The sequence below is a fragment of the Streptomyces sp. NPDC001093 genome (genome assembly GCF_040298985.1).
GTDB lineage: Bacteria > Actinomycetota > Actinomycetes > Streptomycetales > Streptomycetaceae > Streptomyces.
In genome coordinates this window covers 57,183-113,568 of sequence record NZ_JBEPBF010000001.1, presented here as the reverse complement: position 1 = coordinate 113,568, position 56,386 = coordinate 57,183, and the positions used below count along the sequence as shown (strand labels likewise).

At 71.6% G+C, this 56,386-nt stretch carries 50 protein-coding genes, 4 tRNA genes, 1 other RNA gene and 5 pseudogenes (2 of these 60 only partly in view); 30 read left to right on the top strand and 30 right to left on the bottom strand.

The window, feature by feature from the left end; all coding sequences use genetic code 11:
- Both ABT288_RS00595 and ABT288_RS00590 read left to right on the top strand, forming a co-directional pair.
- Positions 1-371 carry the 3' portion of a SigE family RNA polymerase sigma factor gene (locus ABT288_RS00595; protein ID WP_351600832.1) on the top strand. Its footprint begins 223 nt before the window's first position, so only the last 371 of its 594 coding nucleotides appear in the window; its start codon lies beyond the left edge, outside the window; its stop codon occupies positions 369-371.
- Positions 372-522: 151 nt separating this feature from the next.
- Positions 523-2,202: a long-chain fatty acid--CoA ligase gene (locus ABT288_RS00590; protein WP_351600829.1), complete on the top strand. Its 1,680-nt coding sequence runs from the start codon at positions 523-525 to the stop codon at positions 2,200-2,202.
- A gap of 53 nt (positions 2,203-2,255) precedes the next feature.
- Here ABT288_RS00590 and ABT288_RS00585 read toward each other — a convergent pair whose 3' ends face one another.
- Together ABT288_RS00585 and ABT288_RS00580 are read right to left on the bottom strand one after the other, a co-directional pair.
- On the bottom strand, positions 2,256-6,737 hold the full coding sequence (locus ABT288_RS00585) for a hybrid sensor histidine kinase/response regulator (protein ID WP_351600826.1): 4,482 nt from the start codon (positions 6,735-6,737) through the stop codon (positions 2,256-2,258).
- Between the two features lie 383 nt (positions 6,738-7,120).
- Complete coding sequence (locus tag ABT288_RS00580) at positions 7,121-7,552, bottom strand: SSI family serine proteinase inhibitor (RefSeq protein WP_502972710.1); 432 nt, start codon at positions 7,550-7,552, stop codon at positions 7,121-7,123.
- Positions 7,553-7,855: 303 nt separating this feature from the next.
- Between ABT288_RS00580 and ABT288_RS00575 the strand changes: the two genes are divergently transcribed.
- Both ABT288_RS00575 and ABT288_RS00570 read left to right on the top strand, forming a co-directional pair.
- Positions 7,856-7,946 (top strand) — tRNA-Ser (locus tag ABT288_RS00575).
- A 204-nt stretch (positions 7,947-8,150) separates the two neighbouring features.
- Positions 8,151-8,223, top strand: a tRNA-Arg gene (locus ABT288_RS00570).
- A 133-nt stretch (positions 8,224-8,356) separates the two neighbouring features.
- On the opposite strand, the gene ABT288_RS00565 is transcribed toward ABT288_RS00570, so the two are convergent.
- The 3 genes from ABT288_RS00565 to ABT288_RS00555 all read right to left on the bottom strand — a co-directional run bounded on the left by ABT288_RS00565 (position 8,357) and on the right by ABT288_RS00555 (position 12,046).
- The gene (locus ABT288_RS00565; RefSeq protein WP_351600823.1) at positions 8,357-10,315 is read right to left on the bottom strand and encodes a hypothetical protein; all 1,959 of its coding nucleotides are present in this window, start codon (positions 10,313-10,315) and stop codon (positions 8,357-8,359) included.
- A gap of 304 nt (positions 10,316-10,619) precedes the next feature.
- A complete protein-coding gene (locus ABT288_RS00560) occupies positions 10,620-11,162 on the bottom strand; it encodes a TNT domain-containing protein (protein ID WP_351600820.1) in 543 nt (180 codons plus the stop codon).
- A gap of 392 nt (positions 11,163-11,554) precedes the next feature.
- Positions 11,555-12,046 (bottom strand): MarR family winged helix-turn-helix transcriptional regulator, encoded by a 492-nt coding sequence (locus ABT288_RS00555; RefSeq protein ID WP_351600817.1) that lies wholly within the window; start codon positions 12,044-12,046, stop codon positions 11,555-11,557.
- An 88-nt stretch (positions 12,047-12,134) separates the two neighbouring features.
- On the opposite strand from ABT288_RS00555, the gene ABT288_RS00550 reads away from it, so the two are divergent.
- From ABT288_RS00550 to ABT288_RS00505, 10 genes are all read left to right on the top strand, one after another.
- Complete coding sequence (locus tag ABT288_RS00550; RefSeq protein ID WP_351600814.1) at positions 12,135-12,509, top strand: HGxxPAAW family protein; 375 nt, start codon at positions 12,135-12,137, stop codon at positions 12,507-12,509.
- Between the two features lie 66 nt (positions 12,510-12,575).
- Positions 12,576-13,547, top strand: a complete 972-nt coding sequence (locus tag ABT288_RS00545; protein WP_351600811.1) for a BRO-N domain-containing protein — start codon at positions 12,576-12,578, stop codon at positions 13,545-13,547.
- 135 nt (positions 13,548-13,682) lie between these two features.
- Entirely contained in the window at positions 13,683-14,558 is an 876-nt protein-coding gene (locus ABT288_RS00540; protein ID WP_351600809.1) for a DUF2797 domain-containing protein, read from the top strand.
- A 106-nt stretch (positions 14,559-14,664) separates the two neighbouring features.
- Positions 14,665-15,021, top strand: a complete 357-nt coding sequence (locus ABT288_RS00535; RefSeq protein WP_351600807.1) for an antibiotic biosynthesis monooxygenase family protein — start codon at positions 14,665-14,667, stop codon at positions 15,019-15,021.
- A 100-nt stretch (positions 15,022-15,121) separates the two neighbouring features.
- Complete coding sequence (locus ABT288_RS00530; RefSeq protein WP_228624329.1) at positions 15,122-15,862, top strand: response regulator transcription factor; 741 nt, start codon at positions 15,122-15,124, stop codon at positions 15,860-15,862.
- Positions 15,859-17,493, top strand: a complete 1,635-nt coding sequence (locus ABT288_RS00525) for a sensor histidine kinase (protein WP_351600804.1) — start codon at positions 15,859-15,861, stop codon at positions 17,491-17,493. The genes ABT288_RS00530 and ABT288_RS00525 overlap by 4 nt, the downstream gene beginning before the upstream one ends.
- 14 nt (positions 17,494-17,507) lie before the next feature.
- Positions 17,508-19,001 carry a bifunctional glycosyltransferase family 2/GtrA family protein gene (locus ABT288_RS00520; RefSeq protein ID WP_351600801.1) on the top strand — a complete coding sequence of 498 codons (1,494 nt, stop codon included), beginning with the start codon at positions 17,508-17,510 and terminating at the stop codon, positions 18,999-19,001.
- Positions 18,998-21,157, top strand: coding sequence for a glycosyltransferase family 39 protein (locus tag ABT288_RS00515; protein ID WP_351600799.1), 2,160 nt, complete (start codon positions 18,998-19,000; stop codon positions 21,155-21,157). Before ABT288_RS00520 ends, ABT288_RS00515 begins: the two co-directional genes overlap by 4 nt.
- Positions 21,158-21,224: 67 nt before the next feature.
- Positions 21,225-22,619, top strand: coding sequence for an MFS transporter (locus ABT288_RS00510; RefSeq protein WP_351600796.1), 1,395 nt, complete (start codon positions 21,225-21,227; stop codon positions 22,617-22,619).
- Between the two features lie 36 nt (positions 22,620-22,655).
- Positions 22,656-23,420, top strand: coding sequence for a TetR/AcrR family transcriptional regulator (locus tag ABT288_RS00505; protein WP_351600793.1), 765 nt, complete (start codon positions 22,656-22,658; stop codon positions 23,418-23,420).
- Here ABT288_RS00505 and ABT288_RS00500 read toward each other — a convergent pair.
- The 6 genes and pseudogenes from ABT288_RS00500 to ABT288_RS00475 form a co-directional block, all read right to left on the bottom strand.
- Positions 23,421-23,528 (bottom strand): annotated as a pseudogene (locus ABT288_RS00500) (PPOX class F420-dependent oxidoreductase); the annotation flags it as partial. It abuts the gene before it with no gap.
- A gap of 89 nt (positions 23,529-23,617) precedes the next feature.
- A pseudogene (locus ABT288_RS00495) lies at positions 23,618-23,725 on the bottom strand (PPOX class F420-dependent oxidoreductase); the annotation flags it as partial.
- Between the two features lie 89 nt (positions 23,726-23,814).
- Positions 23,815-24,285, bottom strand: coding sequence for a PPOX class F420-dependent oxidoreductase (locus tag ABT288_RS00490; RefSeq protein WP_351600790.1), 471 nt, complete (start codon positions 24,283-24,285; stop codon positions 23,815-23,817).
- Between the two features lie 9 nt (positions 24,286-24,294).
- On the bottom strand, positions 24,295-25,116 hold the full coding sequence (locus ABT288_RS00485) for a YceI family protein (protein WP_351600787.1): 822 nt from the start codon (positions 25,114-25,116) through the stop codon (positions 24,295-24,297).
- Positions 25,117-25,209: 93 nt separating this feature from the next.
- The gene (locus ABT288_RS00480) at positions 25,210-27,711 is read right to left on the bottom strand and encodes an MFS transporter (protein ID WP_502972712.1); all 2,502 of its coding nucleotides are present in this window, start codon (positions 27,709-27,711) and stop codon (positions 25,210-25,212) included.
- A gap of 85 nt (positions 27,712-27,796) precedes the next feature.
- Complete coding sequence (locus tag ABT288_RS00475; RefSeq protein ID WP_351600780.1) at positions 27,797-28,303, bottom strand: MarR family winged helix-turn-helix transcriptional regulator; 507 nt, start codon at positions 28,301-28,303, stop codon at positions 27,797-27,799.
- Positions 28,304-28,510: 207 nt separating this feature from the next.
- On the opposite strand from ABT288_RS00475, the gene ABT288_RS00470 reads away from it, so the two are divergent.
- On the top strand, positions 28,511-28,708 hold the full coding sequence (locus ABT288_RS00470; protein WP_351600777.1) for a hypothetical protein: 198 nt from the start codon (positions 28,511-28,513) through the stop codon (positions 28,706-28,708).
- Positions 28,709-28,724: 16 nt separating this feature from the next.
- On the opposite strand, the gene ABT288_RS00465 is transcribed toward ABT288_RS00470, so the two are convergent.
- The 9 genes from ABT288_RS00465 to ABT288_RS00425 form a co-directional block, all read right to left on the bottom strand.
- Entirely contained in the window at positions 28,725-29,282 is a 558-nt protein-coding gene (locus ABT288_RS00465) for a hypothetical protein (RefSeq protein WP_351600774.1), read from the bottom strand.
- Positions 29,283-29,530: 248 nt separating this feature from the next.
- Complete coding sequence (locus ABT288_RS00460) at positions 29,531-30,469, bottom strand: RNA polymerase sigma factor SigF (RefSeq protein ID WP_351600771.1); 939 nt, start codon at positions 30,467-30,469, stop codon at positions 29,531-29,533.
- Between the two features lie 326 nt (positions 30,470-30,795).
- Positions 30,796-31,656 carry an RNA polymerase sigma factor SigF gene (locus ABT288_RS00455; protein ID WP_351601196.1) on the bottom strand — a complete coding sequence of 287 codons (861 nt, stop codon included), beginning with the start codon at positions 31,654-31,656 and terminating at the stop codon, positions 30,796-30,798.
- A 174-nt stretch (positions 31,657-31,830) separates the two neighbouring features.
- The gene (locus tag ABT288_RS00450) at positions 31,831-32,124 is read right to left on the bottom strand and encodes a Dabb family protein (protein WP_351600768.1); all 294 of its coding nucleotides are present in this window, start codon (positions 32,122-32,124) and stop codon (positions 31,831-31,833) included.
- Between the two features lie 10 nt (positions 32,125-32,134).
- Positions 32,135-32,314, bottom strand: coding sequence for a hypothetical protein (locus ABT288_RS00445; RefSeq protein WP_351601193.1), 180 nt, complete (start codon positions 32,312-32,314; stop codon positions 32,135-32,137).
- 155 nt (positions 32,315-32,469) lie between these two features.
- A tRNA-Ser gene (locus ABT288_RS00440) sits at positions 32,470-32,554 on the bottom strand.
- A 45-nt stretch (positions 32,555-32,599) separates the two neighbouring features.
- Positions 32,600-33,031: a tRNA adenosine(34) deaminase TadA gene (tadA, locus tag ABT288_RS00435; RefSeq protein WP_351600765.1), complete on the bottom strand. Its 432-nt coding sequence runs from the start codon at positions 33,029-33,031 to the stop codon at positions 32,600-32,602.
- Between the two features lie 56 nt (positions 33,032-33,087).
- Positions 33,088-33,627, bottom strand: a complete 540-nt coding sequence (locus ABT288_RS00430) for a tRNA adenosine deaminase-associated protein (protein WP_351601190.1) — start codon at positions 33,625-33,627, stop codon at positions 33,088-33,090.
- A gap of 316 nt (positions 33,628-33,943) precedes the next feature.
- Positions 33,944-34,186 (bottom strand): hypothetical protein, encoded by a 243-nt coding sequence (locus ABT288_RS00425; protein ID WP_351601224.1) that lies wholly within the window; start codon positions 34,184-34,186, stop codon positions 33,944-33,946.
- A 128-nt stretch (positions 34,187-34,314) separates the two neighbouring features.
- Here ABT288_RS00425 and upp point away from each other — a divergent pair, with 128 nt between their 5' ends.
- Positions 34,315-34,950, top strand: a complete 636-nt coding sequence (gene upp, locus ABT288_RS00420) for a uracil phosphoribosyltransferase (protein ID WP_351600762.1) — start codon at positions 34,315-34,317, stop codon at positions 34,948-34,950.
- 40 nt (positions 34,951-34,990) lie between these two features.
- Here upp and ABT288_RS00415 read toward each other — a convergent pair whose 3' ends face one another.
- The 7 genes and pseudogenes from ABT288_RS00415 to tnpA form a co-directional block, all read right to left on the bottom strand.
- Positions 34,991-35,629, bottom strand: a complete 639-nt coding sequence (locus ABT288_RS00415) for a LytR C-terminal domain-containing protein (RefSeq protein ID WP_351600760.1) — start codon at positions 35,627-35,629, stop codon at positions 34,991-34,993.
- 106 nt (positions 35,630-35,735) lie between these two features.
- Complete coding sequence (locus tag ABT288_RS00410; RefSeq protein WP_004943146.1) at positions 35,736-36,032, bottom strand: type II toxin-antitoxin system VapB family antitoxin; 297 nt, start codon at positions 36,030-36,032, stop codon at positions 35,736-35,738.
- 303 nt (positions 36,033-36,335) lie between these two features.
- The gene (locus ABT288_RS00405; protein WP_351600757.1) at positions 36,336-36,461 is read right to left on the bottom strand and encodes a hypothetical protein; all 126 of its coding nucleotides are present in this window, start codon (positions 36,459-36,461) and stop codon (positions 36,336-36,338) included.
- 72 nt (positions 36,462-36,533) lie between these two features.
- Positions 36,534-36,854: a hypothetical protein gene (locus tag ABT288_RS00400; RefSeq protein ID WP_351600755.1), complete on the bottom strand. Its 321-nt coding sequence runs from the start codon at positions 36,852-36,854 to the stop codon at positions 36,534-36,536.
- Between the two features lie 98 nt (positions 36,855-36,952).
- Positions 36,953-37,621 (bottom strand): HdeD family acid-resistance protein, encoded by a 669-nt coding sequence (locus ABT288_RS00395; RefSeq protein ID WP_351600752.1) that lies wholly within the window; start codon positions 37,619-37,621, stop codon positions 36,953-36,955.
- A gap of 129 nt (positions 37,622-37,750) precedes the next feature.
- Entirely contained in the window at positions 37,751-38,362 is a 612-nt protein-coding gene (locus ABT288_RS00390; RefSeq protein WP_351600749.1) for an HhH-GPD-type base excision DNA repair protein, read from the bottom strand.
- A gap of 275 nt (positions 38,363-38,637) precedes the next feature.
- A pseudogene (gene tnpA, locus ABT288_RS00385) lies at positions 38,638-39,065 on the bottom strand (IS200/IS605 family transposase).
- Between the two features lie 23 nt (positions 39,066-39,088).
- On the opposite strand from tnpA, the gene ABT288_RS00380 reads away from it, so the two are divergent.
- The 6 genes and pseudogenes from ABT288_RS00380 (at position 39,089) to ABT288_RS00355 (ending at position 44,479) form a co-directional block, all read left to right on the top strand.
- Positions 39,089-40,411, top strand: coding sequence for an RNA-guided endonuclease InsQ/TnpB family protein (locus ABT288_RS00380; RefSeq protein WP_351600746.1), 1,323 nt, complete (start codon positions 39,089-39,091; stop codon positions 40,409-40,411).
- A 32-nt stretch (positions 40,412-40,443) separates the two neighbouring features.
- A pseudogene (locus tag ABT288_RS00375) lies at positions 40,444-40,860 on the top strand (GNAT family N-acetyltransferase); the annotation flags it as partial.
- 2 nt (positions 40,861-40,862) lie between these two features.
- On the top strand, positions 40,863-41,336 hold the full coding sequence (locus tag ABT288_RS00370) for a cupin domain-containing protein (RefSeq protein WP_351601187.1): 474 nt from the start codon (positions 40,863-40,865) through the stop codon (positions 41,334-41,336).
- Positions 41,333-42,136: an SDR family NAD(P)-dependent oxidoreductase gene (locus ABT288_RS00365; protein ID WP_351600743.1), complete on the top strand. Its 804-nt coding sequence runs from the start codon at positions 41,333-41,335 to the stop codon at positions 42,134-42,136. The genes ABT288_RS00370 and ABT288_RS00365 overlap by 4 nt, the downstream gene beginning before the upstream one ends.
- A 148-nt stretch (positions 42,137-42,284) precedes the next feature.
- Positions 42,285-43,988, top strand: a complete 1,704-nt coding sequence (locus ABT288_RS00360) for a copper resistance CopC/CopD family protein (RefSeq protein WP_351601185.1) — start codon at positions 42,285-42,287, stop codon at positions 43,986-43,988.
- Positions 43,989-44,323: 335 nt separating this feature from the next.
- A complete protein-coding gene (locus ABT288_RS00355) occupies positions 44,324-44,479 on the top strand; it encodes a hypothetical protein (RefSeq protein WP_351601221.1) in 156 nt (51 codons plus the stop codon).
- Here ABT288_RS00355 and ABT288_RS00350 read toward each other — a convergent pair.
- A pseudogene (locus ABT288_RS00350) lies at positions 44,416-44,577 on the bottom strand (hypothetical protein); the annotation flags it as partial. The gene ABT288_RS00355 and the pseudogene ABT288_RS00350 overlap by 64 nt on opposite strands.
- 49 nt (positions 44,578-44,626) lie before the next feature.
- Between ABT288_RS00350 and ABT288_RS00345 the strand changes: the two are divergent.
- The 5 genes from ABT288_RS00345 (at position 44,627) to ABT288_RS00325 (ending at position 49,587) form a co-directional block, all read left to right on the top strand.
- Positions 44,627-44,824 carry a hypothetical protein gene (locus ABT288_RS00345; protein ID WP_351601219.1) on the top strand — a complete coding sequence of 66 codons (198 nt, stop codon included), beginning with the start codon at positions 44,627-44,629 and terminating at the stop codon, positions 44,822-44,824.
- 433 nt (positions 44,825-45,257) lie between these two features.
- On the top strand, positions 45,258-45,521 hold the full coding sequence (locus tag ABT288_RS00340; protein WP_351600741.1) for a hypothetical protein: 264 nt from the start codon (positions 45,258-45,260) through the stop codon (positions 45,519-45,521).
- Between the two features lie 143 nt (positions 45,522-45,664).
- Positions 45,665-46,195 carry a SigE family RNA polymerase sigma factor gene (locus tag ABT288_RS00335; RefSeq protein ID WP_351600739.1) on the top strand — a complete coding sequence of 177 codons (531 nt, stop codon included), beginning with the start codon at positions 45,665-45,667 and terminating at the stop codon, positions 46,193-46,195.
- The gene (locus tag ABT288_RS00330) at positions 46,192-46,977 is read left to right on the top strand and encodes a hypothetical protein (RefSeq protein WP_351600736.1); all 786 of its coding nucleotides are present in this window, start codon (positions 46,192-46,194) and stop codon (positions 46,975-46,977) included. The genes ABT288_RS00335 and ABT288_RS00330 overlap by 4 nt, the downstream gene beginning before the upstream one ends.
- 165 nt (positions 46,978-47,142) lie before the next feature.
- Entirely contained in the window at positions 47,143-49,587 is a 2,445-nt protein-coding gene (locus ABT288_RS00325) for a non-reducing end alpha-L-arabinofuranosidase family hydrolase (protein ID WP_351600733.1), read from the top strand.
- Positions 49,588-49,988: 401 nt separating this feature from the next.
- On the opposite strand, the gene ABT288_RS00320 is transcribed toward ABT288_RS00325, so the two are convergent.
- Complete coding sequence (locus ABT288_RS00320) at positions 49,989-52,319, bottom strand: RICIN domain-containing protein (protein ID WP_351601182.1); 2,331 nt, start codon at positions 52,317-52,319, stop codon at positions 49,989-49,991.
- A gap of 168 nt (positions 52,320-52,487) precedes the next feature.
- Positions 52,488-52,572 (bottom strand) — tRNA-Ser (locus tag ABT288_RS00315).
- Positions 52,573-52,669: 97 nt separating this feature from the next.
- Here ABT288_RS00315 and ffs point away from each other — a divergent pair.
- From ffs to purD, 3 genes are all read left to right on the top strand, one after another.
- An RNA gene (gene ffs, locus ABT288_RS00310) (signal recognition particle sRNA small type) lies at positions 52,670-52,766 on the top strand.
- Positions 52,767-52,835: 69 nt separating this feature from the next.
- Entirely contained in the window at positions 52,836-55,256 is a 2,421-nt protein-coding gene (locus ABT288_RS00305; RefSeq protein ID WP_351600730.1) for a DNA polymerase III subunit gamma and tau, read from the top strand.
- 164 nt (positions 55,257-55,420) lie between these two features.
- Positions 55,421-56,386, top strand: partial view of a phosphoribosylamine--glycine ligase gene (gene purD, locus ABT288_RS00300; RefSeq protein WP_351600727.1) — the 5' portion only. It continues 321 nt past the right edge of the window; 966 of the gene's 1,287 nt are visible here — the first part of the coding sequence; the start codon lies at positions 55,421-55,423; its stop codon lies beyond the right edge, outside the window.

Below are 56,386 nucleotides of genomic sequence, written 5' to 3'. Positions count from 1 at the left end.
TGGCCTGGGAGCGGATCGAGGACCAGCGGGCGCTCGACGGCTATGTGCGCCGCGCGCTGCTGAACACCCGGACCTCGCAGTGGCGCAAGCGCAGGGTGGACGAGTTCACCTGCGACGAGCTGCCCGAGCCGGAGCCCGTGCCGGGCGACGACGACCCGGCCGAGCGGCAGGCGCTGCACGACGCCATGTGGCGGGCGATCATGAAGCTGCCGGCGCGGCAGCGGGCGATGGTCGTCCTGCGCTACTACGAGGACCTCAGCGAGGCCCAGACCGCCGAGGTGCTCGGGGTGTCGGTGGGCACGGTGAAGTCGGCGGTGTCGCGTGCGCTGGCCAAGCTGCGCGAGGATCCTGAGCTGGGACTGGTCCGCTAGCCGGGGACTCTCCCCGAGTTCTCCCGGGTTTCCTCCCCGAGTTTCCTGTCCGGGTTTCCCGGCCGGGATTTCTCCCGAGTGACACACCCCCTAGTGACATACCGCGCGGTATGTGAGCAGAATCAGCGCAACCTCTACCACCGCGTAGGCAATGTCGCCCCGGGAGGACTCCGTGCTGAGCACCATGCAGGACGTACCGCTGACCGTCACCCGCATCCTGACGCACGGGACGCTGGTGCACGGACGGTCACAGATCATCACCTGGACCGGGGAAACCGAGCCGCAGCGCCGCAGTTTCGCCGAGGCCGGAGTGCGCGCGGTGCAGCTGGCGAACGCCCTGCGCGACGAACTCGGCGTCCGGGGCGACGACCGGGTCGCCACCCTGATGTGGAACAACGCCGAGCACGTCGAGGCCTACTTCGCGATCCCGTCCATGGGCGCGGTGCTGCACACGCTCAATCTGCGGCTGCCCGCCGAGCAGTTGGTGTGGATCGTCAACCACGCGGCCGACAAGGTCGTCATCGTCAACGGCTCCCTGATCCCGCTGCTCGCCCCGCTGCTGCCCAAGCTGCCCACGGTCGAGCACATCGTCGTCTCCGGCCCCGGCGACCGCTCCCCCCTCCAGGGCGCGCACGCCCGGATCCACGAGTACGAGGAGCTGATCGCGGACCGGCCGACCACCTTCGACTGGCCGGAGCTGGACGAACGCCAGGCCGCCGCCATGTGCTACACCTCCGGCACCACCGGCGACCCCAAGGGCGTGGTGTACAGCCACCGTTCGATCTACCTGCACTCCATGCAGGTCAACATGACCCAGTCGATGGGCCTGACCGACCAGGACACCTCGCTGGTCGTCGTCCCCCAGTTCCACGTCAACGCCTGGGGCCTGCCGCACGCCACCTTCATGACCGGCGTCAACATGCTGATGCCGGACCGCTTCCTCCAGCCGGCGCCGCTCGCCGAGATGATCGAACGCGAGAGGCCGACCCACGCCGCGGCCGTCCCGACCATCTGGCAGGGCCTGCTCGCCGAGCTGACCGGCCGGCCCCGCGACGTCTCCTCCCTCACCCAGGTCACCATCGGCGGCTCCGCCTGTCCGCCCTCCCTCATGGAGGCCTTCGACCGGCTCGGCATGCGCGTCTGCCACGCCTGGGGCATGACGGAGACGTCCCCGCTCGGCACGGTCGCCCGTCCCCCGGCCCACGCGGCCGGTACGGACGAGGAGTTCGCCTACCGCCTCACCCAGGGCCGCTTCCCGGCCGGCGTCGAGGCCCGGCTCACCGGCCCCGGCGGCGAACGCCTCCCCTGGGACGGCGAGTCGGCGGGCGAGCTGGAGGTGCGCGGCCCCTGGATCGCCGGCGCCTACTACAACGGCCCCGACGCGGAACCGCTGCGCCCCGCCGACAAGTTCAGCGCGGACGGCTGGCTGAAGACGGGTGACGTCGGCACCATCTCCCCCGACGGCTTCCTCACCCTCACCGACCGCGCCAAGGACGTCATCAAGTCCGGCGGCGAGTGGATCTCCTCGGTGGAGCTGGAGAACGCGCTGATGTCCCACCCGGACGTCACCGAGGCCGCGGTGGTCGCCGTACCCGACGAGAAGTGGGGCGAGCGCCCGCTGGCCACGGTCGTCCTGAAGGAGGGCGCCACCGCCGACTTCGAGACCCTGCGCGCCTTCCTCGCCGAAGAGGGCCGCATCGCCAGGTGGCAGCTGCCCGAGCGCTGGACGATCGTCGAGTCGGTGCCGAAGACCAGCGTGGGCAAGTTCGACAAGAAGGTGCTGCGCAGGCGGTACGCGGACGGGGAGCTGGACGTCACCAGGATCGGCTGACGCCACCGGACGACGGAGCAGCCCCGGGCGCGTGCCAGGGGCTGTTCGTCGTGCTAATTCGTGCCGATCCCGGCCAGCAGGTCCACGATCCGGCTCTGCACCTCCGCGCTGGTCGACCGCTCCGCGAGGAACAGCACCGTCTCGCCCGAGGCCAGCCGGGGCAGGTCGGCCTGGTCGACGGCGGCGGTGTAGACGACCAGCGGGGTGCGGTTGAGCTGCCCGTTCGCGCGCAGCCAGTCGATGATCCCGGTGAACCCGGCCTGCCGCCGCTGCACCTGCATCAGGTCCATCACCACGAGGTTCGGCCGGAACTGCCCCGCCAGCGTCACCGCGTCGTCGTCGCTCGCGGCCCGCGCCACCTGCATCCCGCGCCGCTCCAGCGTCGCCGTCAGCGCCAGCGCGATCTCCGCGTGCTCCTCGATGAGCAGGACCCGCGGCGGATGCTGCTCGCTGTCGCGCGGCGCGAGCGCCTTCAGCAGGACGGCCGGATCGGCGCCGTACGCCGCCTCGCGCGTCGCCTGCCCGAGCCCGGCCGTGACCAGCACCGGCACCTCGGCCGCGACGGCGGCCTGCCGCAGCGACTGCAGGGCCGTACGCGTGATGGGCCCCGTCAGCGGATCCACGAACAGCGCGGCCGGGAACGCCGCGATCTGCGCGTCGACCTCCTCACGGGAGTGCACGATCACCGGCCGGTAGCCGCGGTCGCTCAGCGCCTGCTGGGTCGTCGCGTCCGGCGCGGGCCACACCAGCAGCCGACGCGGGTTGTCCAGCGGCTCCGGCGGCAGCTCGTCGTCGAGCGGCTGCGGCCGCGGGGTGTCCGCGATCTCGATGGCACCCCCGGGGCCGTCCAGCGGCTCGGGCCCCTCGGCGGCGTCGGCGTCCGGCGCGCCTATGGCGTACGACCGTCCGGCGCCCTCGGTGCCCGGGGCGAGCCGCGCCTGACCGGCCAGGGACGGATGCGCGGTCGTCGGCTGTTCGGCCGGCGGATGCGGCCGGCCCGGCTGCTCCGGCTGCTGCTCCGAGCGCTTGGCCGGGTCGGGAGGCGTGCCCAGCTTGCGCCGGCGGCCGGAACCGCCCGGCGCGTGCGGCGGCGGGGTCGCCGTCGGCTGCTGCACCTGAGCGGCCTGCCGCGAGAACGGCACACCCTGACCGAGCGTGCGGACGCTGATCGCCCGCCCCTGCGTCGAGTTCGGGTCGGCCGCGGCACTCTCGACGGGCAACGGCTGCGCGGCCCGCGGCGCCTGGCCCCCGGCGTGCTCCGCGGGGAGCGGGGTACCGGGGGCGGGCGTGCCGGTCTGCGGTACGGGCGTGCCCGCGCCGGAGCCGGCGTCGCCGCCGGGCCACTGCTGGGGCACGCCGGGCGTCTGAACGGCCGTCGGCACCGGTCCGGCACCGGCCGGCGGGGGCACCGTCCGGGCGCTCGGGGTACCACCGGGCGGCGTCGGGGTCGTCGGAACCGGTCGGCCGACGGTGTCGTGCGTCGGCGCGGCGGGGTGCGGTACGGCTGCCTGCGGTACGGCGGCCTGCTGACCGGGCGCGGGGGCACCGGCCGGGGCGCCGGGTGCCGCACCGGGCGTCTGCGCGGGCGTCGCCGCGGGACCGGCCTGGACGGGAATGCCCTGCCCGGCCGTACCCTGCGCCGGAATGCCGTGAACCGGCGTGCCCTGACCGGGAGTCGGCGTCTGCGCCGGGTGCGCTACGGCCTGTCCGGGAGCGGCCTGAGCCGTGGGTGCCGGTGCCGGGCCCGGCTGAGCGGAATCCGCCGGCTGGGCCACGGCGCGGCGGCGCCGGCCGGTCGGCGCGCTGGTCGGATGCGGCTGCGGCGGGGTGTGGTCCGCGGCCTGGTCCATCGGTACGGCGTCGTGCCGGCCGTCGGCACCCGCCGCTGCGGAGGGCGGCAGCTGCGAGGGCACCTGCACCGGACCGGAGGCCTGAGGGGGAACGGGAAGGGGGCCGGCAACCTGCCCAGCACCCGGAACAACACCGGGAACAACACCGGGAACAGCACTCGCACCGGGACCGGCAGGCACACCGGCACCGGGCCCGACGGGCACAGCCGTACCCGGAACGCCACCGGACGCCGGAACCGTGCCCACTCCGCTCGCCGAGTCCGCGGACTGCGGGGTGCGGTCGGCCTCGGCCGGCGGCAGGGCGAAGACCGTACGCGCACCGCCCGCCTCCTGGGCGGCGGCACGTTCCGCCGCGGCGGCCAGCGCACGCCGGCGCCGCCCGGTCGGCTGCCCACCCTCGGCACCCGGAACACCTTCGGCACCCGGAACAGCCTCCGCACCCGGCGTCGGCTCGTTGCCCGCCGCCGGCAGTGCGGGCGGCAGGGCGGCCTGCGGGGCGCCGGAGGCGGGGCGGGCGCGCCGGCCCGTGGGCGCGGGCACGCCCTGCGGCGGAACGGCGGGGCCGAGTCCCGTACGGGAGGCGGCGGCCCCCGCGGCATGCTCGGCAGCGGTCACCACCGCACCCTCGCTCACACCCTCGCTCACAGCCGCGCCGTCACCGGCGCCGCCCTCGGCGGGCCGGCCGCGGCGTCGTCCGGTCCCCCCGGACCCGGCCTCCGCGGCCTCGGCCGGGACCGCGCCGGTCTCCTCGGCGGGCGCGCCGGCCCGCCTGCGGCGGCGCCCGGTCGGCGTGTGCGCGTCGGTCTCACCGGCCGGCCCGGCACCGGGAACGTCGCTGTCCAGGAAGGCGTCGGTGGAGGACCGCCGGGCCCGCCGCCGTCCGCCACCGGCCGCCTGCTCGACGGCACCGGCCTCGGCCACGGCCACCTCACCGGCGCCGGAGCCCTGCACGCCCGCACCCGGCCCGGCGGCCGGGAGCGCGGGGGCGGACACCTGCCCCGCACTCGTACCGTCCACCGTCCCGGCGCCACCGCCGAGCGGCACCTCCAGCACGTACGCGCTGCCGCTCATGCCCGGCACCTCGTGCGTCTGCAGCACGCCGCCGTGGGCCCGTACGATCCCGCGCACGATCGGCTCGTGCACCGGGTCTCCCCCGACATACGGCCCGCGCACCTCGATCCGCGCGACCTCGCCCCGCTGCGCGGCCGCGACCACGACGGTGTTGTCCAGGTAACCGCCCGCGGAGACGGGCGAGTTGCCGGTGGCGTCGACACCGGCGACATCCGCCACCAGATGGGCCAGCGCCGTGGCGAGCCGCTGCGGGTCGACCTCGGCCTCGATGGGCGGCGCGTGCACGGCGAACTGCACCCGCCCCGGACCGATCAGTTCGACGGCCCCCTCCACACCGGCGGCGACGACGGCGTCCAGCAGGACCTTCGTACGGGTGATGTCCTCGGCGCCCGCGTCCAGCCGCTGATACCCGAGGACGTTGTCGATGAGCGTCGTGATCCGCGAATAACCGGCCGAAAGGTGATGCAGGACCTGGTTGGCCTCCGGCCACAGCTGCCCGGCGTCGTCGGCGGCCAGTGCCGCCAGCTCGCGCCGCAGCTCCTCCAGCGGGCCGCGCAGCGACTGCCCGAGCAGGGTCAGCAACTGCTCGTGCCGCCCGGCGAGGGCCTCGTACCGGTCCTTCTCCCGCTCGGCGAGCGCGGCGTACCGCTCCTCGCCGGCCGCCAGCTCCTCCGCGTGCTTCTCGCGCAGCTCCTCGAGCTCGGTGACGTGCTGCTGGCGCAGCGCGGTCAGGTCGGAGGCGTGCTCCTCGGTGAGCCGCTCGACCTCCTCCGCGTGCGCCTTCTCCAGCGCGGCCTTCTCCTCGGCGAGGGCCTCGTAGGCCCGCCGGTCGGCGAAGGTCATCACGGCGCCGACGAGCTGGTCCCCGTCCCGCACGGGGGCGGTGGTCAGATCGACCGAGACCTTCTCGTCCCCCTTGGACCACAGCACCTGCCCGCGCACCCGGTGCTTGCGCCCGGAGCGCAGGGTGTCGGCGAGCGGCGACTCCTCGTACGGGAACGGTGAACCGTCGGCACGCGAGTGCAGCACCAGCGTGTGCAGCTCCTTGCCGCCGAGCTCACCGGCCCGGTAACCCAGTATCTGGGCGGCGGCCGGGTTGACGAGCACGATCCGCCCGCCGGTGTCGGTCCCTACGACACCCTCGGAGGCGGCCCGCAGAATCATCTCCGTCTGCCGCTGCGAGCGCGCCAGCTCGGCCTCGGTGTCGACGGTCCCGGACAGGTCCCGGACGACGAGCATGAGCAGCTCGTCACCCGTGTATCCGTAACCGTCGTACGCCTGCTGCCCGTTCTCCAGGTTCGCGCTCGTGACCTCGACGGGGAACTCGGATCCGTCGGTGCGCCGCGCGACCATCCGCGTGGGCTTGGTCCGCCCCTGCGGATCCATGTGGTCGGGCCGCCGCATGGACCCGGGGATCAGCCGCGAGTCGAACTCGGGCAGCAGATCGAGCAGCCCACGCCCCACGAGTGCCGTACCGGGCGCCTCGAAGGCCTCGAGCGCGATGGTGTTGGCGTTGACGACGGTTCCGTTGGCGTTGACCAGGACCAACGCGTCCGGCAGCGCGTCGAGTATGGCTGCGAGGCGAGCAGCGCCTCGGGATGGCCTGCTGCTCACGAGACGCCTTCCTCCCTGTTACCGCATCTTGCCGACCGCTCGGGCCATCTTGCCAACCGGCCCGCGACGTGTCACGCGAGGGAGTCTAAGGGCACACGTTGCGCTCGCGACGCCGGATGAGAGGGAGGTCCCACGACAAAGTGACAACGAACCGGCCACCACCCGCCGCGCCCGGCCTCGGCTTCCCCGAGACCTTCGCGGGACCTTTACGGGACAGGTGATTTCCCCGGGGGAAGCCATCGGCTGCTGGGGTTGGGGCTGGGCCGGGGCGGCGCTGGGTCGGGGGCCGGTCGGTCGGTTGGCTGGGGGGATCTCTGGGCCGGAGGGGCGAGGGAGGCCGACGTGGAGGGGCCGACGGGCTGACCGGTCGGCGGGCCCACGGCTCAGGTCGCCGGCCCCGACTTCGGCAGCAGCGGCACCATCCGGTCCCACCGTGCGACCTCGCATCCGTTGCTGCGGTCGTAGGCGGCATCGACGCTGCGTCCGGCCCAGGTGCCGGTCACCCGGGCGGTGGCCGGTCCGCCGTAGAGCATGGTGCAGAGGGTGCCGGGCGCCACCGGGGCGAAGAGGTCCCGCCCCCACTGCGTGTGCTCGTCCAGCACCCGGCAGGCCTCCGAGGCGTCCGGGTGGCTTCCGCCGTCCGGGTGACAGAACAGCTCGTACGTCCCGTCCCACCCGGACCCGGCATGCCGCACGACGACGGTGAGGTGATCACCGGGCCGGTCCTCGGGCCGCACGGGCGGCGGTACGGCGGGCGCGGCGACGGCGGGGACGGCGACGGCGGGGGCGGCGGGAAGGACAGCCAGGGCGGACACGGCGACCAGGGCGGATGCGCCGGCGAGGACGGACGGGCCACCGCCATGGACATGCCCTCGTCGAGGGACAGTGCCCCCCGGATCCCCCTGTGGGGCTCTGTGCCCCTGACCCCGCTGAAGGAAAAAGACCATGCCCTGCCCAACGCTCCGGCCCCCCGGACGTTGCGCCCGCGCCGCGCCGCGCGGAAGCCCTTTGCCCTGCGACCCGACTGCCTAGTACCGTGGGGGGCGATTGGTGACAGGCCGCTCGGCTGTGTCATCATCTGCACGCACCACTCGCGCGCTCGCGTGAGCGGTTGTGCTGGAGGCGTCGCCTAGTCCGGTCTATGGCGCCGCACTGCTAATGCGGTTTGGGCCTTAAAGCCCATCGAGGGTTCAAATCCCTCCGCCTCCGCACCGATCCCGAAGCCCCGGTCCCCAGGACCGGGGCTTCGGCGTTCCCGCCCTCGGTCGCCCCTCAGCCCGCCTGCGGACGTTTCCGCAGGTCACAAGGGGTGTGCCAATCGGATTTCACATGTCGGCGGCAGTCATGTAATGTTCTTCCTGTCGCCGGGACGGGGCCGAAAGGGCCGAAACGGAGACAAGAACAAGAGAACAAGCACTCGTAGCTTAACGGATAGAGCATCTGACTACGGATCAGAAGGTTGCAGGTTCGAATCCTGCCGAGTGCGCAGCATGCCAGAGGCCCTGTGGAGTGATCCACAGGGCCTCTGGCTTTGACAAGGGAAAGCCGGCGGGGATCCCGCATACGGCGATGGCCCGGGGTTTCCCAGGCCATCGCCGTTTCTCAGGAGAGCGTCCGGCTCAGGGCACGTACGACTGCGTGTTGCCGGCCCACAGTGCACCACCCTTGCCGGGTCCGCCGGTGCTGGCGTAGACGACGAAGTTGCCGTCGCTCTGCAGCAGGGCGTAGGCGCCGCTGTGGCCGTTTGTGTGGGTGGACCAGAGCGCGCTGCCGGTGCTCGAGTAGACGACGAGGTTGCCGTCGCTCTGCATGTAGGCGTAGGCGCCGGAGTGGCCGGAGGTGCCGGCGGACCAGATCGCCTTGCCGTCGTGCTTGCGGTAGATCACGAAGTTGCCGTCCGGCTGCATCACCAGGCGGGTGTACTGGGTCTGGGCCCACCAGCCGCCCTGGAGCTTCTGGCCCGAGCCGATCTTCGTCGACCTCGTGTAGGTGCCGTCCGACCAGAGCGAGCCGCCGGTGCCGGGCCCGCCGCCGGAGCCGTAGACCACCATGTTGCCGTCGTCCTGCACCAGGAAGTAGGCGCCGCTGTGGCCATTGGTGTGGGTGGACCAGAGTGCGCTGCCGGTGCTCGAGTAGACGACGAGGTTGCCGTCGCTCTGCATGTAGGCGTAGGCGCCGGAGTGGCCGGAGGTGCCGGTGGACCAGATCGCCGGGCCGCTGCTGCTGGTTCCGTTCGTCTTGAGGTAGGCGACCAGGTTGCCGTCGCTGCCCATCGTGAGTGTGATGTTCGCGCTGCTCAGGCGGTGGCCGGAGGTGAGCTTCCGGCCGGGCTGCAGCGAGTTGACCGTGGTGGCGCCTCCGGTGAAGGCGGTGGCGCCGTTGGGGGTGCCGAGGCCGGTCGGGCCGTCGTAGCCGGTGCCGGCGGTGCACAGGTAGCTCGTCGAGCAGGTGCCGTCGCTGCCCGAGGTGACGTCGTTCAGCGCCGACGTGTGGCCGTAGGGGTACGAGGACGGGTAGCTGTTCGCGGTCGGGGTGCCGGCGAGCGCGTAGGTGGCCGCGATGAGGGGTGAGGAGGCGCTGGTGCCGCCGTAGACGTCCCAGCCGGAGGCGCCGTAGGTGTCGTAGACGGCGACGCCGGTGGCCGGGTCGGCGACCGCGGAGACGTCGGCGACGGTGCGCTTGCTGCAGCCGGTGTCGGACTGCCAGGTGGGCTTTGCCTCGTCGGCGGAGCAGCCGGCCCCGGTCCCGTCGGTGCTGTCGTTGGACCAGACAGACTCGCTCCAGCCGCGGGCGTTGCCCGCACGGCTGAGGGAGGTGCCGCCGACCGCGGTGACGTAGGGGGAGGAGGCCGGGTACTGGACGCCGTAGCCGCTGTCTCCCGCGCTGACGGTGATGGCCACGCCGGGGTGGTTGAAGTACTGGACGTCGGCGGTGGTCTCGGTCGGGTCCTCGGGGCCGCCGAAGGAGTTGGAGACGTACTTCGCGCCGAGGGCGACCGCCTCGTTCTCGGCCGTGCCGATGTCCGCCATACCCGTGGAGGAGGCCTCGACGAGCAGGATGTGGCACTGCGGGCAGGCGGCACTGACCATGTCGAGGTCGAGAGAGATCTCGCCGGCCCAGCCGGAGTCCGCGCTCGGGTAGGTGGTGCCGCCGGTCTGGTTCACCTTCTTGAAGCAGCCGTTGGCCGTGGTGCAGGCGGGGAGGCCGTACTGGGACCGGTAGGCGGCGAGGTCGGACTCGGCGTTGGGGTCGTCCATGGCGTCGACGATCGCGACCGTGCGGCCCGAACCGGCCGTGGAGGACGGCAGGTTGTAGGCGCTCTGCAGGTCCGAGGGGCCGTAACCGGACGGAGTGGCGTCGGGGCTGACGGTCAGGTGCTGAACGACGTCGGTGCGGGCCTCTGCGAGGCACGCCACGTGCCCCGGCGTGGTGGCGTGGGCGCACAGGTGTTTGACATGGGGCGCCCCGGTGGCCGACGGTGCGGCGGACGCGGTGGCCGTGAGCCATCCGGTCGATATGAGCGCCGTGGTGGACAGCAGGGCGGCGGTGGATGCCGCCCGACGTCTCCTTGAGAGCAAGAAAATGCCCTTCTTGTGGTGGTGGCGATGGGGACCGAATGGTCTGCCCATGACAGTGGGATGCTGCCGATCAACGCCGATGCGAGATCCGCAGATGGGGGGCGCAGGAACGCTAGCCACGCCGCCGACCACGAACAACGCGGAACAGGTAAAGCCTTGATCAGAGTTGCTCGGCCGCCCACGCAGAACGCTCGGCTGGGAGACCCCGGCCGAGCGTCTGTCCAAGCTGCTCGCGGCTTGATCAACTCACCGCGGTGTTGCTACGACCCCTGGAATTCGCCGTCCCGACGTGCTGCGGCCGGTCCTACGACCTCGGGGTGATGTCGGCCAGGTACCCCGCGGTGACCAGGTCGGAAACCTTGGTGCTCGTCATGAACTGCTCGCCGAGTCCCTCCTGGCCGAACCAGGGCCGGATGGGGCCGGCCTCGACCGTGAACGGCTTGGTGACGCGGTAGAGGTGGTAGTTGAAGGCAGGCGCCTTCGGGTTGTACTCGTCCAGGTTGTTCGGCGGGATGGCGCGCTTCGTGTACGGCGTGCCCTCCGGCGCCAGGAAGAAGCCGGTGCCGGTGCCGAAGAGGTCGACCCGTTTGCCCACCCGGAGGGTTTTCGGCGACTCGACCGGACGGCCGTGGCGGAGCACGAAGCCGTTGTTGTCCGGGTACCACCAGCCGGACTGGTTCTGCTGGTTGGTCTGCCAGTAGCAGCCGAGGAACCAGTACTGCGACGTGTGGTCCTGCGGGCGGTAGCCCCGGAGCATCCGCCCGATGGGGCCGCTCTTCGGGAGGCGGCGGGGGCCCAGTCGCCAGTCGCCGCGGTAGTACTTCTGCAGCCCCGTCGGCGGTGCCATCGTGGTGCTGGCCGTCCGATGGGTGCTCGGGCAGTCGTGGTGTCCGTTTCTGGAGTGCGCCCCGGCGGCCTGGACGGGTGCCGGGGCGATTCCGATCAGAAGGAGTGAAGACGCAAGAGCGCTCCACAGGAAACGTCGCAGTGCGCGCATCCGAGTCCCTTCTCTTCCCTTCTCTTCCGGTCTCCCGGCGCCGGCGGGCACCGGGTACGCGGGCAGGCGTGTCTGGTCGCCGCGAGAAGGGGTGCATCGAGTAGGTCCCCGCAGCGCGGCACGGTGCAGTCAATGCGTGCCGAACGAACAGCGGAGCGAGGTGGCACGGGCAGGTCGCCCGGGCGGCGCAACGGAACGCCTCGGACAGCCGAGCAGACAGGATCCGGCCCCGGTGCGAGGGCTCAGCACTCCTCGTCGGGGTCGTTCCGGTTCAGCTTCTCCAGGTACTCGTGCGCCAGGGCCGTGGCCCGGGTGAACCAGTCGGTGATGACCGCCAGTTCGTTGGCGGAGTAGTCGGAGAACAGGTCCGTCAGGCGTTTGTAGTGGCTTGCGTACACCGCCGCCACGCGGGTGACGGCATCCGGTACGGCGGCCACGCGGACCCGGCGGCGGTCCGTGGGGTCGGGGCGGCGGGTGACGTAGCCGGCGCGTTCCAGGCGGTTGAGGATGCCGGTCACCGCGCCGGTGGTCACGTGGGCGCGGGCGGCGAGGTCACCGGCCGTCAGCAGGTCGTCGCCGGCCTCCAGGACGAAGGCGAAACAGGTCAGGTCCGTGACGTTCAGGCCCAGCCGCCGGGCCAGCTCCTGCTGTCCGATCAGGTGGGCGGCGATGAGGTGGTCCATCGCCGACAGCGCCTGGGCCGGAGTGGCGGGTGGTCGCGGCGTGCCGTGCATCTTTCGGAATCCCTTAGCTCGTGAGATATTCGGTTGAGAAACGTCTTAGCTCGTGAGGGAATCTGAGTCTCGTTCCCGGAGGTGCTGTATGAGTCTGTACGACGAGGGGCACACGGTCGCCGGCTGGACCGGCTTCGGCATCGCGACGGTGGGCAGCGGTGTCGTGGGGCTGGGAGTGTGCAGGGCCTCGCTGCCGCTGGTCGCGGGCGGGCTCACCGTCGTGGCCGTGAGCGTTCTGGTGACGTGGGTCCTGCATCTCGCCGGCTGGGGCAAGCCGCCGGGGGTGCGGCCGCGGCGGGACTGGGGGATGCGGGTACGGGACGCGCAGGCTCGGGAGGGACATCCGGGGTGCGTCAGCTGTCGGCTGGCGGGGCGGGGGCGCCGGGCGGTGACGGTGGCGGTGGCTGCGGGGGCGGGGCGGCCCACGGGTGTCGAATCGATACCTCTGTCACCTATCGAGTGAATGTGCCCTCGGCGAACGGGAGCTGGTGATCGCCGTCTCTAGCTTCCGGGGTGGAGGTGATGCTCGATGTACGAGCAGAACGACACTCCGTCGGAGCAGCCGACGGGGCGCAAGCAGGACGCGATCGACGTCAACGACTTTGTCTTCGCGGCCACGGGGGCGCGGGTGCGGAGGCTGACCACGCCGGAGGGGGAGCACTGGTTTCCGGCGGTGGACGTCGCCGCCCATCTCGGGTACGCAAACACGCGGCAAGCCTTGGGTCTGCACGTCTCCGCAAACTGGCAGAGCAGTCTCCGTGAGATTGCGCAAGGCGTCTATACAGCAGACACTTTGAGCAAACTCGCAGGTCACAGGCTTCAGCGCTCGATGAAACTGGTGAACCTCAAGGGGCTGATCCAGCTCGTCAACGGCTGCACCAAGCCCGAGTGCGCCCCCTTCAAGGAATGGGTCAGCGAGGTCATCGAGACCCTTCAGCGCGACGGCACCTACACCCTCGACCCCGCCCCCGTGCAACCCGCTCCGCACGGCGGCACCGCCTACCTCATGCCCGAACAGGTCGCCGACGCGATCGTCCGGCTGGAGGAGCGGAACATCCGGGCGGACGAGGCCCTGGCCGTCGCGCAGATCGAGCAGATCGAGGAGATGCGCCGCACCAACGACCACCTCGCCGTCCTCACTGACCGCGTAGGCGGTGTGCAGCACGTGCTCGGTCGTATCGCCGACACCCTCGACCTCATCGCCGACCGTATGCGGCCCCCCGCCCCGGCGCCGCCCCGCCCGCCCATCACCCCCCAGCAGCTCCTCGCCACCTGGCGGGCGAAGAACCTGGTCGTCACCGAGGACGTGCACGCCGTCGCCGCGTATCTCGCTCCGGCGCTGGTGCGCGGGCCGGCGCACTGCCGGCTGGAGGAGGTCGCGGAGCGTACGGGGCTCACGCTCGACCGGGTCCATGACTGCCTGCGCATGCTGATCAAGCGGGGGTGCGTGCGGCAGGCGGGGGTCGCGGCGGAAGGGGTGCCGGTGTACGTGCTGCCGTAGGACACGCGCCGTGGCGCACCCACGCAGACAGGCCCGAAGTCGCAAAACGAGGTTGCGGCTTCGGGCCTTCGGTCACCCTACGCTTCTTCGCCGCCCGGAACCCGTTGTCAGACCCAGGCCATACCCTCAAGAGTGATGGCACAGGTGTGGAAATGCTCGGGGCTCCGCTGGTCGCCGGCCGGACCGGCGCTGGTGTGGGACGGCGGGCGGCGCAGTGCGCTGCCGTGGGGGAAGCGGGTCGGCTTCGCCGTGCCGGAGGGGAGCGCCCGGCAGTGTGTGGGGGCGCGCGGGCATGCCTGCCCCACCCGTGCTGCCGTGCCGGGGCGGAGCACGGGCGCCCGGTGCGAGGAGTGTGCGCGGCTGGACCGGGCGCACTCCGTGGCCGCCGACACGATCGCCGACGACCCGCGGCCGTACCGGGTGTATCTGGCGTGGTTCGGGCCCGGCATGGTGAAGGTGGGGATCACCGCGGTCGAGCGGGGCTCCGCCCGGCTGCTGGAGCAGGGTGCCGTCTGTTTCAGCTGGCTCGGCACCGGCCCGCTGATGGCCGCCCGGCGCACCGAGGAGCTGCTGCGGGCCGCGCTCCAGGTGCCGGACCGGATTCCGTACGCCGAGAAGCGGGCGGTGCGGTCGGCGTTGCCGGGGACCGGGGAGGAGCGTGCGGCTCAGGTGCGGGAGCTGCATGCGCGGGCCGTGGCGCTCAGTGGGTGGCCGGAGTCGCTGCGGCCGGAGCCTTGTGAAGTGGTCGATCACGCGGGGGTGTTCGGGCTTGCCGGGGTTTCCTCCGCCCTCGGGGAGGTGGTGGAGCTCGTCCCGGGGGGCCGCGTGAGCGGTGAGCTGGTCGCGGCCGCCGGGCCCGATCTGCATCTGGCGGCCGGCGGGCGCGGGGTGGTCGTGCTCGACACACGGCTGATGACCGGCTGGGAGCTGGTGTCCCCGGGTGGGGCGATGGCCGCCGGACTCACCTTTCCGCTGCGGGAGTTCAGGCACCCGCAGGAGGGATTGTTCTGAGGGCGGCGAGGTGTGGGCCGGCGTGGGCAAAGACTCGGATCCCGTACGGATCCCTTTCGGCAAGGGCCATGGACGCCGAACGGGCCCGCGGCCGACCGTGGTTGCCATGAGCGATCAGACAGACACCCCTGTACGGCCCGCCTCCCTCCCCGAACCCCCTTACTACGCCGTGGTCTTCACCTCGGCCCGTACCGAGGACGACCCCGACGGATACCGGCGCACCGCCGAGGACCTCTCCCGGCTCGTCCGCGCGGTCCCCGGCTTCCTCGGTGAGGACTTCGCCCACAGTCCCGGCGGACTCGCGATCTCCGTCGCCTACTTCCGGGACCTCGCCGGGATCGAGCGGTGGCGGGATCACCCGGCGCACCTCGCGGCCAAGCGGCGCGGCCGGGAGCGCTGGTACGAGCGGTACGCGATCCACATCGCCAGGGTCGAGCACGCGGGCGGCTTCGCGCGGGGGTGAGTGTTTCCCAGGGGCTGCCTGAGAGACGCCTGTGTGTTTCTCAGGCAAATCACAGATGGGGGAAAGCCTCTTCTCAGAGGACCCCGACAAGGTGTGCACCATGACCACGACCTCGCCCCAGGGGCGCACCGAACTGCTGAGGCCGGACGGGAGCCCCGTCCGAGTGCTTGTGGTGGACGACGAGTTGTCGATCACCGAACTGCTGAGCATGGCCCTTCGTTATGAGGGCTGGCAGATCAGGAGTGCGGGGGACGGACAGGGAGCCGTACAGACCGCCCGTGAGTTCCGGCCCGACGCCGTCGTGCTGGACATGATGCTGCCCGACATGGACGGGCTGACGGTCCTCGGGCGGCTGCGGCGCGAGCTGCCGGACGTGCCCGTGCTCTTCCTGACCGCGAAGGACGCGGTGGAGGACCGTATCGCCGGGCTCACCGCCGGCGGCGACGACTACGTCACCAAGCCGTTCAGCCTGGAGGAGGTCGTGGCGCGGCTGCGGGGGCTCATCCGGCGGTCCGGGGCCGCCGACCGGCGTTCCGACTCCGTGCTCGTGGTCGGAGACCTGACGCTCGACGAGGACAGCCACGAGGTGTCGCGGGCCGGGGAGTCCATCCATCTCACCGCCACCGAGTTCGAGCTGCTGCGCTTCCTCATGCGCAACCCGCGGCGGGTGCTCAGCAAGGCGCAGATCCTGGACCGGGTGTGGTCGTACGACTTCGGCGGGCAGGCCAACGTCGTCGAGCTGTACATCTCCTATCTGCGACGGAAGATCGACGCGGGGCGCGAGCCGATGATCCACACCCGGCGCGGGGCGGGTTATCTGATCAAGCCCGCCGTGTCATGAGTGGGCGGCGACGGCCTGGTCCGCAGCAACGCCAGAGGCGGCAGGGGCGACGGGCCGGACAGCCGCGCACGCTGCGGGCGCGGCTCGTCGTCGCTTCCGTGGTGCTGATCGCCATCGTGTGTGCGGTGATCGGGACGGTGACGACGCTGGCGCTGCGGACTCATCTGTACGACCAGCTGGACGGGCAGCTGCGTGAGGCCGCGGCGCGTGCGTCGGGCGACTTCGCGCCGCCCGGCCCGGACAGGGACGCCGGCCTGCCCGGCCAGGTCATGCAGCAGAACCCACGCCGCAAGGTGACCGACCTCAGCGAGTTCGTCAAGCACGGCCCCCAGCCCAGCGGCACGGTCGCGGCCACCGTCGTGGGCGGCTCCGTCACCGAAGGCAAGGTCGGCAAGAAGTCCACGTCGACGTTCGACATGAGCGCCAAGGACCTCACCGACGCCCAGAAGACCGCCCTCGGCGAGGTCGCCCAGGACGGCAAGGCGCACAGTACGGAGCTTCCGGGGCTGGGCACGTACCGCGTCCAGTACAAGAGCGGCTACTACGTCGGCCTCCCCACCGCGGAGGCCGACGGCACCATCAACACCCTGATCCTCGTCGAGATCAGCGTCACCGCCGCCGGTCTCATCGCCGCCACCCTCGCCGGGACGGTCATCGTCGGCGTCGCCACCCGCCCCCTGCGCAAGGTCGCCGCCACCGCCACCCGGGTCTCCGAACTCCCGCTGCACACGGGCGAGGTGAACCTCAGCGAGCGGGTCCCGGAGTCCGAGTGCGACCCGCACACCGAGGTCGGCCAGGTCGGTGCCGCGCTGAACCGGATGCTCGACCATGTGCACGGCGCCCTGCACGCCCGGCAGCAGAGCGAGATGCGGGTACGGCAGTTCGTCGCCGACGCCAGCCATGAGCTGCGCACCCCGCTCGCGTCCATTCGCGGGTACGCGGAACTCACGCGACGGGGGCGGGAACAGGTCGGGCCCGACACCCGGCACGCCCTCGGCCGGATCGAGTCCGAGGCGGGCCGGATGACCCTCCTGGTCGAGGATCTCCTCCTGCTCGCCCGCCTCGACGCCGGGCGGCCGCTGCAGTTCGAGCAGACCGATCTCATCCCGCTGGTCGTGGACACGGTGAGCGACTCCCGCGCGGCCGGCATGGACCACAACTGGCGCCTCGATCTGCCCGACGAACCCGCTCTGGTGTCGGCGGACGCGGCACGCATCCAGCAGGTGCTGGTCAACCTGCTCGGCAACGCCCGCAAGCACACCCCGCCCGGTACGACCGTCACCGCGCGCGTCCAGCGGCGCGGGCCGTGGATGTGCGTCGACGTCGAGGACAACGGGCAGGGCATCCCGCCGGACCTGCTGCCGCACGTCTTCGAGCGGTTCGCGCGCGGCGACTCCGCGCGGTCCAGGGCCACCGGGTCGACGGGCCTGGGGCTCGCCATCGTGCAGGCGGTCGCGGCCGCGCACGGGGGTGCCGTCACCGTCGACAGCGTTCCGGGGCGGACCGTGTTCACCGTGCATCTGCCCGCGCTCGTCCCCGTCGCCGCAGCGCGGCCCGCGCCGGAGACCGACCGGCAGTCGCACTCACAGGCACAGCACAGTGCCACCACATGGGTGCAACAGGGGGTTTGAGTTGAGTCGGTGCCATGCGAACCGACTCTTCTCCCGGCACTCTGCCGGCGCGGGAGCACCTCCCGGCCGGAGACGCCGGTACGCCTGTCCTGGACGTAGTGGTCCCCGTCTACAACGAGGAGAAGGACCTCCAGCCGTGCGTCCGCAGACTGCACGAGCACCTCACGCGCACCTTCCCGTACGCCTTCCGCATCACGATCGCGGACAACGCGTCCACGGACACCACCCCGCAGGTGGCGGCGCGGCTGGAGGCGGAGCTCCCCGAGGTCACCAACTTCCGCCTGGAACACAAGGGCCGGGGCCGGGCCCTCAGGACCGTGTGGTCCGCGTCCGAGGCGCCGGTCCTGGCCTACATGGACGTCGACCTGTCCACCGACCTCAACGCCCTGCTGCCGCTGGTGGCGCCGCTGATCTCCGGCCACTCGGACCTCGCGATCGGCTCCCGGCTCGCCCGCACCTCCCGGGTGGTGCGCGGCCCCAAGCGGGAGCTCATCAGCCGGGCCTACAACCTGATCCTGCGCGGCTCGCTGCAGGCCCGGTTCTCCGACGCCCAGTGCGGGTTCAAGGCGATCCGGCGCGATGTGGCCCAGGTGCTGCTGCCGCTGGTGGAGGACACCGGCTGGTTCTTCGACACCGAGATGCTGGTGCTCGCCGAGCGGGCGGGGCTCCGCATTCACGAGGTGCCGGTCGACTGGGTCGACGACCCCGACTCCACCGTGCACATCGTGAAGACCGCCACCGACGACCTCAGGGGCGTCTGGCGGGTCGGCAAGGCGCTGGCCGGCGGTTCGCTGCCGCTGGACCGGCTCACCCGGCCTTTCGGCGACGACCCGCGCGACCGTGAACTCACCAACGTCCCCACGGGACTTGCCCGTCAGCTCGTCGGCTTCTGCGTGGTCGGCGGCCTGTCCACCCTCTTCTACCTCCTCCTCTACAGCGTCTTCCGGCAGTTCTCCGGCTCCCAGATCGCCAACGCGCTCGCCCTGCTGGTCTCCGCGGTCGCCAACACGGCCGCCAACCGCCGGCTCACCTTCGGGGTGCGCGGCCGGGGCGGCGCCGTACGGCACCAGGCGCAGGGCCTGGTCGTCTTCGGCATCGGCCTCGCGCTGACCAGCGGCTCGCTGGCCGCCCTGAACGCGGCCGGCTCCAGCCCGGCGCACTCCACCGAACTGGCGGTGCTCATCGCCGCCAACCTCGCCGCGACGGTGCTGCGGTTCCTGCTCTTCCGCGCCTGGGTGTTCCCGGACCGCGGCGAGTCCGGCCCCGGTCCGACGGCCGTCGCCTCCCACCCCCTCTCCTCGCCGACCTACAGCACGAGCACGACCCCGCCGCAGGGCACGGCCGCCCCGTACGCATCGCTGCCCCAGCGCCCGGTGCCGTACCAGCAGCCGTATCCGACGGCCGCCCAGGTCCGCGCCGGTGATGCCGCGGACGGCAGCTGGAGGGACGCCACCATGCGACCGCAGCCGGTGCGCCCTCACGACACCGACCCGGGGGACCCCCGATGACCGCGCACCACGACCAGCAGGCCGCCCGGCAGAGCGGTACGGCCGTATGGGGGCCGCCCCCGGCCGCTCCCCCGCGGGCCCCCGAGTCCGGCGATCCGAGGCAGCCGATCCGCCGCAGACTGTGGCGCGGCCGGCCCGAGGACCCCCGCTGGGTGCGCCCGGCCTTCCTCGGCCTGCTGGCCGCCACCCTCCTGCTCTACCTGTACGACCTCAGCGCCTCCGGCTACGCCAACTCCTTCTACTCGGCGGCGGTGCAGGCGGGCAGCACGTCCTGGAAGGCGTTCTTCTTCGGCTCGCTGGACGCGGGCAACGCCATCACCGTCGACAAGCCGGCGGCCTTCCTGTGGCCGATGGAGCTGTCGGTGAGGATCTTCGGCCTCAACTCCTGGGCGATCCTCACCCCCGAGGTCCTCATGGGCGTCGGCACGGTCGCGGTCGTCCACGCGGCCGTGCGGCGCCGGTTCAGCCCGGCCGCGGGACTGATCGCGGGCGCGGTGCTCGCGCTCACCCCGGTCGCCGCGCTGATGTTCCGGTTCAACAACCCGGACGCGATGCTGGCCCTGCTGATGGCACTGGCCTGCTACTTCGTCGTACGGGCGGTGGAGGACGGCCGGACGAAGTGGCTGGTGTGGGCCGGGGTCGCGATCGGCTTCGCCTTCCTCGCCAAGACGCTGCAGGCCTTCCTGATCCTGCCGCCGCTGGCGATCGTCTACGCCGTCTGCGGCCCGGTGCGGCTGCGCCGGCGCCTGGTCCAGCTGGGCCTGGCCACCGTCGCGCTCGTGGTCTCCGGCGGCTGGTGGGTCGCGGTCGTCGAGCTGTGGCCGGCCTCCTCGCGCCCCTACATCGGCGGTTCGCAGAACAACAGCTTCCTGGAGCTGACCTTCGGCTACAACGGCCTCGGCCGCATCAACGGCGACGAGACCGGCAGCGTCGTCCCCGGCGGCAACGGCAACAACGGCGGGGGCGGGATGTGGGGCGCCACCGGCTGGGACCGGATGTTCAACGCCGAGATCGGCAGCCAGATCTCCTGGCTGCTCCCGGCCGCGCTGATCCTGCTGGCCGCGGGCCTGTGGGCGACGCGGAAGCTGAGCCGTACGTCCGTCACGCGGGCCTCGTTCCTGGTGTGGGGCGGCTCGCTGCTGATCACCCTGGTGGTCTTCAGCTACATGGCGGGCATCTTCCACCAGTACTACACGGTGGCGCTCGCGCCGTACCTCGCGGCCGTCGTCGGCATGGGCGCGGGGCTGCTGTGGGAGCGGCGCAAGGAGACCTGGGCGTCGATCACCCTGGCCGCGTCCGTGGTGGCCGCGGCCGCCTGGGGATACGTCCTGCTCAACCGCACCTCGACGTATCTGCCCTGGCTGAAGTGGCTGGTCCTGATCGGCGGGACGGCGGCCGCGCTGGGCCTGGTCTTCGCCGGCCGGATCTCCCGGCGGCCGGCCCTCGGGGCGGCGGCGGTGGGCCTGGTGGCCGCGCTCGCCGGTCCGGCGGCGTACACCCTCAGTACGGTGGACTCCGCGCACACCGGCTCCATCCCGACGGCCGGTCCTGCGGGCGCGAGCATGATGGGCTTCGGCGGCGGCCGGGGGCCCGGAGGCGGGATGCGCGGCGGGTTCGGCGGCGGTGGCATGCCGGGGCGGCCGGGGCAGCAGAACGGCCAGGGCCGACAGGGACAGCAGCCGGGGCAGCAGAACGGCAACGGCTTCCCGGGCGGCGGCTTCGGCGGCGGTGTGCCGGGCCGGATGGGCGAGGGCGGCATGGGCGGTGGCGGTGGCGCCGGCGGCCTGGTGAACGGCGCGAACGTCTCCTCCGCCGCCAGGGAGCTCCTGGCCGAGGGCGCCTCGAAGTACACCTGGGTGGCCGCTTCCGTCGGTTCGCAGAACGCGGCCGGCTACCAACTGGCCACCGGTGACCCGGTGATGGCGATCGGCGGCTTCAACGGCACCGACCCGTCCCCGACGCTTGCGCAGTTCGAGAAGTACGTGGCGGAAGGAAAGATCCACTACTTCATCGCCGGCGGAGGCATGGGCGGGGGCATGGGCGGCAGCGGCAGCGGTACGTCGTCCCGGATCACCTCGTGGGTCGAGAGCAACTTCAAGAAGGTGACGGTCGGTTCGGCCACCTTCTACGACCTCACCCAGAAGAAGAGCGGCTGACAGGCGGAATCAGGCTGGCAGAAGAACCTGTCGTACACCGTATAGGAGTCGCTATACGGTGTACGACATGTCTGCTTCCCAAGGCCACCCCCAGCGCTGGGTGATCCTCGGCGTGATCTGTCTCGCCCAGCTCACCGTCCTGCTCGACAACACCGTCCTGAACGTGGCCATCCCCTCGCTCACCCGCGAGCTGCACGCGGCCACCTCCGACATCCAGTGGATGATCAACGCCTACTCCCTGGTGCAGTCCGGCCTCCTGCTCACCGCCGGCAGCGCCGCCGACCGCTACGGCCGCAAGAAGATGCTCATCGCGGGGCTCGCCCTGTTCGGCATCGGCTCGCTGGTGGCCGGACTCGCGGACTCCACCGGCCAGTTGATCGCCGCGCGCGCCGGCATGGGCATCGGCGGCGCGCTGCTGCTCACCACCACGCTCGCCGTGGCCATGCAGATCTTCACGCCCGAGGAGCAGCCGAAGGCGATCGGCATCTGGAGTGCGGTCGCCGCGCTCGGCTTCGCGGCGGGCCCGCTCATCGGAGGGTTCGTGCTGAACCACTTCTGGTGGGGCGCGATCTTCCTGATCAACATCCCGGTCGCGGCGCTGGGCCTGGTCGCGGTGGCGGCCCTGGTGCCGGAGTCGAAGAGCCCGCGCGGCGACCGGCCGGACCTGCTCGGCGCGCTGCTGTCCACCATCGGCATGGCCTCGCTCGTCTTCGCGATCATCTCCGGCCCCCACCACGGCTGGACCTCGGCGCGGGTGCTGGGCACGGCCGCCGTCGCGGTGGTGGTGCTCGGTGTCTTCGCCTGGTGGGAGAGCCGCGCCGGCGAGCCGATGCTCGACGTCCGCTTCTTCCAGGACCGGCGGTTCACGGGTGCGGTGGCCGGGGCCGTCCTCATCACCTTCGGCATGGGAGGGGCGCTGTTCCTGCTGACCCAGCATCTGCAGTTCGTGCTCGGCTACGGGCCGCTGGAGGCGGGCCTGCGGACCGCTCCGCTGGCCCTGACCGTGGTGCTGCTCAACTTCACGGGGCTGTCGGCGAAGTGGTCCGGGCGGCTGGGTACGCCGGTGTCCGTCGCGCTCGGGATGGTGCTGATGTCGTCCGGGCTGGTGGCCATCGCGGTCGCCTCCGGCGGTTACGCCGGGTTGCTGCTCGGGCTGGTGCTGATCGGGGCGGGGTGCGCTGTCGCCAACCCGGCGATGGCGCACGCCATCATGAGCGCGATCCCTCCGGAGAAGGCGGGGGTGGGGGCCGGTATCAACGGCACCCTCGCCGAATTCGGCAACGGGCTCGGTGTGGCCGTGCTGGGTGCCGTGCTCAGCTCTTCCGTGGCCTCGGGGGAGTCGTTGTCGGCCGGCCTCGGGTCTGGTCAGTTGGTGGGTGCGATTGCCGTGCTGCTGGGTGGGTTCGTGGCAGCGGGGCTGCTTCGGCGGGCCGAGCGGAAGGTCGCCCGGGAGCTCGGGTGATATGGGTATGTGAGCGGAGTCGAGAAAGGTGCGCCGGTGGTGAAGGACGCAGGTCGGTCGCCGCGAGCCAGTGTGTGGCTCGAGGCCAGGGCCCGCCGGGGCGGTCGTGGCGGTGGCGGGCAGCCCTCCGGGCTCGACCGTGAGCGGATCACGACCGTGTCCGTGCGGCTGCTGGATGCCGAAGGGCTGGCGAAGTTCTCCATGCGGCGGCTGGCCGCGGAGCTGAACGTCACCGCGATGTCCCTGTACTGGTACGTCGACACCAAGGACGACCTGCTCGAACTCGCCCTGGACGCGGCCTTCGGCGAGCTGGGGCTGCCGGACCCGGACGCCGGGGGTGAGGACTGGCGCGAGCAGCTGCGCGGGCTGGCCACCGAGTACCGGGCGCTGCTGGTGCGCCACCCCTGGCTGTCGCCGCTGGCGGGGCGCTATCTCAACATCGGCCCGAACGCGCTGGCGTTCGCCCGCGCGGTCCAGCGGGTCGTCGGCCGGGCGGGGCTGCCCGCGCACGGGGTTACGGGGGCGATCTCGGCGGTCTTCCAGTTCGTGTACGGCTTCGGCACGATCGAGGGCCATTTCTTCGCCCGGATCGCGGACACCGGGCTGAGCCCCGACGAGTACTACGAGCAGGCCATGGCCCTGGTGACGGAGGCCCCGGGGACCGCCGAGGTCGTCGAGGAGTCGAAGGCCCTCATGGCGGCCCGCGGCGGGGACACGGTCGACGAGATGCTGGACCGCGACTTCGACTACGCCCTGGACCTGCTGATCGCGGGCATCGAGGCGATGGTCGGCCGGGGCTGACTACTGCCCCTCCACCAGCCGCGCCGGAAAGCCCCCGGTGGCCACGGGGCCCCACCGCTGGGGCGTCACGCGGATGATCGACTTGTCCTGCTTCACCATGGCGGCGCGGGCCGCTTCTGTCTGCGTCCCTTGCACTGCTTCGCGGGCTGCGGGGCGCTGCGTCGGACTCCGTCCGCCGGTGGTGTTGAGGGGTGTTGCTAGTCGTCGCTGACCAGCCGCGCCGGAAAGCCCCCGGTGGCCACGGGGCCCCACCGCTGGGGCGTCACGCGGATGATCGACTTGTCCTGCTTCACCATGGCGGCGCGGGCCGCTTCTGTCTGCGTCCCTTGCACTGCTTCGCGGGCTGCGGGGCGCTGCGTCGGACTCCGTCCGCCGGTGGTGTTGAGGGGTGTTGCTAGTCGTCGCTGACCAGCCGCGCCGGAAAGCCCCCGGTGGCCACGGGGCCCCACCGCTGGGGCGTCACGCGGATGATCGACTTGCCCTGCTTCACCATGGCCGCGCGGTACTCGTCCCAGTCCGGGTGCTCGCCGGCGATGTTGCGGTAGTACTCGACCAGCGGTTCCACCGAGTCCGGGGCATCGACGACCTCGGCCGTGCCGTCGATCTGCACCCAGGGCCCGTTCCACTCGTCGCTCAGCACGAGCAGGCTCACCCGTGGGTCGCGCCGGGCGTTACGGGTCTTGGCCCGCTCGGGGTAGGTGGACACGACGATCCGGCCCGAGTCGTCGACCCCGCAGGTCAGCGGGGAGGCCTGCGGCCCGCCGTCGGCGCGGCGCGTGATGAGCAGAGCGCGGTGGCGAGGCCTGACGAAATCCAGCAACTCGTCCAGCGATACGCGCGTGTTGGTAGCGATGTTCGGTGCCATGCCTGCACCCTAGACCGCGGGCAGGGAATCTCCCTGCACCGCCTGGATGTCCAGTTCCACCTTCAGGGTCGTACCGATCGCCGCGATGCCCGCCTGGAGGACCTGGTTGTAGTTCATCGCGAAATCCTCCCGCCGCAGCTCCGCCGTCGCGCGGAACGCGGCCCGCGTGCCGCCCCACGGGTCGGCGCCGGTGCCGAGGTAGGCGAGGTCCAGGTCGACCGGGCGGACCACCCCGTGCATGGACAGCTCGCCGTGGACCGTCCAGCGGTCGGGGCCCGACCGGGTCAGGTCCGTCGAGCGGTAGGTGATCTCCGGGTGCCGCTCGACGTCGAGGAAGTCCGCCGACTTCAGGTGACCGTCGCGCATGCCGTTGCCCGTGTCGACGGACGCGGCCCTGATCACCGCTTCCACACGGGACTTGGTGACGTCGTCCGGTGCGATCTCGATCGTGCCGCCGAACTCCGTGAACCGGCCGTGCACGCTGGAGATCCCCAGGTGCTGGGCGACCGCGGCGACGGAGGAGTGCACCGGGTCGATGGTCCAGGGCCCGGGCGGCGGCAGTTCGGTGCCGCCCTGCCGGGCCAGCGTGACCGTGCCGACCTCGGCCCGGCCACTCGCCGTGACGATCGCGGAGGAGGCCGCGGGCGCGTAGCCGACGGCCGTCACGATCACCGTGTACGCCCCCGGCGTCAGCTCGGTGGCATCCCGTACGGCGCCCTCGGTGTCCGCCTCGGCGCGCAGCACCTGCGTACCGGTCATGTCGGTCACCGTGACGACCGCGTGCGACACGGCCCACCCGTCCCGCGTGCGGATCTTCGCGGTCAGTCCCATCCCGTTTTCTCCCTGCAAAGCCTTGCACATTGGTCGTATGAAACCGGCCCGTGGCGCACACCTGACGGATGTCTGCCACGGGCCGGGGATGAACTACTCGCCGGGGTGGGCGAGTTCGAGGTCGTGGCCGTCGACCCCGGTGCCGGCCACGGTCAGGGCCGTCGCCACCGGCGGGTAGCCCGTCGCGATGACGGTGTACTCGCCGCTGTCCAGGTCGGTGAAGGCGTACGCCCCGTCCGAGCCGGTGGTGGCGGTGCCGACCACGTTGCCCGCCTGGTCGACGAGCGTCACGCGGGCGTCGGCCAGCGGACCGTGCGGGGCCCTGACGACACCCTGGAGGCGGGCGCCGGCGTCCAGGTCGACCTCGACCCGGGTGAGGCCGGTGGCGCCGATCTCGACGGGCACGGCGCGCGGCCGGAACCCGCTCGCGTTGACCGCCAGGGTCACCGTGCCCGGCACCAGGTCGGTGAAGGCGAAGTCGCCCTGTTCCCCGGTGCCGGCGGTGGCCAGCAGGTCGCCGCGCACATCGGTGACGATCACCATGGCGTCCTTGACCGGCAGCGCGCTCCCGGCGGCCCGGACTACGCCGGTCAGCCCGCTGGTGCCGCTGAGCAGGATGTCGTACGACAGCGGCTCCTCGCCCACCACGACGGTGGAGGCCTGCGGCTGGTAGCCGTCGGCGGAGGCGATCAGGACGTACGACCCCGTGCCCGGGGCGTCGACGGAGTAGGAGCCGTCGGCCTGGGCGACCGCGCGGCCCAGCTGGCGGCCGGACAGCGAGATCAGGGTGACCGCGGCCTGCGGGACCGGGGCGCTCTCGGCGCCGCGGACGAAGCCGTGCACCGGGGTGCCGCCGCCCGCGCCCGGGCCGGGCTCGGCGATCGTCGCGACGGCGGTCGCCGCCGGCTGGGCGGCCGTGGACGGGGCCTCGAAGGTGTCCGGGACGACGGGGGCGGCCCAGCTGGGCATCTGCTTCTGCACGGGCTCCTGCACGGCGTTCTCCACAGTGGTCACATCGGTCGCAGTGGTCTCCACGGGGGTGGCGGCCGGGTCGGCGACGGGGGCCGCACCCTCGGCGGCCTGCGCGAGCGCGCCCTTGGTCTTCAGCGGGACCTCCTTGATGAACAGCGTGATCAGGAAGGCGACGGCGGCGAGGCAGCCGGCGATGAAGAAGACGTCGGCGATGCCGTGGCCGTAGGCGCTCTCCAGCAGCGTCCGGATGGGCGCCGGCAGCTTGCCCATGTCCGGGATGCTGTCGGTCGAGCCCGAACCGCCGGCCAGGGCGGCCTGGTACCTGGGGCTCAGGGCGGAGATGCCGTCCTGGACGTAGTGCGTGATCCGATGGGACATCACAGCGCCGAGCGCCGAGACGCCGACCGCACCGCCGAGGGAGCGGAAGAAGGTGACCGTGGAGCTGGCCGCGCCGAGTTCGGAGGGCGCCACCTGGTTCTGCGTGGCGAGGACCAGGTTCTGCATCATCATGCCGATGCCGAGACCCAGCAGCGCCATGAAGATCGCCATCTTCCAGTACGCGGTGTCGTACCGGATGGAGCCGAGGAGGCACAGGCCGGCCGTGACCAGGACGCCACCGCTGACCAGCCAGGCCTTCCAGCGGCCGGTGCGGGTGATGAACTGACCCGAGACGGTCGAGGAGACGAACAGACCGCCGATCATCGGGATGGTCATGACGCCCGACATCGTCGGGGACTTGTCGCGGGCCAGCTGGAAGTACTGGCTGAAGAACACCGTGCCGGTGAACATCGCGATACCGACGAACAGCGAGGCGAGGGACGCCAGCGTGATGGTGCGGTTCTTGAACAGGCGCAGCGGGATGATCGGCTCGCTCGCCTTGGACTCCACGAGCACGAACAGCGCGCCGAGCAGGATCGAGCCCGCGACCATCGTGTAGGTCTGCCACGACAGCCAGTCGTACTTGTCACCCGCGAAGGTGACCCAGATCAGCAGCAGTGAGACGGCGGCGGAGATGAGGAAGGCACCGCCCCAGTCGACCTTCACGTCACGCTTTACCACCGGCAGGTGCAGGGTCTTCTGCAGCACGATCAGCGCGATGATCGCGAAGGGGACACCGACGTAGAAGCACCAGCGCCAGCCCAGCCAGGAGGTGTCGGTGATGACACCGCCCAGCAGCGGGCCGCCGACGGTGGCGACGGCGAACGTGGCGCCCAGGTAACCGGAGTAACGGCCGCGCTCCCGCGGGGAGATCATCGCGGCCATGACGATCTGCGCCAGTGCGGACAGACCGCCGACGCCGATGCCCTGCACCACGCGGCAGGCGATGAGCATGCCGGCGTTCTGCGACAGACCGGCGGCGGCCGAGCCCAGGACGTAGATGACGAGGGCTATCTGGACGAGTGCCTTCTTGCTGTAGAGGTCGGCGAGCTTGCCCCACAGGGGAGTGGCCGCCGTCATCGACAGCAGGGCGGCGGTGACCACCCAGGTGTAGGCGGACTGACCGCCACCGAGGTCACCGATGATGTGCGGCAGGGCGTTGGAGACGATCGTGGAGGACAGGATCGCCACGAACATGCCGAGCAGGAGCCCGGACAGGGCCTCCATGATCTGCCGGTGCGTCATGGGGGCGTGCTCCGCGGAGCCTCCCCCGTGCTTGGCGTGAGCCCGCACACCGGCTGGTGTGGTCGTTGCCATGGGCTTCCTTCTCTTACGTGCTTGCGGGTGTACGGGTGGTCTCTTCGATCACGGGAGCGGCCACGGAGGCCGGGAGCCGGAACTGGGTGGCCCGGCAGTCGCCGAAGGACTCGCGCAGGCGGGTCATCAGCCGGATCAGCTGGGCCACCTCGTCGTCGGTCCAGTCGGCGAGCCGCTCGGCCAGCAGATGCGTGGTCCGCCGGGACAGCTCGTGCAGCTGCTCCAGGCCCGCGGGCGTCAGGCGCAGGATGCGCGAGCGCTTGTCCGCAGGGTCCGGGTGCCGCTCGATCCAGCCGCGCGCGGCGACGTGCGCGACATGCCGGCTGGTGACCGACATGTCGACGGCGAGCAGCTCCGCGAGCTTGCTCATGCGCATGTCTCCGTGGCGGCCGAGCAGTGTCAGCACGGCGGCCGAGCCGGCCGGGCAGTGGGGCGGCAGCATCCGCCCCAGATCCCGTTTCACGGCTCCGACGGCACTGAGCTGACGCACCAGCTCTTCGAACTGCGCCTGCTCGGCCATCACACCTCCCTAATTCGTTGCTTGAGGCAACCGTAACACCTGTTTGGTTGCTGCAGGCAAATAAACGGAGGTGTCGCGGCGCAAAAACTTGGCAAAGGCAAGTATGGTGAGCGTAAATGCCCAGGTAGGTGCGGGTGAGGTGCCCCTGTCTGTCCCGGTGGCCCCCCACTTGGGCGGCACGGCCCGTCTTCGCTAAGGTCTCGGGCCATGGCTAACACCCAGGGCCCCCAGGGCAACTACGACCCCGCCGGCAACACCCAGATGTTCCGCGCGTTCGTCGACGAGGCCCCCCAGGGCCGCCAGCAGCAGGCCGCGGCCTCCTCCGGCCCGCGCGTGGGCGTGATCATCGGTGTCATCGTGGCCCTGGCCGTGGTGGCCGGTGTCGCCTGGCTGGCGCTGAAGTAACGCACGCGCGCGGCGATCACTTCCACCGGACGGACACGTCCCGCGTCTCGATGTGCATGCCGAGCGGCACGCGCCAGGCGTCGACGCACACCGTCCAGGTGTGGTCCTCGTGCGCGCGCGGGGCGATCGGCACGGGGAGGTCCACCGTCGAGTCGACCGTCCCCCAGTCGATGCCGAGCGCGCCGATGATGTGCGTCCCGAAGGCCACCGAGCCCGAACGCACCGCCGTGCCGCCGGAGTTCCCGAAACCGACGGTCACCTTCTGGCACCAGCGCTGATCCGCCGGCTCGGTCGTCGGGGCGCCCCAGGAGAGGTCGGCGGGGGTGGGGGGCGTGCTGCCGCCGGGAGCCGGGCCCGGGGGTGCGGCGGGTGGCGCCGTACGACCGCCTGGGCCGCCGCTTCCTCCTCCGCCGGCCGGGCTCGGGGTGCCGGGGGAGGCGTCGCCGCTCGGGGCGGTGGTGGTCTGCGCCGGGGCTCCCGAGGAGTCGGTACTGGGTGAAGGTGCGGCGTTTCCAGGGGAGTTGCCGCCACCCCGACTGCTGCTCCGCGCCCCGTCGAGGGGCACCAGCGTCACGGACCCCGTCGGACTGACAGCGCCCGGCCCGTGCTGTCCCGAGCCGACCGCGACATATCCGCCGCCCGGGCCATGGCTCCCGCACGCGGCCGACACCCCGCCCAGGACGACGACGGCCGCCGACGCTGCCGTAACGGCGCCTCGGCGGCCACGTGTCCATGTCGTCGTACGAAGCATCGGGCCATGGTGACTGACGCACCGTCAGATAGGAACCCCTCGGGGGGGCCTTCTGCACGGCCCGCTGAGCGCTAGTCCGAGATCAGGCCCTCCCGCAGCTGCGCCAGCGTCCGGGTGAGCAGCCGCGAGACGTGCATCTGGGAGATGCCGACCTCCTCGCCGATCTGGGACTGGGTCATGTTGGCGAAGAAGCGGAGCATGATGATCCGGCGCTCCCGGGGCGGGAGTTTGGCCAGCAGGGGCTTGAGGGACTCGCGGTACTCCACGCCCTCCAGGGCCGTGTCCTCGTAGCCGAGCCGGTCGGCGAGCGAGCCCTCGCCGCCGTCGTCCTCGGGGGCCGGGGAGTCCAGCGAGGAGGCGGTGTAGGCGTTGCCGACCGCGAGGCCGTCGACCACGTCCTCCTCGGAGACGCCGAGCACGGCGGCCAGCTCGGTCACCGTCGGGGAGCGGTCCAGCTTCTGGGACAGCTCGTCGCTGGCCTTGGTGAGGGCCAGGCGCAGCTCCTGCAGGCGGCGCGGGACGCGCACCGACCAGGACGTGTCCCGGAAGAACCGCTTGATCTCGCCGACCACCGTCGGCATCGCGAACGTCGGGAACTCCACGCCCCGTTCGCAGTCGAAGCGGTCGATCGCCTTGATCAGGCCGATGGTGCCGACCTGGACGATGTCCTCCATCGGCTCGTTGCGGGAGCGGAAACGCGCGGCCGCGTAGCGGACCAGCGGCAGGTTCAGCTCGATCAGGGTGTCCCGGACGTAGGCCCGCTCGGGGCTGTCCTCGTCCAATGCGGCGAGCCGCAGGAACAGGGAGCGGGACAGGGTGCGGGTGTCGATGTCTCCCGAGGCCGGCGGCGCCGGGAGGTCGGCGGCCGCCGGGGCGGGCGGGGCCGGCACGGCATCGAGGGCCGTGACGCCCTCGATCCCGGCAAGGACGTCGAGAGCGTCGAGCTCCTTGGGTGCTGCCTCGCCGGTCGCGGGCGTCAGCACCTTCGAGCTGCCCTGTTCTGCGGACATGCCACCCCCTTTGGGTCGCGGGACGGTCGTGGCGGCGTCGTTCTTGCGAGCAACGCAGCCTTCACCTGAATACCGGCGCCGAAGGCCCGGCAAACGCGTCTCCCGCAGAATGTCACATGTCGGCAACACGCTGTAGTGACATGTCGACATGTGAGAAGTGAATCGGCCCTGGAAAGACGGGGTCTGACGCTGTTTGAGGACCCAACTGTCGGCATCTGCGCTGGTGGGCGATTCGCTCTCGACGGTGATGCATCGATCGGGCTTGCGATGCAGGGGTGATCCCTGGTGTGCTTCTGTGCGCCCGCTGTGCTCCGCCTCGAGCGCTTCTATGCGTCGATGCGATTCGCCGAGCGCAGCCGCTGGAAGCTGCGGGCGAGAAGGCGGGAGACGTGCATCTGGGAGACGCCGAGTTCCGCGCTGATCTGTGACTGGGTGAGATTGCTGTAGTAGCGCAGCAGAAGGATTCTCTGTTCGCGCTCGGGGAGTTGCACGAGCAGATGCCGGACCAGGTCGCGGTGTTCGACGCCGTCCAGGGCCGGGTCCTCGTAGCCGATCCGGTCCAGCAGTCCGGGCAGCCCGTCGCCCTCCTGCGCGGCCTCCAGCGAGGTGGCGTGGTACGAGCGTCCCGCCTCGATGCAGCTCAGCACCTCGTCCTCGCTGATCCTGAGCCGCTCGGCGATCTCGGCGGTGGACGGGGAGCGGCCGTAGAGCGTGGTGAGGTCCTCGGTGGCGCTGTTGACCTGTACCCACAGCTCGTGCAGCCGGCGCGGCACGTGGACCGTGCGGACGTTGTCCCGGAAGTACCGCTTGATCTCGCCGACCACGGTCGGCATGGCGAAGGTCGGGAACTGCACACCCCGGTCCGGGTCGAACCGGTCGATGGCGTTGATCAGGCCGATGGTGCCGACCTGGACCACGTCCTCCATCGGCTCGTTGCGGGAGCGGAAGCGGGCGGCCGCGTAGCGCACGAGCGGGAGGTTCGCCTCGATCAGCGCCCCGCGCACCCGGTGGTGCTCCGGCGTGCCCGGCGTGAGGTCCTTCAGCTCGGCGAACAGTACCTGGGTGAGGGCTCGGGTGTCGGCGCCGCGCCGCTTCTCGGGGGCCACGGGAGCGGGGGCGGGGGCGGGCGCGGGGGCGGGCGCGGCCGACTCCTCCTGGGGCGGCGCAGTACTGGCCGACACGGTCAACGCCACCTCTTCATCGCTCAATCATCGGTCAAAAGCGGTCATAGCATCACAAGACATGTGCACGCTGTGCAAGCACCGGATAACGCCGTGTTGTGTGCAAACATCGACAAGTTGGGGCTTAAGACGCACGAAAGCCCCCCGCCGTTGCGGCGGGGGGCTCCGGAGCGGAAGTGGTCAGAATTCGTAGTCGGCGATCACCCACGTGGCGAACTCGCGCCACAGCGCGACGCCCGCCTGATGGGCCGGGTGCTCCAGATAGCGCTTGAGGGCGTCGGTGTCCTCGACCGCCGAGTTGATCGCGAAGTCGTAGGCGACCGGCCGGTCGCTGATGTTCCAGGCGCACTCCCAGAAGCGCAGCTCCTCGATCTGGCCGCCGAGGGCCCGGAAGGCCGCCACGCCCGCCACGACCCGCGGATCCTCGCGCTCGACGCCCTCGTTGAGCTTGAACAGGACCAGGTGGCGGATCATGGGGTGTACCTCAGTTCTTTCCTCCGTTGGCGACCCACGTCATGAAGTCGCCCACGGCCTTGGCCGCGTCCGATATGCCCTCGAAGACTATCTGGACGTAGTGGGCGGCCTTGGGTGGGTCTGTGATGATCACGTACAGCGCGAAGACCACGAGCACGTATACGGCGATCTTCTTGGCGTTCACCGCCACCGCGGCCTCCCCTGTCCGTGCGCCCCTGCTGCCGGCCGCGAGTGTAACCTTCACGCCCTTTTCCGGGACCAACGGCCCGCCGCGCGGGGTCTTTTGCCGGACCCGTACCGATATGACGCGAAGGGCCCCGTCTTTCGACGGGGCCCTTCCTCGAGCGGTAGCGGAGGGATTTGAACCCTCGGTGACTTGCGCCACACTCGCTTTCGAGGCGAGCTCCTTCGGCCGCTCGGACACGCTACCGAGGGAGACCTTACAGCACCGAGGGGCGTGCTCCGAAATCGGTATTCACCGGTCCCGGAAGAACTCGGTGAGGACACGGGCGCACTCCGGCGCGAGAACGCCCTCGACGACCTCCGGACGGTGGTTGAGCCGCCGGTCGCGGACCACGTCCCACAGCGAGCCCGCCGCGCCCGCCTTGTCGTCCCGGGCGCCGTAGACGACCCGGTCGAGGCGGGACTGGACGATCGCGCCCGCGCACATGGTGCACGGTTCCAGGGTGACCACGAGCGTGCAGCCGGTCAGCCGCCACTCCCCGAGCAGGGCGGCGGCCCGCCGGATCGCGAGGACCTCCGCGTGGGCCGTGGGATCGCCGGTGGCCTCGCGCTCGTTGTGCCCGACGGCGAGCACCGTCGCACCGTCCGGGGACAGCACGACGGCGCCGACGGGCACGTCCCCGCCCCCGACGGCCCGTCCGGCCTCGGCCAGGGCGAGTCGCATCGCGGCCCGCCAGCGGTCGCGTACCGGGTCCGGTGCGTCGGCCGGGTCCCGGGCGGTCAGCGGACGGTCTCCAGCACCTCCGAGGCGCCCAGGGCCTCGGCGATCGCGCCCAGCGCGTCCTCGGCGTCCAGCGAGCGCAGCTCCTTCTCGCTGATGCCCAGGTCGTCGAGGATCTGGCTGTCGCCCACCGGGCTGTGCGGCACGGCGTCGGCGGCGGTGCCCTCCTCCTCGTCGTCCTCGTCGGACTCGGACTCGCCGTCCTCCGTTCCGTCGAGGTCGAGGGAGTCCAGGTCGGGGCCGTCGTCGGCACCCGGCTCCCGGCCGAGCAGTTCGTCGGTCAGCAGCAGCTCGCCATAGGCGCTGCGCTGGGCGGCGGCCGCGTCCGAGACGTAGATCCGCGGGTCGTCCTCGCCGTCCACGCGGACGACGCCGAACCACGCGTCCTCCTGCTCGATCAGCACGAGCACCGTGTCCTCGTCGGGAGAGGCTTCCCGGGCCAGGTCGGCAAGATCCGACAGGGTCTCAACATCGTCGAGCTCTGTGTCGCTCGCTTCCCACCCGTCTTCGGTGCGCGCGAGCAGTGCGGCGAAGTACACCGTGACTCTCCCACTGGTCATAGGCGTGCCGGTTGGGGGTCCCCCCGGCGGAGGTACTTGGGCGGAGAGAGCTGGGCTCCGAGCCCCACCCACTCGGAATCGTGGCAGAAACAAGGCCGTCAGGGGACGTCTTCGGCGCCCTGTGTCTTGTCAGCCACCTGCGGATCGTACGCGGCTTTTCCAGGCGCTCACGCACGCCCACCTCGCAAACGCCGGTGTGCGCACGGATCTTCCTCGCCCAGGAGTTCCCCACCGGGTCCTGCCCCGAGAGGATTTCCCCGGACGATTCCCAGGAGTGTTCCTCCCCTCGGTCGGTCTACCAGCGGAACGTCCGCATGCGCATCTCGTGCCGCAGCCGGGCGGCCTTGGCGCGCCGCGGCTGGACCCGGGCGCGCAGCTCACGGGCCTCGGCGAGGTCACGCAGGAACCGGGCGCGGCGGCGCCGGCGCTCGGCGTCCGTCTCCGGTACCGCGGCACCGCGCAGGGAGGGCTCTCCGGCGCCCCGGGTGACCTCGGCGTCCCCGGGCGCGCTCTCAGGAAGGTCAGGAAGGTCGGGCACGTCTCACCACCCCGGTTCCGTCCCTCCACTTTCCCTCGTACGGCCGCTTCGACGCCAGGGCCGGAAGGGGGGCTCGGTCGCGGGTACGCCGGGGCGGGCGGGGGCCCGGGCGCGGGTACCGTTAGGGCATGCGTCTCCACGTCGTCGACCACCCCCTGGTCGCCCACAAGCTCACCACGCTGCGCGACCAGCGCACCGACTCCGCGACCTTCCGGCGGCTCGCCGACGAACTGGTCACCCTGCTCGCCTACGAGGCCACGCGGGACGTGCGCACCGAGGCCGTCGACATCCGCACGCCGGTCGCGCAGACCACCGGCGTCAAGCTCGCCCGCCCGCGCCCGCTGGTCGTGCCGATCCTGCGCGCCGGCCTCGGCATGCTGGACGGCATGGTGCGGCTGCTGCCGACCGCCGAGGTGGGCTTCCTGGGCATGATCCGCAACGAGGAGACGCTGCAGGCCTCCACCTACGCCTCGCGCATGCCGGAGGACCTCTCGGGCCGCCAGGTGTACGTCCTGGACCCGATGCTGGCCACGGGCGGCACGCTGGTCGCGGCGATCCAGGAGCTGATCAAGCGCGGTGCGGACGACGTCACCGCCGTGGTCCTCCTCGCCGCCCCCGAGGGTGTCGCGGTGATGGAGCGGGAGCTGGCGGGGACGCCGGTGACGGTCGTCACGGCGGCCGTGGACGACCACCTCAATGAGCACGGGTACATCGTGCCGGGGCTGGGCGACGCCGGGGATCGCCTTTACGGGGCTGCTGAGTAGTTCTGCGCCCGTGGGGGTGCTGGTCGATCGCCCCTTTGGGTCAGCACCCCTTCCTGGTGGAAGGCGCCGACGTCGCGGCAGGCGCGGTCAGCTTGGTCAGTGCCTGGTCCGCCGCCGCAGGCTGCACCAGGCCCTTGAAGGCGTCGCCGAGGATGAGGTCGACGTCGGTGCCCTTGCGGTTGTCGGCGCGCTGTTCGGTGCCGGTGAGCTGGGCGGCGAGCACCGGCAGCGAGGTGTTCTGGGCGGCGGCGGGACCGAGGAGCATCCCGGCGCTCTTGACCTTCTTGTCGTACGCGCCGGGCGCGTTGCCCACCGCGCCGATCCGGAAGCCGCGCTTCTTCAGCTCGTCGGCGGTGGACTTGGCGAGCCCGGTGCGCGCGGTGGCGTTGTAGACGTTCACGGTGATCTGGGCCGGCTTCGGCAGGGACTTCACCTGGGCGGCCGTGTCGGCCTTGGGGCGGCAGTCGGTCTTCGGGCCCGACGCCGTGCTCTTCTTGGTGCCGCCGGTGAAGACGTCGATGAGCTGCAGGGTGCCCCAGCCGAGCAGGCCGAGCACGGCGACGGACGCCACCACGGCGGCCACGAGCCTGGCGCGTCGGCGCGGCGGGCGCATCCGAGGGTATTTGTCCCCCGTGATCCGGTACTTGCCGCCCATGCCAGGGGGAGTCAGCATGCTCATGGGCGCAGCGTAGTGCGCCTGGGCGGCGCTGCCTATCTGATGATCAGTCGATGCCGCTCAGCGGAACCCGAAAGGGTCAAGGGGCCGGTGGCCGTGTCGCGCCGGGTCAGTCGAGCTCGAGCACGCGTGCGTGCAGCACCTGGCGCTGCTGGAGGGCGGCGCGGACCGCGCGGTGCAGCCCGTCTTCCAGGTAGAGATCGCCCTGCCACTTCACGACGTGCGCGAAGAGGTCGCCGTAGAACGTCGAGTCCTCCGCCAGCAGGGTCTCGAGGTCGAGCTGCTGCTTGGTGGTCACGAGCTGATCGAGGCGGACCGGGCGCGGCGCGACGTCCGCCCACTGCCGGGTGCTTTCCCGGCCGTGGTCGGGGTACGGCCGGCCGTTTCCGATGCGCTTGAAGATCACACGGAAAGCCTACCGGTCAAGACCTTCCGGGCGCAGCCATGGCGGCCGAGTGGGGCACCTGAAAAGATGCCGCAAATGGAGCATATGCGCCGCTATCGGGATTCCAGGCGCAGGGCATGGCGGAGTTCTTCGGGGGACCCGAGTCCGACACGGCGGATTTCCTCCATATGGCGGAGGACCGGTATGCGGATGGCGGAGGACCGGTATGCGGCCCCAAGAGCAGCCGCTTCCCTTCGGCTTCCCTTCGGCTCCCCCTTCGGCACGGCCCGGCGGAGGCGGTGGCCCGCCCCCGCCGGGCCCGGTTCAGCGGTCGTCCCGGTTCTCGGGCGGCCGCTGCGGTTCTTCCTTCCGTTCCGGCTCGGGCGTCCTCGCCCGCCGGGCCTCCGCGCGCAGCAGGGCGCGCAGGACGGCGTAGGGATCCATGGGCATGGCTGTCTGCTCCTTGCTTCTGACTGACCTGTGACCAGCCCTTGACGGGCCTCTCGCGGGGACGCGGGTCTGTCAGCAGCGCAGGACCACGGTGCGGAGCAGGGGCGCGGCGCACGACTCCCGGGGCGTGCCGGCGCGGGGCCGCACCGCCGGCCGGGCGGGCGCCGGGTCGGGGAGGGGTGCGGGGCGCTCGGGTACGTCGGCCCGGTGGAGGGTCGGGGCGGGCGGCCGCAGGAGCATGTCGAGGACGTCGTGCTCGAAGGTCTCGGCGGACGCGCCCAGCGCGGGGGCCGCCTGGGCCTGCACATGGGCGCCGGGCACCCACAGGGCGAGGAGCAGCACGAGCACCCGCAGCCAGGTACGGCTCCGGGGAACGCTCGCGGTCCTGCTCACGTCGGGTGTGTCCCCGGGGCGGGCGGGGGGTGACGCACGCCGGGCCCGAGATCCGCCCGCACGGCGTACGGGCGGGAGTCCGCGGTTGACGCCGCCGCTCACACCGTGCGGGGGACCGCCCCGGCGCGGCTCCGGATGCCGAACGCGGTGACGATCTCCCCGATCCCCACCGCGACCAGCCAGATGCCGGCGACCAGGGTCAGCACGGCGACCGACCGGAACGGCGAGTCGATGAGCACGATCCCGGCGATGAAGGTGACCACCCCGAGGAAGATCTGCCGGCCCCGGGCGGGCATCCGCGCGTCGTGCAGGGCGGCCAGGGTCTGGGTGATCCCCCGGATCAGCCAGCCGATGCCGATCCACAGGGCGAGCAGCAGGATCGACTGCATGGGCCCGCGGAAGCAGAACAGGCCGAGCAGGATGGACAGGGCGCCGCTGATGAACGCCAGCACGCGCAGCGAGGTCGCCCGGTGCGTGCCGAACGCGGCGACCAGCTGGAAGATGCCGCTGATCAGGAGGTAGATCCCGAACAGGACGCCGGCGGCGACCAAGGAGGCGCTGGGCCAGACGAGCACCAGGACGCCGAGGATCAGTGAGGCGGTCCCGGTGACCATGACCACCTGCCAGGCGGCCCGGGACAGGGCGTGCAGGGGGCCCTCGAACGGCGGCTCGGGCTCACGGTGTTCGCCCGGCGGCGTGGTGGCATGGACGTTCCGGTCGTCGTACTCACGGCCCCACTCCGGACCGCTGTTCGGTGCCTCGGTCATGGTCCATGCTGCGAACGGCGGAAGCGGGGCGGCCACCAGGAAGAGGCCGGTCGGGTGAAGCGGCCGGCCGGTGAAGAGGCCGGTCGGTGAAGAGGCCGGTGGGTGAAGAGGCCGGTCGGGTGAAGCGTTCTACCGGCCCGGCTTGCCGGAGGCCTTCGCCGCCTTGGCCGCCGCCTTCATCTCCTGTTTGTGCGCCCGGACCTTGGCCAGCGACTCGGGCCCGGTGATGTCGGCCACCGACCGGAAGGACTCGCGCTCGCCGTACGCCCCCGCGGCCTCACGCCAGCCCGTGGGTGTGACGCCGAGCTGCTTGCCGAGCAGCGCGAGGAAGATCTGGGCCTTCTGCTTGCCGAACCCGGGCAGGTCCTCCAGCCGCTTCAGCAGCTCCAAACCGGTCGGCACGCCCCGCCAGACCGCCTCGGCGTCCCCGTCGTAGTGCTCGACGAGGTACTGGCACAGCTGCTGGACGCGCTTGGCCATCGAGCCCGGGTAGCGGTGCACGGCCGGCTTCTCGGCGAGCAGCGCGGCGAAGGCCTCCGGGTCCATCGCGGCGATGTCGTGCGCGTCGAGATCCCCGGCGGGCGCGACGCCGAGCCGGTCGGCGATGGTGCGGGGCCCCTTGAACGCCCACTCCATCGGGACCTGCTGGTCGAGCAGCATGCCGGTGAGTGCGGCGAGCGGGGACCGCCCGAGCAGCGCGTCGGCGTCGGGGTCCTGGGCGAGGTGCAGCGTGACGTCCATGCCTCGATGATCGCCCGGCGGCACGCACGGCGCAGCCGGGGTGGTCCGCAGGCCCTTCCTTACGCGCCTCGCGTACGATCACTTTCCAAGAAAATTAGGCAAGGCTAACCTAAAGAGGCCACCGAGACGTACCGCGACGCCTGGGGCATCCCCATCTACCTTTGATCTTGTGCAGTGCTCCGCCCTTCAGGGCGGAGGTGAAGCGCATCTCAGGGCTGCTCTGGCCTCGGCTGTGAGCGCGGATCCGCGCTGTTGACCCGCGCTCACGACGGCCGTCACACGGGGCGCTGCTGGTTCTCGATGTACTGGCGAACGGCGGTCAGCGGCGCCCCGCCGCAGCTTCCGGCGAAGTAGGAGCCGGACCAGAAGCGGCCGCCCACAGGTAGCGGCGGACGTGAGCGTCGTACTCCTGCCGCAGGTAGCGGGAGGAGACGCCCTTGAGGGAGTTGACCAGCTTGGAGAGCTGGACTTTGGGCGGGTAGTGCACGAGCAGGTGGACGTGGTCCTCTTCGCCGTTGAACTGCTTCAGTTCAGCCTCGAAGTCCTCGCAGACCTCTCGCATGATCTCTTCGCAGCGCGTCAGCATCTCGCCTGTCATGGCCCTGCGCCGGTACTTGGTGACAAACACCAAGTGGACATGAAGGTTGTGCACAACATGTCGGCCCGTGCGTACATCGGGATTTGGATTCCAGCGTGGCGACATGAACCAAATGCTGCTGTGATCGCTTGGCAACGGAACGTGTGCGGGAGAAGCGGCAGTTCGGGCATCGCGCCCGGCTAGCGCTGACCGCTCCGCAGGTCCGGCTCGTCGATGCCCAGGCGCACACCGCCCGTACCACGTGGAACCTCCTGCACGACTGGTGGACGATGTTGCCGAAGGACAAGCGCACGCTTGCCTCGGCGGACGCCGCGATCCGCCAGGCCCGCAAGGACATCGACTGGCTTGCGGCCCTTCCCGCCCAGGCCGCGCGGGCGGTTCTCAAAACGTACTTCCAGGCATGGAAGAACTGCTGGGAGGGGCGGGCCGAAGCACCGAACTTCAAGGCCCGCTTCCGCACGGCGATGAGCGTGGACGTCCCGCAGGGCCGCGACCTCCAGATCAAGCGCGTACACCGCCGCTGGGGCATGGTCAACATCCCCAAGGTCGGCCGTGTCCGCTTCCGCTGGACCAAAGACCTCTCCATCGGGAAGAACGCAAACACCGACAACAAGATCACCGGCGCCCGACTGGTCAAAGACGCACTCGGCTGGCACATCGCCTTCCGCGTCCAAACCCTCGACACCGCGCCCGAGCCGCACACCGGCCCCGAGGTCGGCATCGACGCCGGAGTCAACATCCCGCTCGCCCTGTCCGACGGCAACCACCAGGACCACGGTCGCCCCGCCCGCCTCCCGGACGGCACGGCCGACCCGGACAAGTGGCTGAACCCCGACGAGAAGGCCAAGCTGCTCCGCCTGGAGAAGCGGGCCGCGCACCGCAAGAGCTTCCGCAAGCCGGGCCAGAAAACCTCCAACCGGCTGAAGCGGACCTACGACCAGATCGCAAGCCTCCGCGCGACAGCCAAGCGCAGGGCGAGTGACTGGCAGCACCAGATCACCACCCACATCGCCCGCACGTACGGCGTGATCGTGGTGGAAAGACTGGACATTCCGAACATGGTCAAGAGTGCCAGAGGCACCGTCGAGAACCCGGGGAAGAACGTCGCCCAGAAGTCCGGCCTCAACCGCTCCATCAGCCAAGAGGCGTGGGGGCGCGCTGTGACGATGCTGACGTACAAGACCGCCCGCCACGGCGGCACCCTGCACAAGGTTCCCGCCCCCGGCACCTCCCAACGCTGCTCGATGTGCGGCTTCACCACGCCGGGCAGCCGGGAGTGCCAGGCCGTGTTCGTGTGCAAGAACGAAGGCTGCGGCTGGTCCGACAACGCCGACCACAACGCCGCACGGAATGTCTTGCACCTGTACCGGATGGGCCACGCGCTCGTCCCGGCTGCCGGAAGGGCAGTCGTCAGGCGCCCCCGCAGCGTCAAGCCCGCCACCGCAAGGTAGGAGGGAATCTCCCGGCTTCAGCCGGGAGAGCACTTCAAGCCCACATGGCCGGCCTCGACCTCCTCGTCACCAGGGACGGCGCACCCGCGGCCCTGCTCCAGACGTACGAGCCGGCCGCCGACCGGGTCGGCGAGTGCTACGCCGTCCGCCCCGGCGACCTGGGCGTCCACGTCCTCCTCGGCCCGGCCGACCCCGACGACCCACGCCCCGGCTGGACTTCGGCGCTGCTGACCGTGATGACGACGTACGCGCTGCGGGCCCTGGACCGGCGCCGGCTCGTGGCCGACCCGGACGTACGCAACACCAGGGCGATCGCCCGCTTCGAACGCCAGGGCTTCGTGCGCGGCCCGGCGGTCGTCCTGCCCGAGGTGGACCTCCCCGATGTGTACCTGCCGGAGAAGCGCGCCCAACTCGCCTTCCTGGAGCGCGCGGTAGCCTTCCCGGGGTGACCATGACGCCGGACGATCTGATCGCCCACTACGGCCTCGAACCCCTCCCCCGAGAGGGCGGACTGTTCCGGCGTACCTGGGAGGGGCCGGAGCGCCCAGACGGCCGGCCGGCGGGGTCCGCCATCGTCGTCCTGCTCACCGCGGACGACTTCTGCGCCCTGCACCGCCTGCCCACCGACGAGATCTGGCACTTCTACCTCGGCGACCCGCTCGACCTGCTCCTGCTCGCTCCCGACGGCAGCACCCGCACCGCCGTCCTCGGCCCCGCCCCGCTGACCGGCCAGCACCTCCAGCTGACCGTGCCGGCCCGCACCTGGATGGGCGCGCGGGTGGCGCCGGGCGGCGCGTGGACGCTCTTCGGCTGCACGATGGCGCCCGGATTCACCTACGCGGACTACGAACACGGGAACCCGGCCGACCTGACGGCGCGTTATCCGGCCGAGGCGGCCCGGATCACGCAACTGTGCCGCCCATGAACGGGAACCCGCCGAACCCGCGGCACCAGCCGGCCTCGCGGAACCTGCTCGCCGGACAGACCGCCCTGGTGACCGGCGCGGGCGGCGGCATCGGCCGCGCCATCGCGCTGCGCTTCGCCGAGGAGGGCGCGGCGGTGGCCGTCCACTGCCGTACGGCGGTGGACGCGGCCGGGGAAGTGGCGGCCAGGATCGGTGAGTCGGGCGGCGAGGCCGTCGTGCTCCAGGCGGACCTGAGGGACGAGGACGCCTGCCACCGCCTGGTCCGGGAGGTCACGGACTGGTCCGGCGGCCGGCTCACCGCCGTCGTCAACAACGCGGCCGTCCAGCCCGTCCAGCCCCTGCCCGGCATGACGGCGGCCGCGTGGCGCACGGTCGTCGACACCGACCTGACCAGCGTCTTCGCCTGCACCCAGGCCGCCGCCGCCCATATGCGCGCACACGGCGGCGGCACCGTCACCCACATCGCCTCCATCGAGGCCGCCCGTCCCGCTCCGGGGCACGCCCACTACAGCGCGGCCAAGGCGGCGGTGGTCATGCACGCCCGCGCGGCGGCCCTGGAGTACGGGCCCGACGGCATCCGCGTCAACGCCGTCTCGCCCGGCCTGATCGACCGGGAGGGCCTGGCGGAGGCCTGGCCGGACGGCGTACGCCGCTGGCTGGCCGCCGTCCCCACCGGCCGGCTGGGCCGCCCCGAGGACGTGGCCGACGCCTGCGTGTTCCTGGCCTCACCCCTCGCGAGCTGGATCACCGGCCACGACCTGACCGTGGACGGCGGTGTCTCGGCCCGGCCGACCTGGTAGCACTGCGGCCGATCGCCCGCGCGGTGAGCGTTCCGGCCGCTCTGCGCGTACTCATACGGAGGACAGGCGGCGAGGGAGGGCACGAGTGCTGCTGGGCGACCGGCGCCGATGGCCACGACGGCTCGGCCTGCTCTGCGCGGGCCTCTTCATGCTGCTGTTGGTCACGGCGGCCCCCGCGTCCGCCCATGCGGCCCTGCGCACCACCGATCCCGCCGACGGCGGCCTCCTGCGCACGGCCCCCCGGCACGTCACCCTGACCTTCAGCGAGTCGGTCGGCCTGCTCACCGACTCCTTCCGCGTCTACGACCCCGCGGGCCACCGGCTGACCACGGGTCCCGCCGAGCACGCCCCCGGCCGCCCGGACACGGCCCGCGTCTCCCTCCCCGCCCAGCTCGCCACCGGCACCTACACGGTCGCCTGGCGGGTGGTGTCCGCGGACAGCCACCCGGTCTCCGGCGCGCTCACCTTCTCCGTCGGCACCCGCACGGCGACGACCGCGAGCCCGGCCCCCGACGACGCCGAGAACCCCGTCACGGCGGCCCTGTACAACATCGCCCGCTACCTCGCCTACCTCTCCCTGGCCCTCCTGCTCGGCGCGGCGGCGTTCGTGGCGTACTGCCGCCCGCCGACGGCGGCCCCGCTGCGCACCCCGGTGCTGGCCGCCGCCTGGACCCTCCTGGCCACGACAGCCGCCCTCTACCTCCTGCGCACCCCCTACGAGGAGGGCACCCCGCCCACGCTCTCCGTGAGCTCCCTCACCCAGACGGCCACGACCCGCCCCGGCGCCCTCCTGCTCACCCGCCTGACGCTGCTGCTCCTGGCCGGCGCCGGCATGGCGCTCCTGCGGGCCCGCCGCAGAAGGCTCCCGCGCCGTACGACGCTCGCCGTGGCCGGAGCGCTCTCCCTCCCCCTGGCCCTGACCTGGACGGCGGCCGAACACGCCTCGGCGGGCATCCAGGTCCCCCTGGCCATCACCGCCGCCACGCTCCACCTGCTGGCCATGGGGACCTGGCTGGGCGGCCTGGCGGCCCTCCTGCGCACGCTGCCCCGCACCTCCCTCACCACCCTGGCCCGCTTCTCCCGCCTGGCCTCCGCCTCGGTGACGGCCCTCGTCCTGACCGGCGTCTACCAGTCCTGGCGGGGCCTCGGCTCCTGGCAGGCGCTCACGGACACGACGTACGGCCGTACCCTGCTGGCCAAACTGGCGGCGGTCATCGCGCTCCTGCTGGCGGCGGCCTGCTCCCGCACCTGGACGACCCGCCTGACCCGGGAACCCCGCGTCGCCGCCGCCCGCGTCCCCGAACCGGCCACGGGCCCCCCGCTTCCCCCGGAACCCCCGACGCCGCCCCCGCCCCCGCCCCCGCCCTTCCCCGTCCTGCGCCGCTCGGTGCTGGCGGAAGCGGCCGTCGCCGCGGTGGTCCTGGCCCTGACGACCCTGCTGACCAGCACGGTGCCCGGCCGCGCGGCCGAGGAGGCGGCGGCGAGCGGAAACCCGGCCGACGGCATCCCGACGGCCTCCGTCACCACGATCCCCTTCGACGTAGGCACCCCCGGCGGCCACGGCAAGGTCCAGATCACCCTGGACCCGGGCCGCGTCGGCCGCACCTCCGTGCAGGCGGTGGTCTACGGCCCCGACGGCGGCCTGTCCACGGTCCCCGAACTCCGCGTCACCCTCACCCTCCCCGCCCGGCACCTGGGCCCCCTCGACACCCGCCTCACCGACCGCGGCGGCTACTGGTCCACCGACTCCCTCGACCTTCTCCTCCCCGGCACCTGGACGATGAAGGCGACGATCCGCGTCTCGGAACTGGACCAGGTGACGGTGTCGGCGCCGGTGCGGGTGACGCGGTAGACGGGCGGGCCGGAAGCACCGGGAAGGGCATGGGGAGGGCGGTGGACGGTGCTGGGCGGGTACGAATGAGACCAGAGCCGAGACCAGGGCGCCGGGTCATACCTTCTTGACGACGACGGTGTCCGGGAGGAGCTTCTCGAGGTCGTCCACGTGCGAGGTAAAGACGGTGACCTGCCCCTTCTGCCGGCGTGCGATGACAGCGAGCACGCATCGATCCTCGCGGAAGCGTGTCGTGGACGGTGACTGCGGTGCCGTCGGTGGAGCCGGAGCCGTTGTTGCCCACGGTGATGGTGTAGGTACCGAGTCTTCCTACGGCGAAGTTCCCCGTGTGGCTCTTGGCGATCGTCAAGGAGGGCCGCTTGGCGGCGGTGATAGCCACGCCTCTCGGGCCCACGCCGGCTGGGCCGACGGTGGCGGTTGCAGTGACGGTGTTCGTGCTGGTGTCGATCACCGAGACGGTGCCCGTGGCCGATGCGGTGTTGGGAACGTAGGCGCGCGTGCCGTCCGGGGGGATGGCCAGGCCGCTCGTGTCGACCCCGGCGGGGACGGTGGCGGTGACGGTGTTGCTGCTGGTGTCGATCACCGACACGTCGTTCGAGCCGGCGTCGGGCACGTAGACGTGGGTGCCGTCCGGGGGGATGGCCAGGCCGCTCGTGTCGACCCCGGCGGGGACGGTGGCGGTGACGGTGTTGCTGCTGGTGTCGATCACCGACACGAAGGACGGCGCAAAGGCGCACCGCTCCCGCGGCGGCCGCCTCCGTCTCCTTCCAGCGCGCCTCCCACTCCGCGGCGTCGCCCCCGCAGGCACGCACGTACCCCTGGAGGACGGCGAGTGACGGCAGCCGTTTTCCGGCGGCCGCCTGCGACAAGGCGGTCACGGAGAATCCAGCCGTGCGAGCCATGGCCTGATACCACGCCTCTGCCTCCTTCTGCTGGGGCCAGTGGAGCCAGTCGTACATGCATTCGGTAAGGGCAATGCAGCGTCCTGACATGAGATGGATCAAGGGCTCACAGAATGGATCGTTCCGGCGGAACGCGGTGCCGGACAACCATCCACCTGTCAGGCACGGTTGCGGCGTGGGGTGCGGGTGGCCGCTTTCGCCGATGCCGCCGAACGGCAGGCCGGGACGGCCGCCGTGTCCGATGTTCTTCGGATCCCTTTCGTGCGGTGCACCGGTCGCCGGGAAATCGGTGTCGTGGCGGCAACCTTCTCGTCTCCTGCGGCAACTGGGAGCCGGAAGGCCGAGTCGAACTACCGGATGGACGGGCATGAGGGCAACGAAGCATGCCGCGCCGCAGTCGTGGCGCAGGCGCGGACTGGGCACGGGCATTCCCTTGGGGCTGATGGTCGTCGGTGTGCTGGCGTGCCTGGCTCTGACCGTTCTCCCCGGGAGCGGAACCCGTGCCGGGCGGGCAGCCGACGAGTCCGCCGCAGGCGCGCGGGCGGCCGCCCTGTCCGGTGCCGGGTCGGCGGCGGGCGGGGGTGCGGGTGCGACGGTGCAGCCGACCGGCGTCCAGTTCGCCCGGCATTGACCAGCCCGCCGGTCAGCCTTCACCGGCCCGTGACCGAGCACGACCGCTGTTCGAATCCCGGGCTGGGCCCTGTTAGGCTGCCGCCCCTATTGTTCAACGCGCAACCAACGCGCACGTCATTGCCAGGAGAGGGCGACCGGGGGATGGTCCTCGATGACGCGTCCGCGGAGTTCCACGAATTCTTCGAACGCCACTATGCCGAACTCGCCCGTCTAGCACACCTGCTGACCGGCGAGAGTGACGCGGCGGACGACCTCGCGGCGGATGCCCTGGTCGCCCTGTGGCAGCGCTGGGACCGGTTCCGGCAGGCCGACCACCCGCTCGCCTACGCCCGCGGTGTGGTGGCCAACCTGGCGCGCGGACGGATCCGCAGCGCGGTGCGCGAGCGACTCCGGATCACGCTGTTCTGGTCCCGCAGCCCCGAGAAGGTGGACGGGCCGGACATGGCGGCCGTGCTGGACGTCCGCGCGGCGCTCGCCCGGCTGCCGTTCCGCAAGCGCGCCTGCGTGGTGCTGCGGCACGCCTTCGACCTGTCGGAGAAGGACACGGCGGCAGCGCTGGGCATATCGGTCGGTACGGTGAAGAGCCAGACCTCGAAGGGAATGGCCGAGCTGGAAAGGATACTGGGCGCGCGAGCGGTCGGGGACCTGGTGGCAGGGAGGAGGAACCGGTGAACGAGGAGATCGCCCGTCGGCTGCGCGAGGCCGCCGAGGCCCACCGGCCCGACCGTGCGAGGATGCTGGCCCGGGTGCAACGCGGCATGGCCGGCCCCGCCGTCCGTCACCGCGCGCGGCCGTTCGCGAGGTCCGGGACCAGGGTCGCGCTCGCCGGGCTCGCCGCCACCGGCATCCTGGCGACCGGCGGCCTCGCCGTCGCCGCCATCGTCGCGCACTCGTCGCCGTCGGCCACCGTGACCACGCCTGCCACCCCGTCCCCGACCGCCGGCTCCCCGCACCCGACATCGGCCCGCCCCACCCCTGTCGCGCCGGCCCCGGCCACCACCCCCAGCAGCGCGCGCCCGACTCCGTCGGCCACCAGTCCATCACCGTCCGCCGGCGAGAGCCAGGACGGGCCGCTGTGGTCGGCCGGCTCGGTGGACCCGCACAGCAGCGTCTACTGGACGCAGAGCAACCTCGCCCTCAAGACGACCCGGCCGCTCACCACGCTCACGGTCGAGATGCGGATCGTGCAGACCGGCGGGGTGAAGATCACCGGCACCTGGCAGACCCTGCCGAGTGCTGACTTCACCGTCACCACCCAGGAGGCCGGCGGCACGCTGGTCTACCGCTGGGTCCTCAAGCCGGGCCTGACCGTGCCCGCCGGGAGCTATGAGTTCGCCGCCCAGTTCAACAACGGCACCGGCGTGCGCAGTGCCGCGGGCGACGGCTACCGCGTCGACGCGCAGGGCTCGGGCGGCTCCGCGTCGGTCCGGGGAGGGTTCGTCCCGACCCGGTGAAGGCCGTAGGCGGCCTCCATGGTGGCCGGCGGGTCGCCGTGGAACGTGGTGGGGATGGTGACGGCGGCCGTGAAAATTCTTCCCTCGGTCGCGGCAACCTTTGTGTGCGTGGCGGCAACTGGCGGGTAACCGGGGCCGGATCAAGGCCCGTTGTGCCAGAAGGACATGCCGTTGTCAGATCAGAACCGCTCTCATCGCCGCCGTCCGGCTACCCGCCGGGTGCTCGCCGCCGCCGTGGTCCTCGCCGCCGCGGGTGCTGCCGTACCCCTGGTCGCCCAGGCCGCACGCACGCCGGATGCCCGCACGCCGACCCTGGCCGGTGCAGCGGCCGGCAGCGGCCGCTACTTCGGTACGGCGGTGTCCTCGGGCAGGCTCGGCGACTCGACGTACTCCGCCATTCTCGACCGGGAATTCAACATGATCACCCCGGAGAACGAGATGAAGTGGGACACCACCGAACCGTCCCGCGGCACCTTCAACTTCGGCCCGGCCGACTCGATCGTCGGCCACGCCTCCGCGCACGGGCAGCGGATGCGCGGCCACACCCTGGTGTGGCACTCGCAACTGCCCGGCTGGGTCAGATCCATCACCGACGCCAACACCCTGCGCAGCGTGATGGACAACCACATCACGACCGAGATGAGCCACTACAAGGGCAAGATCTACGCCTGGGACGTGGTCAACGAGGCGTTCGCCGACGGCGGCAGCGGTCAGCACCGCAGCTCGGTCTTCCAGGACGTACTCGGCAACGGCTTCATCGAGGAAGCCTTCCGCACCGCCCGGAACGCCGACCCCTCCGCCAAGCTCTGCTACAACGACTACAACATCGAGAACTGGACCGACGCCAAGACGCAGGGCGTCTACAACATGGTCAAGGACTTCAAGTCGCGCGGTGTACCGATCGACTGCGTCGGCTTCCAGAGCCACTTCGGCGCCGGCGGCCCGCCGGCCAGCTTCCAGACCACCCTGTCCAAGTTCGCCGCGCTCGGCGTGGACGTCCAGATCACCGAGCTCGACATCGCCCAGGCGTCGCCGACGGCGTACGCAGGCGCCGTCCAGGCGTGCATGAACGTCGCCCGCTGCACGGGCATCACGGTGTGGGGCATCCGCGACAGCGACTCCTGGCGCACCGGTGAGAACCCGCTGCTGTTCGACGCCGGCGGCAACAAGAAACCCGCCTACAACGCGGTACTCACCGCCCTGGGCGGCAGCAGCGGCGGCACGCCGGGCGGGGGCATCACCTCCGGCACCGTCTACACGCTCTCCGACGTGGCCGCCGGACGCGTTCTCGACGAGCCCGCGGGATACAACGGCAACGGCACCCCGCTCCAGGTGTGGGACGCCGCCGGCGCCTCCAACCAGCAGTGGCGGGCCGGCCGCAACAGCGACGGCTCCTACACGTTCACCAACGTCGCCAGCGGCCGGGCACTGGACGAGCCCGGCAACCAGACGGGCAACGGCACGAGGATGCAGGTCTGGGACCCGAACGGCGGCGCCAACCAGCACTGGCGGGCCCACCAGAACGACGACGGCTCCTACACGCTGACCAACGTCGCCAGCGGCCGCGCGCTGGAGATCCCCGGCGGCCGGACGGCCAACGGCACCCCCGTCCAGGTCTGGGACTCGGCCGGCGGCGCCAACCAGCACTGGAACATCAGGCCGTCGACCCCGTCAACGCCCGCGCCGACGGGCGGCGCGTGTGCTCTTCCGTCGACGTACCGGTGGACGTCGACGGGTGCGCTGGCGCAGCCGGCGAACGGGTGGGACGCGGTGAAGGACTTCACCGACGTGGTGTACAACGGCAAGCACCTGGTCTACGCGTCGAGCGTGTCGGGATCGTCGTACGGCTCGATGATGTTCAGGCCCTTCACGAACTGGTCGGACATGGCGTCGGCCGGCCAGGCAGGGATGAGCCAGTCCGCGGTGGCGCCCACGCTGTTCTACTTCGCGCCCAAGAAGATCTGGGTGCTGGCGTCCCAGTGGGGCGCGTCGCCCTTCGTCTACCGCACGTCCAGCGACCCCACCGACCCCAACGGCTGGTCCGCGCCACAGCCGCTGTTCACCGGCAGCATCCCCAAGACTGAATCCCCCACCGGCCCGATCGACCAGACCCTGATCGCCGACGACCAGAACATGTACCTGTTCTTCGCCGGTGACAACGGCAAGATCTACCGGGCGAGCATGCCGATCGGGAACTTCCCGGGCAACTTCGGCTCGTCCTACACGACGGTCATGAGCGACACGACGATGAACCTGTTCGAGGCGCCGCAGGTCTACAAGGTCAAGGACCAGAACCAGTACCTCATGATCGTCGAGGCGCGGGGTGCGAACGAGCAGCGCTACTTCCGCTCCTTCACCGCCACCAGCCTGAGCGGTTCCTGGACCCCGCAGGCCGCCGGCGAGAGCAACCCCTTCGCCGGCAAGGCCAACAGCGGCGCCACCTGGACCAACGACATCAGCCACGGCGACCTGGTCCGCACCAACCCCGACCAGACCATGACCGTCGACCCCTGCAACCTGCAGTTCCTCTACCAGGGCAAGTCCCCCGCCGCGACCGGCCCTTACGACCGACTGCCGTGGCGGCCGGGTGTCCTCACCCTGCAGCGCTGACCTGCCTGATCCACGGTGACCGCGACCGGGTGCGGTGCACCGGCACGTAGACGAGCGGTCTACGGCGCGGGCACCTCCACCCGCTGACCGACACCCACCGCATCGAGGAACCCCAGCCGTACGTCGGCTGGGGTTCCCATCGTTTGGGGACCAGGCGGAGGCCCGGCGGGCCTTGTCCGGCAGATGGGTGTGCTCCTGATCCTGCGCGGCGTGGGCGCCGACGTCCCGGTTCGGCGTTGCGCCGTCACCTGTCAGCACCATCATCCCCTTCGCCAAGGCCGCCTCGATCGACGCCCGCACCGACGGCGGCATGGCCGACGCCGGCCGAGAAGTCCTCAGCCCGGCGAAGATGACAAAAACGCGCCCCCATCGGGGAGATGGGGGCGCATTCGTGCCTTCGCCTACTTGAGCGCTGTGCCACCTGAGTTGTGGTAGGCGATGGTCTTGCTGATCAGGTTTCCGCCGTCGGACTCGACCGTTGTCTGTTCCTGTTGCCCCGGACCGAACAGCAGCCCGGCGACATGGGCGTTCGCGACCTGGTCCATGTGCCCGAAGAACCAGTCCACCTTGTCGTCCTTGTAATGGTTGAGGGTGTTGTTCTGCGCCATGTTGCCCACGGGGATCTGCCACAGGACCACCGGCTTGCCCACGGACTCGGCCATCGTCTTGTAGAACTGCAGCGCGGCGGCGGCCTTCTGGTCGGTCCAGAAGTGGTCACTGCCGCCGTGGGCCGGCTGTGCGTACCAGCCTGCGTCGCGGTCCGACACGTCGGTGACCAGGAGGTCGGCGTTCTGTGCCCCGAGGCTTGCGTAGTCCTTGACGCATGCCTGTGTGTTGGTCTGCCAGTCGAAGCACGAAAGGTGCATCCCCACGGCGGTGTTCGGCGCGTACTTGTGCGCCATCGATATCAGGCAGCGGGAGAGTCCGGCGGCGCTGTTCTCCTGGGATCCGCAATCGGTCGGGTTGGCGGCCGAGACCTGTGCGGCAACCTTGTGCGGATCGCCGAGCGACCGGACGTAGCCCCAGAAGTCGGGCTCAAGGTCGATCATGTCGCGCGACGTGCCGATCTTCTGGAGGAAGAAACGGTAGTCGTTCAGGTACCGGGTGAGCAGGTCAAGCCGGTTGATGGCCTGGACCTCGCCCGGACCGTCGCCCTGGCCTGCCGCATCTCCGAGGTCGCGCAACGAGTACCACGTCCAGAGCATCTTCTGCGGGCGCGGGCTGCCCTTGTACGTCGCGTGGGCCGCCACGGAGTCCCGCCAGGTCACGTAAGTGCCGGGCGCCGTGGTGCTGCCGTTCCAGCAGCCCCACCAGTTCGACCACCCGTCCTGGCAGCGCGCTGCCGAGTAGTAGTCCGATGAAGGCGCGGGCTGGCTGTGCACATAGGCGTACCGCACGTCGAACGGCGCGGCGGCCGCCGAGGCGTCGGACATCGAGCCGCCGATGAGCACCGTGCTACTGCCCATGAAACGTGTCGTCGAGCTGCCGCCACCAGCCTCGGGAGACGACGGCGACGACGGGTGCGAGCCGCTCGGAGCCTGGCTGGTGGGAACGCTGCCGCCCGGCGCGGTGGGCGTACCGGCGCTGCCGACACTCCCGGCCGGGACGAGTTGCCACTGCTGATCGGCGCCGCCCCGGTCGCGATCCTGGACGACGTCGCCCCCGTCGGCCTTGGCGGCGTTGTGGACCTCGACGGCCATGCCACTGAAGCGATTGACCAAACGCACATAGCCGCCCGGCGACTTGGCCAGCTTGAACTGCTGGTTGGTGCCGTTCAGGTCCTTCCACTGCACGATGGCGGAGCCGGCGGTCTTCGACCAGCCGAGGTCGTCCAGCACCTTGCCGGAGTTCCGGTTCTGCAGCCGGTAGTACCCGTCACCCGCGTCGATGAGCCGCCACTGCTGGTTGGCCTCGCCGTGGCGCGCCCACTGCACCACCGCCGCGCCGTCGTTCGTGGCGAAGGCGCGGTCGTCCAGCACCTTGCCGCTGTTGCGGTTGACCAGCACGTACCACTTCTTCAGATCCAGGGTCTGCTGCGCCGAAGCCTGGCTGACCACGACAGCCGAGCCGGCCACGACCACCATGACGAGGCCCGCCCAGAAACCCCGACGCGCGAGCAACCGACGGCCACGATGCTTCGGGCGACCACCGCGGGCGCCGCCGTCGGCACGGTGGCCGCCGACGCGGGATGCCACCGATGACGTGGGTGGGCCGGGGACATGTCTGTGCTCTCGTTCCAGGGACATGCCTGTGCTCTCTTTCAGCCGTTGCATCTGACCGACCACATGGCCGGACAACACCGAGTGGTCCGAGAGGCCGAAAAGGTTGCCGCGAAGAGCCACAGATTTTTTCGCGTTGACCGCTTCCTGTTCGCTGCGGAGCGCGGCACGGCTGACGCCGGCGGTGGCGAACGCCTGATGGCCGCAGGTCTCCTCCAGTGGGCGGTCGGGTTCGGCGAGCCCAGGGCGTAGCAGCTCGCAGGCGTCGTCCAAGTCGCGGACCTGGGATTCGATCAGTCCGTCCGTGTGCAGGGCCAGGACGCTGTTTTCGGGGACGTGGAACTCGGCGGCCTCGAAGGGCATGCCGCCCAGGCCCAGAGGCGGACCGGCCGGCGTTTCCAGGAAGCGGACCGTGCCGTCCGGGTATCCCTGTGAAGTCGAGGGGTCTGCACGCGATCCGCGATCGTGCGTCCAGGCTGCTCCTGCGGTCGTGGGTTCACAACTGCTGATCACTCCCGAGCCGGCCGGCGGGCGCGCAGCGATCGAGGGCCGGCTCACTGCCAGTGCCTGCCCTCCTCGACGAGGGGTGGCCGGGAACTGCAACCAAAACTGCAACCACGGAACGACGAAGGCTCCGACCGTGATCCGGTCGGAGCCTTCGTCTGCCCAGGTGGGCGGCTGCGGAGGATACGAGATTCGAACTCGTGAGGGGTTGCCCCCAACACGCTTTCCAAGCGTGCGCCCTAGGCCTCTAGGCGAATCCTCCGCCGGAAACATTACATGACCGAGGGGAGTGCTCGCGAACTCGTTCCCGCAGGCCTCCGTCGGTTGCGGCGCGCAGGCCGCGATCGGGTACTGTTGGGCACAGCCCCTCACGCGGCGCTATCTGACTGAACTCCCCCAGGGCCGGAAGGCAGCAAGGGTAGGTCGGCTCTGGCGGGTGCGTGGGGGGCCCTTGCGTTCCCGGGGTCCGGGGCCGGGGTCGGCGGCCGGGACCGGTTGTCAGTGGGCGCCTATAACCTCGTATGCGTGTCGTCTCTCGCGCTGTACCGCCGCTATCGCCCGGAGACCTTTGCCGAGGTCATCGGGCAGGAGCATGTCACCGACCCGCTGCAGCAGGCGCTGCGGAACAACCGGGTCAATCACGCGTACCTGTTCAGCGGTCCGCGCGGCTGCGGCAAGACGACCAGCGCGCGGATCCTCGCCCGCTGTCTGAACTGTGAGCAAGGTCCCACTCCGACCCCGTGCGGCACATGCCAGTCGTGCCAGGACCTCGCCAGGAACGGCCCCGGCTCGATCGACGTCATCGAGATCGACGCGGCCTCTCACGGTGGTGTGGACGACGCCCGTGAGCTGCGCGAGAAGGCGTTCTTCGGCCCCGCGAGCAGCCGGTACAAGATCTACATCATCGACGAGGCCCACATGGTCACGTCGGCCGGTTTCAACGCGCTGCTGAAGGTCGTCGAGGAGCCGCCGGAGCACCTCAAGTTCATCTTCGCGACCACCGAGCCCGAGAAGGTCATCGGCACGATCCGGTCGCGCACCCATCACTACCCCTTCCGGCTCGTGCCCCCCGGCACCCTGCGGGACTACCTCGCCGAGGTGTGCCGGAAGGAGAACATCCCGGTCGAGGAGGGCGTGCTGCCCCTCGTCGTCCGCGCCGGCGCAGGCTCCGTGCGTGACTCCATGTCCGTCATGGACCAGCTCCTCGCCGGTGCCGGTGCGGAGGGTGTGACGTATGCCATGGCCACCTCCCTCCTCGGCTACACCGACGGCTCCCTTCTCGACTCCGTCGTCGAGGCCTTCACCACCGGTGACGGGGCCGCCGCCTTCGAGGTCGTCGACCGTGTCATCGAGGGCGGCAACGACCCGCGCCGCTTCGTCGCCGACCTGCTGGAGCGGCTCCGGGACCTGGTGATCCTCGCCGCCGTCCCGGACGCCGTGGAGAAGGGGCTCTTCGACGCCCCGACCGACGTCCTGGAACGCATGCAGGCCCAGGCCGCCACCTTCGGCGCCGCCGAGCTGAGCCGCGCCGCCGACCTCGTCAACACCGGCCTGACGGAGATGCGCGGCGCCACCTCGCCCCGCCTCCAGCTGGAACTGATCTGCGCGCGCGTGCTGCTCCCGGCCGCCTATGGAGACGAGCGGTCCGTGATGGCCCGCCTCGACCGTCTCGAGCGCGGTGTCCACTTCGCGGGCGGCTCCGGCGCGCCCGCGATGGGCTACGTCCCCGGGCCGGAGGCCCACGGCGGCGCCCCCATGCCACCTGCCGCCGCCCCCATGCCGCCCGCCGCCGCCTCCGTACCGACCGGCGGCGGCCCGGCGGCGGCCCGTGCGGCCGTACGAGCCTCCAGCGCGCCGGGTGCCGGTGGTCCTGGCGCCGGTGGCGGTCCGGGTTCCGGTGGCGGTCCGGGCGTGGGTGGTCCTGGTGCCGGTGGCCCCGGTGTCGGCGGTCCGGCTCCTGCCGCCCCCGCGCCCACGGCCCCCGCAGCTCCGACGGCCCCCGTACCGACTCCGGCAGCCGCCGCTCCGGTCGCACCGGCCACCCCGGCCGCTCCGACGGCCCCCGCGCCTTCCGGCCAGGCCCAGGTGCCGCCTTCCGGCGCCCCTGGTGCCGCCGCCCCGGCCGGTCCTTCCGCGCAGGCCCCCGCCGCTCCCGGTGCCTGGCCCAGCGCCGCAGCCGCCGGAAGCGGCCGGCGCCCCGGTGGCTGGCCCACGGCAGCGGCACCGGCGGGCGGCGCGCCCCAGGGGCAGGCTCCGGGCCCCGGCCGTGCCCCGGCCCAGCAGCAGCCCCCGGCATCCCCCGCGGCTCCGGCGGCGCCCGCGGCCGCCCCCGCCGGTGGCCTCGACCCCCGCATGCTCTGGCCGAACATCCTGGAGGCCGTCAAGAACCGCCGCCGCTTCACCTGGATCCTGCTCAGCCAGAACGCGCAGGTGGCCGGCTTCGACGGCACCACCCTCCAGCTCGGCTTCGTCAACGCCGGTGCCCGTGACAACTTCGCGGGCAGCGGCAGCGAGGACGTGCTGCGGGCGGCGCTGGCCGAGCAGTTCAACGTGCAGTGGAAGATCGAGGCGGTCGTCGACCCGTCCGGCGGCGGCTCCGCACCCCCGTCCGCGGGGGGCTCGGGCTTCGGCGGCGGAGGCGGTTACGGCGGCGCCCCCGCGGGAGGCGGCGGTGGCTACGGCGCCCCGGCCGCACCCCGTCCCGCGGCTCCTCAGCCCGCTCCGCAGACGCCCGCGACGCCGCAGTCAGGCCCCGAGGGCGGACCTGCCGCGTCCGCCCCCGCCCCCCAGCACGCCGCCGCGCCCGAGCCGCCGCCCCCCGTCGCCCCCGAGGACGACATCCCCGAGGACGACGACCCGGACCTGGACGAGTCGGCTCTCTCCGGCCACGAACTGATCGTGCGGGAGCTGGGCGCGACGGTGGTGGAGGAGTTCTCGAACGAGTAACGCGAGCAGGGCATGCAGGGTAGGCAGGGCACGCAGGGCGTTCTCAGGGGTGCCCGAGCAGGGTTTCGCAGGCGTCCGACCGGGCTTTCCCGGGCCCCCTTTGGAGGAAACCCCAACAAACCCGCGCCCCGACCTTCGGCAACCTTGCCATTAGGCTGACCCCCGTGAAGGTCCTCGTCATCGGCGGCGGCGCCCGCGAACACGCCCTGTGCCGTTCCCTGTCCCTCGACCCCGACGTCACCGCGCTGCACTGCGCCCCCGGCAACGCCGGCATCGCCGAGGTCGCCGAGCTGCACGCGGTCGACGCGCTCGACGGCAAGGCGGTCGCCGAGCTGGCCGCCGGCCTCGGTGCCGACCTGGTCGTCGTCGGCCCGGAGGCGCCGCTGGTCGCCGGTGTGGCCGACGCCGTCCGCGCGGCGGGCATCCCGGTGTTCGGCCCGTCCAAGGAGGCCGCGCAGCTGGAGGGCTCCAAGGCCTTCGCCAAGGACGTCATGGCGGCGGCCGCGGTGCCGACCGCCCGCTCCTACGTGTGCACGACGGCCGAGGAGGTCGCCGAGGCCCTCGACGCCTTCGGCGCCCCCTACGTCGTCAAGGACGACGGCCTCGCCGCCGGCAAGGGCGTGGTCGTCACCGACGACCTGGAGGCCGCCAAGGCCCACGCCGCCGCCTGTGACCGCGTGGTCATCGAGGAGTTCCTCGACGGCCCCGAGGTGTCCCTCTTCGCGATCACCGACGGGGAGACGGTCGTACCGCTCCAGCCCGCCCAGGACTTCAAGCGCGCCCTGGACGGCGACGAGGGCCCGAACACCGGCGGCATGGGCGCGTACTCGCCGCTGCCCTGGGCCGAGCCGAAGCTGGTCGACGAGGTCCTGGAGTCGGTGCTGCAGCCGACCGTGGACGAGCTGCACCGCCGCGGCACCCCCTTCTCCGGTCTGCTCTACGCGGGCCTGGCGATCACGAGCCGCGGTGTCCGGGTGATCGAGTTCAACGCCCGGTTCGGCGACCCCGAGACCCAGGTCGTGCTGGCCAGGCTGAAGACCCCGCTGGCCGGCCTCCTGATGGCCGCCGCCACCGGCAACCTCGCCGACCTGCCGCCCCTGCGCTGGAGCGAGGACGCGGCCGTCACGGTC

What these genes read in the sequence shown, in the direction of transcription:
- ABT288_RS00590 (WP_351600829.1), top strand. Translation starts at nt 523, where the DNA reads ATGTCGCCCCGGGAGGACTCCGTGCTGAGCACCATGCAGGACGTACCG.
- ABT288_RS00560 (WP_351600820.1), bottom strand. Translation starts at nt 11,162, where the DNA reads ATGGCACCGCCGACGGGGCTGCAGAAGTACTACCGCGGCGACTGGCGA.
- ABT288_RS00555 (WP_351600817.1), bottom strand. Translation starts at nt 12,046, where the DNA reads ATGCACGGCACGCCGCGACCACCCGCCACTCCGGCCCAGGCGCTGTCG.
- ABT288_RS00550 (WP_351600814.1), top strand. Translation starts at nt 12,135, where the DNA reads ATGAGTCTGTACGACGAGGGGCACACGGTCGCCGGCTGGACCGGCTTC.
- ABT288_RS00545 (WP_351600811.1), top strand. Translation starts at nt 12,576, where the DNA reads ATGTACGAGCAGAACGACACTCCGTCGGAGCAGCCGACGGGGCGCAAG.
- ABT288_RS00540 (WP_351600809.1), top strand. Translation starts at nt 13,683, where the DNA reads ATGGCACAGGTGTGGAAATGCTCGGGGCTCCGCTGGTCGCCGGCCGGA.
- ABT288_RS00535 (WP_351600807.1), top strand. Translation starts at nt 14,665, where the DNA reads ATGAGCGATCAGACAGACACCCCTGTACGGCCCGCCTCCCTCCCCGAA.
- ABT288_RS00530 (WP_228624329.1), top strand. Translation starts at nt 15,122, where the DNA reads ATGACCACGACCTCGCCCCAGGGGCGCACCGAACTGCTGAGGCCGGAC.
- ABT288_RS00525 (WP_351600804.1), top strand. Translation starts at nt 15,859, where the DNA reads ATGAGTGGGCGGCGACGGCCTGGTCCGCAGCAACGCCAGAGGCGGCAG.
- ABT288_RS00520 (WP_351600801.1), top strand. Translation starts at nt 17,508, where the DNA reads ATGCGAACCGACTCTTCTCCCGGCACTCTGCCGGCGCGGGAGCACCTC.
- ABT288_RS00515 (WP_351600799.1), top strand. Translation starts at nt 18,998, where the DNA reads ATGACCGCGCACCACGACCAGCAGGCCGCCCGGCAGAGCGGTACGGCC.
- ABT288_RS00510 (WP_351600796.1), top strand. Translation starts at nt 21,225, where the DNA reads ATGTCTGCTTCCCAAGGCCACCCCCAGCGCTGGGTGATCCTCGGCGTG.
- ABT288_RS00490 (WP_351600790.1), bottom strand. Translation starts at nt 24,285, where the DNA reads ATGGCACCGAACATCGCTACCAACACGCGCGTATCGCTGGACGAGTTG.
- ABT288_RS00485 (WP_351600787.1), bottom strand. Translation starts at nt 25,116, where the DNA reads ATGGGACTGACCGCGAAGATCCGCACGCGGGACGGGTGGGCCGTGTCG.
- ABT288_RS00480 (WP_502972712.1), bottom strand. Translation starts at nt 27,711, where the DNA reads ATGACGCACCGGCAGATCATGGAGGCCCTGTCCGGGCTCCTGCTCGGC.
- ABT288_RS00475 (WP_351600780.1), bottom strand. Translation starts at nt 28,303, where the DNA reads ATGGCCGAGCAGGCGCAGTTCGAAGAGCTGGTGCGTCAGCTCAGTGCC.
- ABT288_RS00470 (WP_351600777.1), top strand. Translation starts at nt 28,511, where the DNA reads ATGGCTAACACCCAGGGCCCCCAGGGCAACTACGACCCCGCCGGCAAC.
- ABT288_RS00460 (WP_351600771.1), bottom strand. Translation starts at nt 30,469, where the DNA reads ATGTCCGCAGAACAGGGCAGCTCGAAGGTGCTGACGCCCGCGACCGGC.
- ABT288_RS00450 (WP_351600768.1), bottom strand. Translation starts at nt 32,124, where the DNA reads ATGATCCGCCACCTGGTCCTGTTCAAGCTCAACGAGGGCGTCGAGCGC.
- tadA (WP_351600765.1), bottom strand. Translation starts at nt 33,031, where the DNA reads ATGCGACTCGCCCTGGCCGAGGCCGGACGGGCCGTCGGGGGCGGGGAC.
- upp (WP_351600762.1), top strand. Translation starts at nt 34,315, where the DNA reads ATGCGTCTCCACGTCGTCGACCACCCCCTGGTCGCCCACAAGCTCACC.
- ABT288_RS00415 (WP_351600760.1), bottom strand. Translation starts at nt 35,629, where the DNA reads ATGAGCATGCTGACTCCCCCTGGCATGGGCGGCAAGTACCGGATCACG.
- ABT288_RS00405 (WP_351600757.1), bottom strand. Translation starts at nt 36,461, where the DNA reads ATGCCCATGGATCCCTACGCCGTCCTGCGCGCCCTGCTGCGCGCGGAG.
- ABT288_RS00395 (WP_351600752.1), bottom strand. Translation starts at nt 37,621, where the DNA reads ATGACCGAGGCACCGAACAGCGGTCCGGAGTGGGGCCGTGAGTACGAC.
- ABT288_RS00390 (WP_351600749.1), bottom strand. Translation starts at nt 38,362, where the DNA reads ATGGACGTCACGCTGCACCTCGCCCAGGACCCCGACGCCGACGCGCTG.
- ABT288_RS00370 (WP_351601187.1), top strand. Translation starts at nt 40,863, where the DNA reads ATGACGCCGGACGATCTGATCGCCCACTACGGCCTCGAACCCCTCCCC.
- ABT288_RS00365 (WP_351600743.1), top strand. Translation starts at nt 41,333, where the DNA reads ATGAACGGGAACCCGCCGAACCCGCGGCACCAGCCGGCCTCGCGGAAC.
- ABT288_RS00360 (WP_351601185.1), top strand. Translation starts at nt 42,285, where the DNA reads ATGCTGCTGTTGGTCACGGCGGCCCCCGCGTCCGCCCATGCGGCCCTG.
- ABT288_RS00345 (WP_351601219.1), top strand. Translation starts at nt 44,627, where the DNA reads ATGGCCAGGCCGCTCGTGTCGACCCCGGCGGGGACGGTGGCGGTGACG.
- ABT288_RS00340 (WP_351600741.1), top strand. Translation starts at nt 45,258, where the DNA reads ATGAGGGCAACGAAGCATGCCGCGCCGCAGTCGTGGCGCAGGCGCGGA.
- ABT288_RS00335 (WP_351600739.1), top strand. Translation starts at nt 45,665, where the DNA reads ATGGTCCTCGATGACGCGTCCGCGGAGTTCCACGAATTCTTCGAACGC.
- ABT288_RS00325 (WP_351600733.1), top strand. Translation starts at nt 47,143, where the DNA reads ATGCCGTTGTCAGATCAGAACCGCTCTCATCGCCGCCGTCCGGCTACC.